Source organism: Streptomyces sp. PA03-3a (assembly GCF_033792735.1).
GTDB lineage: Bacteria > Actinomycetota > Actinomycetes > Streptomycetales > Streptomycetaceae > Actinacidiphila.
The window spans coordinates 111512-168106 of sequence record NZ_JARAVM010000019.1 but is presented as its reverse complement, the minus strand read 5'-3'; the positions used below and the strand labels follow the sequence as shown (position 1 = coordinate 168106).

General features: G+C 73.5%; 50 protein-coding genes and 1 pseudogene (2 of these 51 only partly in view). 28 read left to right on the top strand and 23 right to left on the bottom strand.

Annotated elements, in window-relative coordinates:
* The 4 genes in view from PV342_RS23475 to PV342_RS23460 are tightly spaced (at most 58 nt apart) and all read left to right on the top strand, a layout consistent with a single transcriptional unit that may run on beyond the window.
* A protein-coding gene (locus tag PV342_RS23475) for an NCS1 family nucleobase:cation symporter-1 (RefSeq protein ID WP_400796199.1) crosses the window boundary here: on the top strand, positions 1 to 592 show its 3' portion. It extends 947 nt beyond the left edge of the window; only the last 592 of its 1539 coding nucleotides appear in the window; its start codon lies off the left edge, out of view; the stop codon is at positions 590 to 592.
* Between the two features lie 57 nt (positions 593 to 649).
* Positions 650 to 1468 carry an inositol monophosphatase family protein gene (locus PV342_RS23470; RefSeq protein ID WP_500318605.1) on the top strand — a complete coding sequence of 273 codons (819 nt, stop codon included), beginning with the start codon at positions 650 to 652 and terminating at the stop codon, positions 1466 to 1468.
* A complete protein-coding gene (locus PV342_RS23465; protein WP_400796206.1) occupies positions 1465 to 2895 on the top strand; it encodes a phytoene desaturase family protein in 1431 nt (476 codons plus the stop codon). The genes PV342_RS23470 and PV342_RS23465 overlap by 4 nt, the downstream gene beginning before the upstream one ends.
* Before the next feature lie 58 nt (positions 2896 to 2953).
* Entirely contained in the window at positions 2954 to 3937 is a 984-nt protein-coding gene (locus PV342_RS23460) for an aldo/keto reductase (protein ID WP_400796209.1), read from the top strand.
* Positions 3938 to 3998: 61 nt separating this feature from the next.
* On the opposite strand, the gene PV342_RS23455 is transcribed toward PV342_RS23460, so the two are convergent.
* A complete protein-coding gene (locus PV342_RS23455; RefSeq protein ID WP_386986453.1) occupies positions 3999 to 4739 on the bottom strand; it encodes an SIR2 family NAD-dependent protein deacylase in 741 nt (246 codons plus the stop codon).
* 173 nt (positions 4740 to 4912) lie between these two features.
* Here PV342_RS23455 and PV342_RS23450 point away from each other — a divergent pair.
* Positions 4913 to 5218, top strand: a pseudogene (locus PV342_RS23450) (cupin domain-containing protein); the annotation flags it as partial.
* Between the two features lie 104 nt (positions 5219 to 5322).
* Positions 5323 to 5835: a cupin domain-containing protein gene (locus PV342_RS23445; protein WP_500318604.1), complete on the top strand. Its 513-nt coding sequence runs from the start codon at positions 5323 to 5325 to the stop codon at positions 5833 to 5835.
* A gap of 133 nt (positions 5836 to 5968) precedes the next feature.
* On the opposite strand, the gene PV342_RS23440 is transcribed toward PV342_RS23445, so the two are convergent.
* Positions 5969 to 6748, bottom strand: a complete 780-nt coding sequence (locus PV342_RS23440; protein WP_500318610.1) for a nucleotidyltransferase domain-containing protein — start codon at positions 6746 to 6748, stop codon at positions 5969 to 5971.
* Positions 6749 to 6828: 80 nt separating this feature from the next.
* Here PV342_RS23440 and PV342_RS23435 point away from each other — a divergent pair, with 80 nt between their 5' ends.
* Positions 6829 to 8625 (top strand): gamma-glutamyltransferase family protein, encoded by a 1797-nt coding sequence (locus PV342_RS23435; protein ID WP_500318603.1) that lies wholly within the window; start codon positions 6829 to 6831, stop codon positions 8623 to 8625.
* Here the strand turns inward: PV342_RS23435 and PV342_RS23430 are convergent.
* Genes PV342_RS23430 through PV342_RS23420 form a run of 3 tightly spaced genes read right to left on the bottom strand, consistent with a single transcriptional unit; the run spans position 8607 to position 11192 of the window.
* Positions 8607 to 9128, bottom strand: coding sequence for an NUDIX domain-containing protein (locus PV342_RS23430; RefSeq protein WP_386986447.1), 522 nt, complete (start codon positions 9126 to 9128; stop codon positions 8607 to 8609). The two genes, PV342_RS23435 and PV342_RS23430, sit on opposite strands and share 19 nt — an antisense overlap.
* The gene (locus PV342_RS23425) at positions 9125 to 10117 is read right to left on the bottom strand and encodes a ketopantoate reductase family protein (protein ID WP_400796222.1); all 993 of its coding nucleotides are present in this window, start codon (positions 10115 to 10117) and stop codon (positions 9125 to 9127) included. The genes PV342_RS23430 and PV342_RS23425 overlap by 4 nt, the downstream gene beginning before the upstream one ends.
* A 10-nt stretch (positions 10118 to 10127) precedes the next feature.
* Positions 10128 to 11192, bottom strand: coding sequence for an ADP-ribosylglycohydrolase family protein (locus PV342_RS23420; protein ID WP_329184899.1), 1065 nt, complete (start codon positions 11190 to 11192; stop codon positions 10128 to 10130).
* Positions 11193 to 11263: 71 nt separating this feature from the next.
* Here PV342_RS23420 and PV342_RS23415 point away from each other — a divergent pair, with 71 nt between their 5' ends.
* On the top strand, positions 11264 to 12391 hold the full coding sequence (locus PV342_RS23415) for a glycerate kinase (protein ID WP_400796226.1): 1128 nt from the start codon (positions 11264 to 11266) through the stop codon (positions 12389 to 12391).
* An 86-nt stretch (positions 12392 to 12477) separates the two neighbouring features.
* On the opposite strand, the gene pssA is transcribed toward PV342_RS23415, so the two are convergent.
* From pssA to PV342_RS23375, 8 genes are all read right to left on the bottom strand, one after another.
* A complete protein-coding gene (gene pssA / locus PV342_RS23410) occupies positions 12478 to 13329 on the bottom strand; it encodes a CDP-diacylglycerol--serine O-phosphatidyltransferase (RefSeq protein ID WP_026251346.1) in 852 nt (283 codons plus the stop codon).
* Positions 13316 to 13972, bottom strand: coding sequence for a phosphatidylserine decarboxylase (locus tag PV342_RS23405; protein WP_018561003.1), 657 nt, complete (start codon positions 13970 to 13972; stop codon positions 13316 to 13318). Before PV342_RS23405 ends, pssA begins: the two co-directional genes overlap by 14 nt.
* A gap of 171 nt (positions 13973 to 14143) precedes the next feature.
* On the bottom strand, positions 14144 to 15355 hold the full coding sequence (locus PV342_RS23400; protein ID WP_400796233.1) for an acyl-CoA dehydrogenase family protein: 1212 nt from the start codon (positions 15353 to 15355) through the stop codon (positions 14144 to 14146).
* A 12-nt stretch (positions 15356 to 15367) separates the two neighbouring features.
* Entirely contained in the window at positions 15368 to 15871 is a 504-nt protein-coding gene (locus PV342_RS23395) for a MaoC family dehydratase (protein ID WP_400796236.1), read from the bottom strand.
* A gap of 55 nt (positions 15872 to 15926) precedes the next feature.
* Complete coding sequence (locus PV342_RS23390; protein ID WP_400796239.1) at positions 15927 to 17939, bottom strand: protein meaA; 2013 nt, start codon at positions 17937 to 17939, stop codon at positions 15927 to 15929.
* 14 nt (positions 17940 to 17953) lie between these two features.
* Positions 17954 to 19291, bottom strand: coding sequence for a crotonyl-CoA carboxylase/reductase (gene ccrA / locus PV342_RS23385; protein ID WP_329184893.1), 1338 nt, complete (start codon positions 19289 to 19291; stop codon positions 17954 to 17956).
* Between the two features lie 397 nt (positions 19292 to 19688).
* Positions 19689 to 20465, bottom strand: coding sequence for a TetR/AcrR family transcriptional regulator (locus PV342_RS23380; RefSeq protein WP_026251344.1), 777 nt, complete (start codon positions 20463 to 20465; stop codon positions 19689 to 19691).
* 106 nt (positions 20466 to 20571) lie between these two features.
* On the bottom strand, positions 20572 to 22359 hold the full coding sequence (locus PV342_RS23375) for a 3-hydroxyacyl-CoA dehydrogenase family protein (protein WP_500318602.1): 1788 nt from the start codon (positions 22357 to 22359) through the stop codon (positions 20572 to 20574).
* A 536-nt stretch (positions 22360 to 22895) separates the two neighbouring features.
* On the opposite strand from PV342_RS23375, the gene PV342_RS23370 reads away from it, so the two are divergent.
* Positions 22896 to 24188, top strand: coding sequence for a HEAT repeat domain-containing protein (locus PV342_RS23370; RefSeq protein WP_500318609.1), 1293 nt, complete (start codon positions 22896 to 22898; stop codon positions 24186 to 24188).
* Here PV342_RS23370 and PV342_RS23365 read toward each other — a convergent pair.
* The 3 genes from PV342_RS23365 to PV342_RS23355 all read right to left on the bottom strand — a co-directional run bounded on the left by PV342_RS23365 (position 24154) and on the right by PV342_RS23355 (position 27100).
* Positions 24154 to 24669 (bottom strand): GNAT family N-acetyltransferase, encoded by a 516-nt coding sequence (locus PV342_RS23365; protein ID WP_329184890.1) that lies wholly within the window; start codon positions 24667 to 24669, stop codon positions 24154 to 24156. The two genes, PV342_RS23370 and PV342_RS23365, sit on opposite strands and share 35 nt — an antisense overlap.
* Before the next feature lie 52 nt (positions 24670 to 24721).
* Positions 24722 to 25768, bottom strand: coding sequence for an Rv2578c family radical SAM protein (locus tag PV342_RS23360; RefSeq protein ID WP_500318601.1), 1047 nt, complete (start codon positions 25766 to 25768; stop codon positions 24722 to 24724).
* Between the two features lie 165 nt (positions 25769 to 25933).
* Positions 25934 to 27100 (bottom strand): alanine--tRNA ligase-related protein, encoded by a 1167-nt coding sequence (locus PV342_RS23355; RefSeq protein ID WP_500318600.1) that lies wholly within the window; start codon positions 27098 to 27100, stop codon positions 25934 to 25936.
* A 380-nt stretch (positions 27101 to 27480) separates the two neighbouring features.
* Here PV342_RS23355 and PV342_RS23350 point away from each other — a divergent pair, with 380 nt between their 5' ends.
* The 8 genes from PV342_RS23350 to PV342_RS23315 all read left to right on the top strand — a co-directional run bounded on the left by PV342_RS23350 (position 27481) and on the right by PV342_RS23315 (position 39337).
* The gene (locus PV342_RS23350) at positions 27481 to 27924 is read left to right on the top strand and encodes an SRPBCC family protein (protein ID WP_018560992.1); all 444 of its coding nucleotides are present in this window, start codon (positions 27481 to 27483) and stop codon (positions 27922 to 27924) included.
* 235 nt (positions 27925 to 28159) lie between these two features.
* The gene (locus PV342_RS23345; RefSeq protein WP_400796257.1) at positions 28160 to 30547 is read left to right on the top strand and encodes an MFS transporter; all 2388 of its coding nucleotides are present in this window, start codon (positions 28160 to 28162) and stop codon (positions 30545 to 30547) included.
* Between the two features lie 231 nt (positions 30548 to 30778).
* Positions 30779 to 33274: an ATP-binding SpoIIE family protein phosphatase gene (locus tag PV342_RS23340; protein ID WP_500318599.1), complete on the top strand. Its 2496-nt coding sequence runs from the start codon at positions 30779 to 30781 to the stop codon at positions 33272 to 33274.
* Between the two features lie 155 nt (positions 33275 to 33429).
* The gene (locus tag PV342_RS23335) at positions 33430 to 34152 is read left to right on the top strand and encodes a class I SAM-dependent methyltransferase (protein ID WP_500318598.1); all 723 of its coding nucleotides are present in this window, start codon (positions 33430 to 33432) and stop codon (positions 34150 to 34152) included.
* An 86-nt stretch (positions 34153 to 34238) separates the two neighbouring features.
* Positions 34239 to 35075: a M55 family metallopeptidase gene (locus tag PV342_RS23330; RefSeq protein ID WP_018560988.1), complete on the top strand. Its 837-nt coding sequence runs from the start codon at positions 34239 to 34241 to the stop codon at positions 35073 to 35075.
* Complete coding sequence (locus PV342_RS23325; RefSeq protein WP_500318597.1) at positions 35068 to 36408, top strand: M20/M25/M40 family metallo-hydrolase; 1341 nt, start codon at positions 35068 to 35070, stop codon at positions 36406 to 36408. Before PV342_RS23330 ends, PV342_RS23325 begins: the two co-directional genes overlap by 8 nt.
* Positions 36405 to 38402, top strand: a complete 1998-nt coding sequence (locus tag PV342_RS23320; protein WP_500318596.1) for a dipeptidyl-peptidase 5 — start codon at positions 36405 to 36407, stop codon at positions 38400 to 38402. The genes PV342_RS23325 and PV342_RS23320 overlap by 4 nt, the downstream gene beginning before the upstream one ends.
* Positions 38399 to 39337 carry a S66 peptidase family protein gene (locus tag PV342_RS23315; protein WP_500318595.1) on the top strand — a complete coding sequence of 313 codons (939 nt, stop codon included), beginning with the start codon at positions 38399 to 38401 and terminating at the stop codon, positions 39335 to 39337. Before PV342_RS23320 ends, PV342_RS23315 begins: the two co-directional genes overlap by 4 nt.
* A gap of 76 nt (positions 39338 to 39413) precedes the next feature.
* Here the strand turns inward: PV342_RS23315 and PV342_RS23310 are convergent, their stop codons facing one another.
* Positions 39414 to 40088: a DUF4232 domain-containing protein gene (locus PV342_RS23310; RefSeq protein ID WP_500318594.1), complete on the bottom strand. Its 675-nt coding sequence runs from the start codon at positions 40086 to 40088 to the stop codon at positions 39414 to 39416.
* Positions 40089 to 40293: 205 nt separating this feature from the next.
* On the opposite strand from PV342_RS23310, the gene PV342_RS23305 reads away from it, so the two are divergent.
* Positions 40294 to 41484: a L,D-transpeptidase gene (locus PV342_RS23305; protein ID WP_500318593.1), complete on the top strand. Its 1191-nt coding sequence runs from the start codon at positions 40294 to 40296 to the stop codon at positions 41482 to 41484.
* Positions 41485 to 41500: 16 nt separating this feature from the next.
* On the opposite strand, the gene PV342_RS23300 is transcribed toward PV342_RS23305, so the two are convergent.
* Positions 41501 to 42637 carry a serpin family protein gene (locus PV342_RS23300; protein ID WP_500318592.1) on the bottom strand — a complete coding sequence of 379 codons (1137 nt, stop codon included), beginning with the start codon at positions 42635 to 42637 and terminating at the stop codon, positions 41501 to 41503.
* A gap of 664 nt (positions 42638 to 43301) precedes the next feature.
* Between PV342_RS23300 and PV342_RS23295 the strand changes: the two genes are divergently transcribed.
* The 5 genes from PV342_RS23295 to PV342_RS23275 are packed head-to-tail and all read left to right on the top strand — an operon-like array spanning position 43302 to position 47115.
* Positions 43302 to 44282: an ABC transporter substrate-binding protein gene (locus tag PV342_RS23295; protein WP_500318591.1), complete on the top strand. Its 981-nt coding sequence runs from the start codon at positions 43302 to 43304 to the stop codon at positions 44280 to 44282.
* The gene (locus tag PV342_RS23290) at positions 44279 to 45052 is read left to right on the top strand and encodes an ABC transporter permease (RefSeq protein ID WP_500318590.1); all 774 of its coding nucleotides are present in this window, start codon (positions 44279 to 44281) and stop codon (positions 45050 to 45052) included. The genes PV342_RS23295 and PV342_RS23290 overlap by 4 nt, the downstream gene beginning before the upstream one ends.
* Positions 45049 to 45822: an ABC transporter permease gene (locus PV342_RS23285; protein WP_400796287.1), complete on the top strand. Its 774-nt coding sequence runs from the start codon at positions 45049 to 45051 to the stop codon at positions 45820 to 45822. Before PV342_RS23290 ends, PV342_RS23285 begins: the two co-directional genes overlap by 4 nt.
* Positions 45815 to 46615 (top strand): ABC transporter ATP-binding protein, encoded by an 801-nt coding sequence (locus PV342_RS23280; protein ID WP_386986387.1) that lies wholly within the window; start codon positions 45815 to 45817, stop codon positions 46613 to 46615. The genes PV342_RS23285 and PV342_RS23280 overlap by 8 nt, the downstream gene beginning before the upstream one ends.
* Positions 46612 to 47115, top strand: coding sequence for a methyltransferase family protein (locus PV342_RS23275; RefSeq protein WP_400796291.1), 504 nt, complete (start codon positions 46612 to 46614; stop codon positions 47113 to 47115). The genes PV342_RS23280 and PV342_RS23275 overlap by 4 nt, the downstream gene beginning before the upstream one ends.
* Here PV342_RS23275 and PV342_RS23270 read toward each other — a convergent pair.
* Together PV342_RS23270 and fes are read right to left on the bottom strand one after the other, a co-directional pair.
* The gene (locus tag PV342_RS23270; protein WP_386986384.1) at positions 47088 to 47606 is read right to left on the bottom strand and encodes a GNAT family N-acetyltransferase; all 519 of its coding nucleotides are present in this window, start codon (positions 47604 to 47606) and stop codon (positions 47088 to 47090) included. The genes PV342_RS23275 and PV342_RS23270 overlap by 28 nt on opposite strands.
* Before the next feature lie 496 nt (positions 47607 to 48102).
* Complete coding sequence (gene fes, locus PV342_RS23265) at positions 48103 to 49455, bottom strand: enterochelin esterase (RefSeq protein ID WP_400796295.1); 1353 nt, start codon at positions 49453 to 49455, stop codon at positions 48103 to 48105.
* A 172-nt stretch (positions 49456 to 49627) separates the two neighbouring features.
* Here fes and PV342_RS23260 point away from each other — a divergent pair, with 172 nt between their 5' ends.
* The 3 genes from PV342_RS23260 to PV342_RS23250 all read left to right on the top strand — a co-directional run bounded on the left by PV342_RS23260 (position 49628) and on the right by PV342_RS23250 (position 53198).
* Entirely contained in the window at positions 49628 to 51553 is a 1926-nt protein-coding gene (locus PV342_RS23260) for a DUF5107 domain-containing protein (protein WP_500318589.1), read from the top strand.
* A 73-nt stretch (positions 51554 to 51626) separates the two neighbouring features.
* The gene (locus tag PV342_RS23255) at positions 51627 to 52697 is read left to right on the top strand and encodes an RNA ligase (ATP) (protein ID WP_400796301.1); all 1071 of its coding nucleotides are present in this window, start codon (positions 51627 to 51629) and stop codon (positions 52695 to 52697) included.
* Between the two features lie 87 nt (positions 52698 to 52784).
* A complete protein-coding gene (locus tag PV342_RS23250) occupies positions 52785 to 53198 on the top strand; it encodes an SseB family protein (RefSeq protein ID WP_329184855.1) in 414 nt (137 codons plus the stop codon).
* A 73-nt stretch (positions 53199 to 53271) separates the two neighbouring features.
* On the opposite strand, the gene PV342_RS23245 is transcribed toward PV342_RS23250, so the two are convergent.
* A complete protein-coding gene (locus PV342_RS23245; RefSeq protein ID WP_500318588.1) occupies positions 53272 to 54756 on the bottom strand; it encodes a bifunctional phosphatase PAP2/diacylglycerol kinase family protein in 1485 nt (494 codons plus the stop codon).
* A gap of 120 nt (positions 54757 to 54876) precedes the next feature.
* Positions 54877 to 55257, bottom strand: a complete 381-nt coding sequence (locus tag PV342_RS23240) for a DUF2795 domain-containing protein (RefSeq protein WP_089222757.1) — start codon at positions 55255 to 55257, stop codon at positions 54877 to 54879.
* A 151-nt stretch (positions 55258 to 55408) separates the two neighbouring features.
* Between PV342_RS23240 and PV342_RS23235 the strand changes: the two genes are divergently transcribed.
* Positions 55409 to 55669, top strand: a complete 261-nt coding sequence (locus tag PV342_RS23235) for a DUF6158 family protein (RefSeq protein ID WP_018560969.1) — start codon at positions 55409 to 55411, stop codon at positions 55667 to 55669.
* An 89-nt stretch (positions 55670 to 55758) separates the two neighbouring features.
* Here the strand turns inward: PV342_RS23235 and PV342_RS23230 are convergent, their stop codons facing one another.
* Positions 55759 to 55920, bottom strand: coding sequence for a hypothetical protein (locus PV342_RS23230; protein ID WP_018560968.1), 162 nt, complete (start codon positions 55918 to 55920; stop codon positions 55759 to 55761).
* Between the two features lie 167 nt (positions 55921 to 56087).
* Between PV342_RS23230 and PV342_RS23225 the strand changes: the two genes are divergently transcribed.
* Positions 56088 to 56595 carry the 5' end (the start) of an aminotransferase class I/II-fold pyridoxal phosphate-dependent enzyme gene (locus tag PV342_RS23225; protein ID WP_500318587.1) on the top strand. 725 nt of this gene lie beyond the right edge of the window, so the window shows 508 of its 1233 coding nt (coding positions 1-508); its start codon is at positions 56088 to 56090; its stop codon lies off the right edge, out of view.

Genomic DNA, 56595 nt, shown 5'->3' with positions numbered 1-56595 from the left:
CAAGACCGACAACGTCCTCGGGCTGCTCTACGCCCTGGTCACGGTGCTGGTGGCCACCCTCAGCGTCAACATCGCGGCCAACGTGGTCTCTCCGGCGTACGACCTGTCCAACCTCGCGCCCCGGCACGTCGACTTCCGCACCGGCGCCCTGATCACCGGCGTCGTCGGGGTGCTGATCTTCCCCTGGAAACTGACCTCCACCCCCGAGCTGTACATCTTCACCTGGCTGGGTGTGGTGGGCGGCGTCCTCGGCACCGTGGCCGGCGTCCTCATCGCCGACTACTGGGTCGTGCGGCGCACGCACTTGGCGCTGCCGGAGCTGTACGAGGCGGGTGCCGGGCGCTACTGGTACCGCCGTGGCTGGAACTGGCGGGCGGTGCTCGCCCTCTTCGTGGGCGGTCTGCTGGCGGTCGGCGGCTCGTACTCCACCGTCGACGCCGAGGGCCGCAAGCAGGGGCCGTTCCCCGTCGACGGGCTGATCCCGCTGCTGAAGCCCCTCGCGGACTACGGCTGGGCGGTGGGCCTGGTCACCTCGTTCGTGCTGTACACCGCCCTGATGCGGAGGGCGGGACCCGCCGCGCGGACGGCGTGAACCCGCCAAAGCCACGGCGGGTGCGCGGCGCCGCGGCCGATCTGGTCTGATGGAGGAGTGATCGATGACGCACTCTTCAAGGCGGTCGAGGACACCGTGCGCGCGGCCGCCGAGGCGGAGGTCGTGCCGCGCTGGCGTCAGCTGAGCGCCGCCGACATCAGCCACAAGACCGGACCGGGGGACCTGGTCACCGTCGCCGACCGCGAGGCGGAACTGCGGCTCGCCGAGGAGCTTCCGGCGCTGCTGCCGGGCTCCGTCGTGGTGGGGGAGGAGGCCGTGCACGCGGCCCCGGGCATCCTGCGCCGCATCGGCGGCGACGACCCGGTGTGGATCGTCGACCCCGTGGACGGCACCGCCAACTTCGTCGCCGGCAGGCCCGAGTTCGCCACGCTCGTCGCCCTCGCCCGCGGCGGCGAAGTCCATGCCTCCTGGACGTACGTGCCGCGCCTGGGCCTGATGGCCACGGCCCGGCTGGGCGGCGGAGCGCTCCTCAACGGCGAGCCGATCCGCACCGCGCACGACGCCGACGGGTCCGCGCTCAAGGTGGCCACCTCGCAGTTCGCCTTCCTCGACGAACAGGAGCGGCGCCGCTTCGAGGGCCTCGGCACCGACGGCCTCGAGACCCGCCAGTGCACCTGCGCCGGGCTGGACTACCTGGAGGTCGCCCGGGGCGCCATCGACGCCGTCGCCTTCACCTGGGAGTCGCCCTGGGACCACGCGGCCGGCCTGCTGCTGGTCGCCGAGGCGGGCGGGGCCAGCGTCACCGCCGAGGGCGTGCCCTTCCGGATCGGCGGCGGCAACGCCTTCCCGTTCTCCGTGGCGCGCGACGAGGCGACCGCGCGACGGGTCGTCGACCTCATGGCGGGTGACCGATGAGCAGGGCACACGTCACGGACGTCATCGTCGTCGGCGGCGGACCCAACGGCCTGACCGCCGCGGTCGAACTCGCCCGCGCCGGTTACTCCGTGGAGCTCTTCGAGGCCGCCGACCACGTCGGCGGCGGCGCGCGCACCGAGGAACTGACCCTGCCGGGCTTCCGCCACGACCCCTGCTCCGCCGTGCACCCGCTCGGCGCGGGCTCGCCCGCGTTCAACGCGATGCCGCTCGCCGAGCACGGACTGCACTGGCTCCACCCGGAGCTGCCGCTCGCGCACCCCTTCGACGACGGCACCGCGGCGGTCCTGGACCGCACCGTCGGCGCGACCGCCGCCTCGCTCGGACCGCGCGACGCGGGCACCTACCGCCGGCTCCTGGCCCCCTACGTCGGCCGCTGGGACACCCTCGCCCACGACTTCCTGCGCCCCCAGTGGAGGGGACTGCCGCGCGACCCGCTGCGCTTCGCGAGCTTCGGGCTCACCGGGCTGCCGCCGGTGGCCGTGCTCGCCCGGCTGTTCCGCGACGAGAAGGCGCGCGGCCTGCTGGCCGGTCTCGCCGCCCATGCCATCGCACCGCTGACCAGCCCGCTCACCGGCGCGACGGCGCTGATGTTCGCCGTCTCCGGCCACGAGGTGGGCTGGCCGGTCCCGCGCGGCGGCTCCCAGTCGCTCGCCGACGCCCTCGCCTCCTACCTGCGGCAGCTCGGCGGCACCATCCACACCGGCGTCCTGGTCCGCAAGCTCGACGAGCTGCCGCCGGCCCGCGCGTACGTCTTCGACACCTCGCCGACCGCGCTGGCGCGCATCGCCGGGCTCGGCGACGCGTACCGGAACTACCGCTACGGACCCGCGGTCTGGAAGATCGACTACGCCCTCGACGGCCCCGTGCCCTGGACCGCCACCGAGCCCCGGCGGGCCGGCACCGTGCACATCGGGCCGACCTTCGCGGAGATCGGCGACGCCCTGAACCGGGCGGTGCGCGGCCGCCCGCCGCAGACGCCGTTCCTCATCACCGCCCAGCCCACGGTCGTCGACCCGGGGCGCGCCCCCGAGGGCAAGCATGTCTTCTGGGTGTACGGACACGTGCCCAACGGCTGGCGCGGCGACGCCACCGAGGCCGTCGAGCGGCAGATCGAGCGCTTCGCCCCCGGTTTCCGGGATCTCGTCCTCGCCCGGGCGGTCAGCGGGCCGGCCGAACTCGCCGCCCGCAACGAGAACTACGTCGGCGGCGACATCGGCAGCGGTGCCTTCGCCGGCCTGCAGACGGCCTTCCGCCCCAAGGTGAGGTGGAACCCGTACGCCACCTCGCGCCCCGGGGTCTTCCTGTGCTCCTCCGCCAGCCCGCCCGGCCCCGGCGTCCACGGCATGTCGGGCCACCACGCGGCCCGCGCCGTCCGCCGCCACCTGGCAGGGGCCGGCCGCCGCTAGCCGCCGCCCCGCTGCCCCGTCGGCTGGGGCCGACGGGGCAGCGACTAGCATCGAAGGCATGGAGCAGCGCGTATTGGGCAGGACGGGCCGCAAGGTGTCCGTCGTGGGTCTCGGCACCTGGCAGCTGGGCGCCGACTGGGGCGAGGTCCGCGAGGAGGACGCACTCGCCGTCCTCGACGCGGCCGTGGCGGAGGGCGTGACCCTCTTCGACACGGCGGACGTCTACGGCGACGGACGCAGCGAGCAGCTGATCGGCCGCTATCTGCGGGAGCGCCCGGACGCCGGGATCTTCGTCGCCACGAAGATGGGCCGCCGGGTCGCCCAGGTCCCCGAGAACTACGTCCTGGACAACTTCCGTGCCTGGAACGATCGTTCCAGGGCCAACCTGGGCGTCGACACCCTCGACCTCGTGCAGCTGCACTGCCCGCCGACCGCCGTCTACTCCTCGGACGCCGTCTTCGACGCCCTCGACACCCTCGTCGAGGAGCAGCGCATCGCGGCCTACGCCGTCAGCGTCGAGACCTGCGAGGAGGCGCTGACCGCGATCGCCCGCCCGGGCGTCGCCAGCGTGCAGATCATCCTCAACGCCTTGCGGCTCAAGCCCCTGGAGCAGGTCCTGCCGGCCGCCGCCGAGGCCGGCGTGGGCATCATCGCCCGCGTCCCCCTCGCCTCCGGTCTGCTGTCCGGCCGCTACACCAAGGACACGGTCTTCCCGGCCGACGACCACCGCACCTACAACCGGCACGGCGAGGCCTTCGACCAGGGCGAGACCTTCTCCGGCGTCGACTACGCGACCGGCCTGGAGGCCGCCGCCGAGTTCGCCGCCCTCACCCCGGAGGGCGCGACCCCGGCCCAGATCGCGCTGCGCTGGATCATCCAGCAGCCCGGCGTCACCACGGTGATCCCCGGCGCCCGCTCCGTCGAGCAGGCCCGTGCCAACGCCGAGGCCGCCGCCCTGCCGCCGCTGCCGCAGAGCACGCTGGACGCCGTCCGCGACCTGTACGACCGGAGCATCCGCGCCCAGGTCCACCACCGCTGGTAGTCGCGGCGCAGGACCTGCCGTGAGCCGTGCCCCCGGGCGATGCCGTCCGGGGGCACCCGCGTCAGCCGGTCGCGGCCTGCCGGGCGATCCCGTCCAGGAGCGCGGGCAGTGAGCTCCCGATCGGCTCGCGCACCAGCTCGTCCGCGATCTCGTCGTACGGCGTCGGCTCGGCGTTGACGATCACCAGACGCGCGCCGTGCTCCGCCGCCATCCCGGCGAGCGACGCGGCGGGCTGCACCTGCAGGCTGGTGCCGACCGCGACGAGGACCGTGCACCCCTTGGCGATGGCCATCGCGTTGCCCAGGACCACCGGATCCAGCCGCTGTCCGAACATCACGGTCGCCGACTTCAGGATCCCGCCGCACTTCCCGCACGCGGGATCCGGCTCGCCCGCCCGGACCCGCGCCAGGGCCTCGTCCATGGACGAACGGTCGTGGCACCGCGTGCACACCACGGCACGGGCCGTGCCGTGCAGTTCCAGCACCTTGCGCTCCGGCAGCCCCGCCATCTGGTGCAGACCGTCGATGTTCTGCGTGATCACGCGCACCGGCACCCCCGACCGCTCCAGCCGGACGATCGCCTCGTGCGCGGCATTGGGCCGCGCCTCCAGCGCCGCGCTGTCCATGCGCATCCGCCACGACCGGCGGCGCACATCGGGGTCGGCCATGTAGTGCTCGTACGTCACGAGCTTCTCGGCCTCCGGATCGCGCCGCCACAGCCCGTTCGGACCGCGGTAGTCCGGGATGCCGGAATCGGTCGAGATACCTGCGCCACTGAGAATGGCTACGAGAGGCCTGGACATGAGCCGAGAGTAGGACGCCCGCAGCCCCCGGAGCGAACGGATATCGCGCCGCGCGTCACGCGCCGCCCGTCCCCGCCGGCCCTCGCCGCACGTACGGTCACCTGCGATCTTGTCTCGATTAACAGTCGTCGAAAACAGTCTCGTAGCACTGGACCTAGCAGGGAAAGGCGACCATGAAGCAGTCAGCAGAGGTCTCGCGAGCTCCCCGATCCTTGAGTGTTCACCGAGGGGACTCCCTGGAGTTCGCCGAGTCGCACCCGAGCGAGCCCGGCAAGGGCGTCCGTGTGGCGCACTTCCTCGGCCCGGACGATGGCGCCGGTCATCTGTCGATCGCGATCGTCGAACTCGAGCCCGGTGGCCACGTCGTCGGACACCGGCACCCGTTCGAGGAGTCGTACTTCGTCCTGGAGGGCAACCCGCTGCTCGCGGTCGCCGACCGCCGCTACGCCCTGCGTCCGCACGACTTCGGCCTCGTGCCCCACGCCGTCGGCCACGCGTGGAGCAACCCGACCGATCAGCGGGTGCGCATGCTGCGCGTGCACGCTCCCCAGCCGCGCCCATCGACGGCAGGGGGACGTGGGGGGTGTTCGATGCGCCCGAGACGCAAGTGCCCGCACAGGGCGTGCCCGTCGACGAACTCGACCCGGCCAAGCCGTACGCCGGTCACTTCGACCAGGCGGACATGGCGCCGCCCGGGTCCATCTCCATGCCGGGTTACCACGGCGCGAACGTGCAGAACGTCCAGATCCGCATGATGGTGGACGACCTCCTCGGGGCGCGTCACCATGCGATGTTCATCGTCCAGTTCACGCCCGGCGTCGTCGACAACGCTCCTCTCAAGACCGCGAAGGAGCACTTCCACCCGTTCGAGGAGATCTACTACCTGATCTCCGGCCAGGCGCGGTCCTTCTGCGACGGCGAGCAGGACCTGGCCGGGGCCGGCGACCTCGTCTTCGCGCCCGTCGGCGCGTCCCACGGCTTCGCGGCGCTGGGCACGGAGCCCCTGTGCTGGATCGAGGTGCAGTCGCCGATGCCGCCGGCGAGCGGCGGATTCACCTTCCACAACGACTGGTCGCGGCAGACCAGCATCGGGTGACCGTCCTCGCCGCGCGCGAGACGGGTCCGCGGGGAGGGCGTCGCCGGTTCCGCGTCCTCCCCCGGGGCCGCGGCGGGCCGCGGGCGGCTGTCCGGCCGCCGCGCGGGGCTCCTCCCGGGATTCCGGCCCGGGGTCAGCCCAGCGCCGCCCGGACTTGGGCGACCAGCGCCGACGCGTCCTCCACCGCCGCCACCGGGTCGCCGAGGCCCGCCAGCACCCCCTCGGCGCGGGCCCGGAAGCCGGGCGGGGTGTCCGGGAGGGCGCTCGCGGCGGCGAGGGCCCCCTTCTCGTTCAGGCACCACACGCGGTGGTGGGCGTGGAGCGACTGCGTGAGCACCCCCACCGCCCGCGACAGGCACAGCGCCGCGTGCAGGACGTCCCCGGCACCCGCGGACTTGCGGGCGTTCACCACGAGGAAGTCCGCCTCCCAGGACGCCCCGACGAGCGCCTCGCGCAGCGGCTCCGGGTAGACCAGCGTGCCCTCGCGCAGCGCGGCCAGCTCGCCCGCCGGATCGGTCAGGACACGGCCCAGGGCCACCTCGCCGGCGTACACCGGGGACCAGAAGCCCAGCGGATGGCCTGCCTGGACGCCCACCTCGTAGCGGCCGGCGCGGCAGTCGTCCCACACCCGCCGCACCCGGTCCAGGTCCCGCAGGATCCAGTCGACCTGCAGGCCGTCGACGCGCAGCCACGCCCCGCCGTTCACCCAGGGCCCCCAGCCGCCGGGGCCGGCGATCTCCACCGGCCCGCCCGTCGCCTCGGCGGCGAGCGCGGCGAGCGCATCCAGGTCCGGTTCCCCGCGGTAGTACACGCCGAGGTCCCAGTCGGAGCCGGGGCGGTGCGTACCGCGCGCCCGGCTGCCGCCGAGCATCACCGCGACGACACCGGGGACCCGGGCGAGAGCCCGCGCCATGGAGGAGACAGGGGGTACGTGTTCAGGCTCGGGGGGCACCGTGCGAGTGTAGGAGTACCCCCCGCGCGAGGAGCACCGAATTGTTCACGACCCGGCCCACCCTCCAGGGCACCTTCGGCATGGCCTCCTCCACGCACTGGCTCGCCTCGCAGTCGGCGATGGCCGTGCTGGAGAGCGGCGGCAACGCCTACGACGCGGCGGTGGCCGCCGGGTTCGTCCTGCACGTGGTCGAGCCGCACCTCAACGGACCCGCGGGCGAGGTGCCGATCATCGTCGCGCCCGCCGGCGGTCCCGTGCGCGTGCTCAGCGGCCAGGGCCCCGCCCCGGCCGGGGCGAGCGTGGACCACTACCGCGCGCTGGGCCTAAAGTTCGTCCCCGGCACCGGTCCGCTCGCGGCCGCCGTGCCCGGTGCCTTCGACGCGTGGATGGTGCTGCTGCGCGACCACGGCACCAAGCCGCTCGCGGACGTGCTCTCCTACGCCATCGGCTACGCCGAGCAGGGCCATCCCGCGGTGGAGGCGGTCGGCGCCACCGTCGGTTCCGTGCAGGCGCTGTTCGAGACGGAATGGACCACCTCGGCCGAGCTGTACCTGGCCGACGGCCGTCCGCCCCGTCCGGGCGCCCTGCTGCGCAACCCCGGTCTGGCCGCCACCTGGCGGCGGTTGCTGCGGGAGGCGGAGACCGCAGGCAGCGGCCGGGAGGCGCAGATCGAGGCGGCCCGCAGGGTGTGGCGCGAGGGCTTCATCGGCGAGGCGCTGGCCACCTTCGCCGCCCGTCCCGCGATGGACACCACCGGCGAGCGCCACGCCTCCACCCTGACCGGGGACGACCTCGTCGCGTACGAGGCCCGCCACGAGGACCCGGTGACCTTCGACTGGAACGGCTGGACGGTCTGCAAGGCGGGAGCCTGGAGCCAGGGCCCCGCCTTCCTGCAGCAACTGGCCCTGCTGCCGGACCCCGCCGACCTGGAGTACGGCACCGCCGACTACGTGCACACCTTGGTCGAGGGCACCAAGCTCGCGATGGCCGACCGCGAGGCCTGGTACGGCGACGCCGAGGACGGCGTCCCCCTCGCCGAACTGCTCTCCCCCGCCTACAACGACGCGCGGCGCGCCCTGGTCGACCCGGCCAAGGCCTCCCACGAGCTGCGCCCCGGCAGCCCCGGCGGCCGCACGCCGCGGCTGCCCCGCTTCCCGCTCCACGACCCGACGGCGGCACCCGACTTCGACGCCATGGGGGTAGGAGAGCCGACCGTCGCCCACAACGGCGCGACCCGCGGCGACACCTGCCACCTCGACGTCGTCGACCGCTGGGGCAACATGGTCGCCGCCACCCCCAGCGGCGGGTGGCTGCAGTCCAACCCGGTGGTGCCCGGGCTCGGCTTCCCGCTCGGCACCCGCCTGCAGATGACCTGGCTGGAGCCCGGCCTGCCGAACTCCCTGACCCCGGGCCGCCGTCCGCGCACCACGCTCACCCCCTCGCTCGCGCTGCGCGACGGCGTGCCCGTGATGGCCTTCGGCACGCCGGGCGGAGACCAGCAGGACCAGTGGTCGCTGCACTTCTTCCTGGGTGTCGCCCTGCGCGCCCCCGTCCGGGGCGGCCTCGATCTCCAGGGCGCCATCGACGCGCCCAACTGGCACAACGACAGCTTCCCGAGCTCCTTCCACCCGCGGGAGATGCGGCCGGGCAGCCTCACCGTGGAGAGCCGCTTCGAGGAGTCCGTCATCGCCGGGCTGCGAGGCCGCGGCCACGACGTCACCGTCTCCGCCCCCTGGTCCGAGGGCAGGCTGTGCGCCGTGGCCCGCGACCCGGAGACCGGTGTGCTGTCCTCCGCCGCCAACCCCCGCGGGATGCAGGGCTACGCGGTGGGCCGCTGACCGATCGCGGGAGGACGGCCGTTGACCAGCTCGACGGGGCAGGCGCCGTCCTCCAGCGCGGCCAGAGCGGCACGGACCCGCCGGTAGAGGCCGGGGGAGAGGTACTCCTCGGCCTCCTCGGGCGTCGCCATCCGCCAGGCGGACAGCTCCTCCTCCTGCAGTACGATCGCGCCGAGCGCGGCCTCGTCGAGCACCCCGCCGTCGTACATGTACGAGGTCAGCGGCGGCCGCCCCGACGGCCCCTGCACCCAGTCGACGGTGAGCAGGACGCCCGGCTCGACGTCCAGTCCGACCTCCTCCAGGGTCTCCCGGCGCGCCGCCTCGCGGGGCGTCTCCCCGTCGGCCGACTCGATGGTGCCGCCGGGCAGCACCCACTTGCCGTCCTCGCGGTAGGTGGTCTCGGCGATCAGGATGCGGCCCCCGGCGTCGCGGAAGAGCGTGCTGGCCCCGGCGAGGACCTTGGGCAGGCTGTCGATGTACGCGGAGAAATCGGTGGTGGTCACGCGCCCCAACCTACGGGGTTGCGGCCCTCGACGGCGGCGGCCACCTGCGCCGGCTCCAGGCCTCCGGGGGCGCGGCGGTCGCGTGCCGCGCGGTTCGCGAGCCGCCGCAGCGTCTCGTTGACCGGCACGGGTATTCCGTGGAGCCGTCCGAGGAGCACGATCTCGCCGTTGAGCCAGTCCGCCTCGACGCTCCCGGTGCCCCGGGTCAGGCTCTGCCAGGACGAGCCGCCGCCCCGGGCGAAGCCGTCGACCGGCCGCAGGCTCACCAGGTCCCCGCGCACCGCCGCCTGCTCCTCGACGCCCGCGTACGGGATGCCGGCGGCGTCGAGCACCGCAGTGCCCTCCGCCTTCGCCCGGTCGAGGAGTCCGGCGGCCGTCTCGTCCCAGCCGCCGCACAGGGCCTCGACGGCGTTGCCGAGGTTCGACAGCAGTTTGGCGTACTTCCAGCGCATCACGTCGGGCACGACCGGGGCCGCGAAGGAGGACTTCTCCAGGTCCGCGGAGACGGCCCGCGCCAGGTCGTCCGTCCCGTGCGGGTAGCGGCCCAGGTGGAGGATCCCGGTCAGCGGCCCGCAGGGGGCGACCACCTCACCGGGCTCGAGGTGGGTCGACGGCAGCCACACGCACATCCCGTACACGTCGCGGAAACGGCGCAGTGCCATGCGTTCGTTGGCCACGCCGTTCTGGGCGCAGACGACTGGCAGACGGTCCGCGACCGGGGCCCAGGCGTCGAGCGCGGCCTGCGTGTCCTGCGTCTTGACCGCCAGCACCAGCACGTCGTCCGCCCGGAGGGACAGCTCCCCCGGACCGGCGGCCACCGGGACGCGCAGCTTCTGCGTCCCGTCCGGCGTCCGCAGCGTGAGCCCGCGGTCGCGCAGCGCCTCCAGGTGCGCTCCCCGCGCGACCAGGACGACCTCGTGACCGCTCTCGTGCAGCCGTCCGCCGATCGTCGCGCCGACCGCGCCCGCTCCCACAACGATGTATCGCACACGTGAGACCCTACGGCACCAGGAGAACCGTGCGGCGGGCCAGTTCGCTGACGGCCACCCCGTCGAAGCCGAACACGGCGCTGCGCACCCGGTCCTCCAGCGGGTCGGTCCACTGCGAGGGGATCGCGGCCGCGCCGCAGAGCACCCCGGCGACCGAACCCGCCGTCGCGCCGCCCGAGTCCGTGTCCAGGCCGCCGCGTACGGTCAGCGTGATGGTCGCGGTGAAGTCGCCCGCGCCGTAGAGCAGTCCGGCGGTGACGAGTGCGGCGTTGGGGACGGTGTGGATCCAGTGCAGCCCGCGGGTCTCCTCGTCCAGCTCCGCCATCGTGGCGGCCCAGTCGAGCCCCGCCTCGTGCAGCGCCATGGTCCGCCGCACGGTACGTGCCAGCCTGCAGCCCGGCGGGACGTGCCGCAGCGCCGACTCCAGCGCGGCCCGGGCGTCCGGCGCCGTGAACGCCGCCGCGATCAGCGCCGCCGCCCACATCGCGCCGTACACCCCGTTGCCCGTGTGCGACAGCACCGCGTCCCGGCGGGCGAGGGAGGCGGCCCGCCGCGGATCGCCGGGGGAGGTCCAGCCGTGGATGTCGGCGCGGATCAGCGCCCCGATCCACTCCTGGTACGGGTTGTCCGCCGTGGCCGTCAGCGGCGGCTTCAGCCCGTTGGCGAGGTTGCGGTACGCCGCCCGCTCGGCGGTGAAGGTCTGCAGGTAGGGGAGGCGCAGCAGCCACAGTTCGCCGACCTGCTCGGTGGTGAAGTCCGGGCCGTACGTCTCCAGCAGGTCGAGTCCGAGGATCGCGTAGTCGACGTCGTCGTCCCGCGCGCTGCCGTGGATGTTGCCGCGGGTGCACTGCGGCCACTCCGGGCGCAGTGCGAACTCGGCCGGGTCCGGCGGCGGGTCGAGCGCCGGGATGTAGTCGGTCAGCGGGAGCGCCCCGGCCGTGCGCAGGTAGCGGTCGATGCGCTCGCGGGTCCAGTGGTCGCCGCGCTCGACGGGCTTGCCGAGCATGTTGCCGGCGATCCGGCCGAGCCAGCCGCCGAGGACGCGGTCTTCGAGGGAGAGGGCTGTGAGGGCCATGCCTACGGTGTACCGCCCGGGCGCCCCGGGATAGGGTCCAAGCGGCGCGACCTGCCGTAAGGGAGATCAAAGTGACGGACGCACGGGCTGTGCGAGTGCTCATAGCAGCGGACAAGTTCAAGGGTTCGCTCACCGCCGTCGAGGTGGCGGAGCGGCTCGGGGCGGGACTGCGGCGGGCCGCTCCCGGTCTCGTCGTCGAGTCCGTGCCGGTGGCCGACGGTGGGGACGGCACGGTGGACGCCGCCGTCGCCGCGGGGTTCGAACGGCGGCTGGTGGAGGTCACCGGGCCGCTCGGGGAGCCGGTCACCGCCGCGTACGCGCTGCGCGACGGCACCGCCGTGGTGGAAATGGCCGAGGCCTCGGGGCTGCGGCACCTGCCGCCGGGAGTCTTCGCGCCGCTGACGGCGACCACCCGCGGCACCGGTGAGCTACTGCGGGCGGTGCTCGACGCGGGGGCGCGGTCCGTCGTGCTCGGCGTCGGCGGCAGCGCGACCAACGACGGCGGCGCGGGCATGCTCGTCGCGCTCGGCGCCCGTCTGCTGGACGACCGGGGCGAACCGGTCGGCCCGGGCGGTGCGGCGCTCGCCGGGCTGGCCTCGGCGGACCTCTCCGGTCTCGACCCGAGGCTCGCCGGCACCGAGGTCGTCCTCGCCAGCGACGTCGACAACCCGCTGCTCGGCCCCAAGGGCGCCGCCGCCGTCTACGGCCCCCAGAAGGGCGCCTCGCGGGAGGACGTCGCGACGCTGGACGCCGCGCTCGCCCGCTATGCGGAGGTGCTGGGGGCCGGTGCGGCCGCGGAGTCGCCGGGCGCGGGTGCGGCCGGCGGCGTCGGGTTCGGGGCGCTGGTGGGTCTGGGCGCCTCCTTCCGGCCCGGCGTCCAGGTGCTCCTGGACATGCTCGGCTTCGCGGAAGCTCTGGAGCGGGCCGACCTGGTCATCACCGGCGAGGGCTCGCTGGACGAGCAGACCCTGCACGGCAAGGCCCCGGCCGGTGTCGCGGCCGCCGCCCGTGCCCGGGACGTGGACGTCGTCGCCGTCTGCGGCCGTCTCACGCTGTCCGGACCGGCCCTGGGCGCGGCCGGCATCCGGCGGGCGTACGCGCTGACCGACCTCGAGCCGGACCCGGCGCGCTGCATGGCCGAGGCCGGGCCGCTGCTGGAGCGCCTCGCCGGGGACATCGCGCGCGACCTCCCGGCCTGACCCGGGAACGCCAGGGGCCCCGAGCCTTCCCGGCTCGGGGCCCCTGTCACGTACTTCCCAGGCTGTGAGGCTGTGAGGCTGTACTGCTACGGAAGCTGTGCCGTACGCGCCTCACGCCGGTTGTTGCGGATCGTGTTGACCCGGCGGGTCGTCGCGAAGAGCGGGATCACCGCCGCGGCGCAGATCTGCAGGGCCGCGCCCGTCTGCAGCAGCACGTCGCCGCCGGGGACGGCGAACGCCCAGCAGACCAGGCAGCCCATGCTCAGCACGATCCAGGCGAGCGTGATCGTCGCGAGCCGGCCACGCGGCTTCGGGTACTCGACCCGGCTGACCATCAGCCACGCCACACCGACGATGGCCAGCACCGTCGGGATGAAGGGCAGATCCAGCAGCACGACGGAGATGACCGTCATCGCCCCGAAGGGGCTCGGCATGCCCTGGAAGATCCCCTCCCGCACCGTCGTGCAGGAGAAGCGGGCCAGGCGCAGGACGACCGCGAGCAGCACCACGACCGCCGCCACCGCCGACACCTTGCCGTAGGCGTCGTCCGAGATCAGGCCCCACACGACCACGAAGTAGGCGGGGGCCAGGCCGAAGCTGATCAGGTCGGACAGGTTGTCCAGTTCCGCGCCCATCGCCGAGCTGCGCAGCTTGCGCGCCACGAGCCCGTCGAAGAGGTCGAAGACCGAGGCCATGAGCATCAGCAGCACGGCGGTGGCGGCGCTGTGCCGCGTCATGCCGCCGTCGGTGTTGCCCATCAGGTGCGGCACGAGCACCCCGGTGGTGGTGAAGTACACCGCCATGAATCCGCAGATCGCGTTGCCGAGGGTCAGGCCGTCCGCTATCGACAGGCGCGTCGACAGCGGCATGTCATCGTCGTCGTCCTCGTCCACCGAGGCGACCCATGGTGCCTGGGTGTCGGGATCAATCACGGTCAAGGCGCGTCACCCCAGCCACGGTGGTCTGGCCGACCTCGACGGCGGGCTCGACGCCCTCCGGCAGGTAGATGTCCACACGGGAGCCGAAACGGATCAGGCCGATGCGCTCGCCCTGCTCCACCTTGGTGCCCTGCGGCACGTAAGGGACGATGCGGCGCGCCACGGCTCCGGCGATCTGCACCATCTCGATGTCGCCGAGCTCGGTGTCGAAGTGCCAGACGACGCGCTCGTTGTTCTCGCTCTCCTTGTTGAACGCCGGAACGAATCCGCCGGGGATGTGCTCCACGGACGTGACCGTGCCGGCGAGCGGCGCGCGGTTCACATGGACGTTCAGCGGGCTCATGAAGATCGCGACGCGGGTGCGCCCGTCCTTCCACGGCATGATGCTCTGCACCACGCCGTCGGCCGGCGAGATGACGCGGCCCTGGGCGATCTCGCGCTCGGGGTCGCGGAAGAACCACAGCATGCCGGCCGCGAGGGCGGTGGTGGGGACGGCCACGGCCGCCCAGCGCCCGGAGCGGCGGGCGCGAACGAGGCTGACCGCCGCGGTGGCGACGGTCGGGAGGAGCCACGGCGACGCTCCGCGCGCGAGGCGTACGCCGGCCCGGCTGTCGCGTTGTGCAGAGGAATGGCTGTGGGGCATGGAAGACCTTCGTAGCGGAGGGTGCCGCAATGATGGTGCAGGGGACGGCGGCTTTCCGTGAATGGTATCGGGAGTCCCCGGCAACTGGGCAAGCCAGCAGTCGAGTCAGTGGCCGGTATTTGATGACTGGGTGTGACCTTTGGCTCGCACAAAGTGTCACAACCCAGACATTCACCCCTGGATCCGGTACTCCTCGAGCAGCCGGCGGCCGATGATCATTTTCTGGATCTCGGCGGTGCCCTCGCCGATGAGCAGCATCGGTGCCTCGCGGTACAGGCGCTCGATCTCGTACTCCTTGGAGAAGCCGTAGCCGCCGTGGATGCGGAAGGCGTCCTCCACGACCTCCTTGCAGTACTCCGAGGCCAGGTACTTCGCCATGCCGGCCTCGAGGTCGTTGCGCTGGCCGGAATCCTTCTTGCGGGCCGCGTTCACCATCAGCGCGTGGGCCGCCTCGACCTTGGTGGCCATCTCCGAGAGCTTGAACTGGATCGCCTGGTGCTGCGCGATCGGCTTGCCGAAGGTCTGCCGCTGCTGGGCGTACGCAATCCCCAGTTCGAAGGCCCGCTGTGCGACGCCGCAGCCCCGGGCCGCCACGTTGACCCGGCCGACCTCGACACCGTCCATCATTTGGTAAAACCCGCGGCCGCTCCGACCGCCCAGGACGCGATTTGACGGAATCTTCACGTCCTCGAGGATGAGTTCGGTCGTGTCGACGCCCTTGTACCCCATCTTCTCGATCTTGCCCGGCACGGTGAGGCCCTTCACCCTCGGGTTCGGTCCGAAGCCCGGTTCCTTCTCGATGAGGAAGGTCGTCATGGACTTGTGCGGGGCCGCGCCCTCCGGCTGGCCCTCGTCGGTCCGGCACAGCACCGCGACGAGGTTGGACGTGCCGCCGTTGGTCAGCCACATCTTCTGGCCGTTGATGACGTAGTCGTCGCCGTCCCGGACCGCCTTGGTGCGGATCGCCGAGACGTCGGAGCCGAGGCCCGGCTCGGACATCGAGAAGGCGCCGCGCACCTCACCGGTGGCCATGCGGGGCAGGAAGTACTCCTTCTGCTCCTCGGTGCCGTGCTGCTTGAGCATGTAGGCGACGATGAAGTGCGTGTTGATGATGCCCGACACGCTCATCCAGCCGCGGGCGATCTCCTCGACGGTCAGGGCGTAGGTGAGCAGGGACTCGCCGAGGCCGCCGTACTCCTCGGGGATCATCAGCCCGAAGATGCCGAGTTCCTTGAGGCCCTCGACGATGTCGGTGGGGTACTCGTCCTTGTGCTCCAGCTCGTGGGCGACCGGGATGATCTCCTTGTCGACGAAGCTGCGGACGGTGGAGAGGATCTCCTGCTGGATGTCGGTCAGCCCGTCGGTCTGCGCGAGGCGGCTCATGTCTGCTGTCTCCTAGGCGTTCAGCTCGGGGCGGCCGGGCTGCTCGCCGCCGCGCTCCTTGATGTAGGTGGCGGTGGGGACCAGCACCTTGCGGCGGAAGACGCACACCAGGGTGCCGTCCTGCTTGTACCCCTTGGTCTCCACGTGGACGATCCCGCGGTCGTCCTTCGACTTCGACGGCCACTTGTCCAGCACGGTCGTCTCGCCGTAGATGGTGTCGCCGTGGAAGGTCGGTGCCACGTGCTTGAGCGACTCGACCTCCAGGTTGGCGATCGCCTTGCCGGAGACGTCCGGCACCGACATGCCGAGCAGCAGGGAGTAGACGTAGTTCCCCACGACCACGTTCTTCCCGAAGTCGGTGGTCTTCTCGGCGTAGTTGGCGTCCATGTGGAGCGGGTGGTGATTCATGGTCAGGAGGCAGAAGAGGTGGTCGTCGTACTCAGTGACCGTCTTCCCGGGCCAGTGCTTGTAGACGGCGCCGACCTCGAACTCTTCATACGTACGGCCGAACTGCATCTCTCCTGCTCCTCCGGGGTGTCGAACGTGTTCGTACGGGTGTTCGTCGCGGGGGTCACGCGGCGACCTCCAGCGGGTCCAGCTTGTTGGCCCTGCGGATCTCGTCCACGATCCTGCCGATGATCTCGGTGATCCCGAAGTCCTTCGGCGTGAACACGGCCGCGACACCGGACTCGACCAGCTTGGCCGCGTCCGCCGGCGGGATGATGCCGCCCGCGATGACCGGCACGTCGTCCACGCCGGCCCTGCGGAGCCGGTCCAGCACGTCCGGCACCAGCTCGGCGTGCGAGCCGGAGAGGATCGACAGGCCCACGCAGTGGACGTCCTCGGCGACCGCGGCCGAGACGATCTGCTCGGGTGTCAGCCGGATGCCCTGGTAGACCACCTCGAAGCCGGCGTCGCGCGCCCGCACGGCTATCTGCTCGGCGCCGTTGGAGTGACCGTCCAGGCCCGGCTTGCCCACCAGCAGCCGCAGCTTGCCGGTGCCCAGCTCCCCGGCGGTCTGCGTCACCTTGCGGCGTACCTCGGCCAGCGGCGTGCCCGGCTCGGCGGTGACCGCGACCGGGGCGCCGCTCACGCCCGTCGGGGCGCGGAACTCGCCGAAGACGTCGCGCAGCGCCCAGGACCACTCGCCCGTCGTGACGCCCGCGCGGGCGCACTCCAAGGTGGCCTCCATGAGGTTGCCGGTGCCGGCCGCCGCGGCCTTGAGGGTCTCCAGCGACCGCTGCGCCCGCACCTCGTCCCGGTTGTCGCGCCACTCGTGGAGGGCGGTGACGACCCGCGCCTCGTTCTCCGGGTCGACGGTCATGATGGCGCCGTCCAGATCCGAGGTGAGGGGGCTGGGCTCGGTGCCCTCGTAGCAGTTCACGCCGATGATCTTCTCCTCGCCGGACTCGATCCGCGCCCGGCGCTCGGCGTGCGAGGAGACCAGCTGCGACTTCAGGTAGCCGGACTCCACGGCGGCCATGGCGCCGCCCATCTCCTGGATGTGCCCGATCTCGGCGAGGGACCGCTCGACCAGCTCAGCGACCTTCGCCTCGATCACGTGGCTGCCGTCGAAGATGTCGCCGTACTCCAGCAGGTCGCTCTCGTGGGCCAGAACCTGCTGGATGCGCAGGGACCACTGCTGGTCCCAGGGGCGCGGCAGGCCCAGCGCCTCGTTCCAGGCCGGCAGCTGCACGGCGCGGGCCCGGGCGTCCTTGGAGAGCGTCACGGCCAGCATCTCCAGCACGATGCGCTGGACGTTGTTCTCCGGCTGGGCCTCCGTCAGGCCCAGCGAGTTGACCTGCACCCCGTAGCGGAAGCGGCGCTGCCGGGGGTCCTCGATCCCGTAGCGCTCACGGGTGACCTTGTCCCAGATGCGGGTGAAGGCCCGCATCTTGCACATCTCCTCGACGAAGCGGACACCCGCGTTGACGAAGAAGGAGATGCGCGCGACGACGTCGCCCATCCGCTCCTGCGGAACCTGTCCGGAGTCGCGGACGGCGTCCAGGACGGCGATCGCGGTGGACATCGCGTACGCGATCTCCTGCACCGGCGTGGCCCCGGCCTCCTGCAGGTGGTAGCTGCAGATGTTGATCGGGTTCCACTTGGGGAGGCGGTTGACCGTGTACGCGATCATGTCCGTCGTCAGCCGGAGCGACGGGCCGGGCGGGAAGACGTACGTCCCGCGCGACAGGTACTCCTTGACGATGTCGTTCTGCGTCGTCCCCTGGAGCCTGGTGACGTCGGCGCCCTGCTCCTCGGCGACCACCTGGTAGAGCGCGAGCAGCCACATGGCGCTGGCGTTGATGGTCATCGAGGTGTTCATCTCCTCCAGGGGGATGTCCTGGAAGAGCCGGCGCATGTCGCCGAGGTGGGCGACCGGGACCCCGACCCGGCCCACCTCGCCGCGGGCCAGGATGTGGTCGGGGTCGTACCCGGTCTGCGTCGGGAGGTCGAACGCGACCGACAGGCCGGTCTGGCCCTTGGCGAGGTTGCGGCGGTACAGGGCGTTGGACGCCTCGGCGGTGGAGTGCCCCGCGTACGTCCGCATCAGCCACGGACGATCCTTCTGACGCTCGTTCATGCTCCCTCCCGGTCTCAGACGTTCCGGAAGCGGTTGATGGCGTCGATGTGCCGGGCCCGCAACTCCGCGTCGCGGACGCCGAGGCCCTCCTCGGGGGCGAGCGCCAGCACGCCGACCTTGCCCTGGTGCACGTTGCGGTGCACATCGTGGGCGGCCTGGCCGGTCTCCTCCAGGCGGTACGTCTTCGACAGCGTGGGGTGGATCTTGCCCTTGGCGATGAGGCGGTTGGCCTCCCACGCCTCGCGGTAGTTCGCGAAGTGGGAGCCGACGATGCGCTTGAGCGACATCCACAGGTAGCGGTTGTCGTACTCGTGGTTGTAGCCCGAGGTCGACGCGCAGGTGACGATCGTGCCGCCCTTGCGGGTGACGTAGACCGAGGCTCCGAAGGTCTCGCGGCCCGGGTGCTCGAAGACGATGTCGACGTCCTCGCCGTCGGTCAGCTCGCGGATGCGCTTGCCCAGGCGCTTCCACTCCTTCGGGTCCTGGGTGTGCTCGTCCTTCCAGAAGCGGTAGTTCTCGGCGGTGCGGTCGATGATGGCCTCGGCGCCCATGCGGCGGCAGATCTCGGCCTTCTGCGGCGAGGAGACCACGCAGATCGGGTTGGCGCCGCCGGCCAGCGCGAACTGGGTGGCGTAGCTGCCCAGGCCGCCGCTGGCGCCCCAGATCAGCACGTTGTCGCCCTGCTTCATGCCGGCGCCGTTGCGGGAGACCAACTGGCGGTAGGCCGTGGAGTTCACCAGCCCCGGGGCCGCGGCCTCCTCCCAGCTGAGGTGCCTGGGCTTGGGCATCAGCTGGTTGGACTTGACCAGCGCTATCTCGGCGAGGCCGCCGAAGTTGGTCTCGAAGCCCCAGATGCGCTGCTCGGGGTCGAGCATCGTGTCGTCGTGGCCGTCCGCGGACTCCAGTTCGACGGACAGGCAGTGCGCGACGACCTCGTCGCCCGGCTTCCACAGGTTCACGCCGGGTCCGGTGCGCAGCACGACGCCCGCCAGGTCGGAGCCGATCACGTGGTACGGCAGGTCGTGCCGCTTGGTCAGCGGGGAGAGCCTGCCGTACCGCTCGAGGAAACCGAACGTCGAGACCGGCTCGAAGATCGAGGTCCACACCGAGTTGTAGTTGACCGAGCTGGCCATGACGGCCACCAGGGCCTCGCCCGGGCCGAGCTCGGGCACGGGCACCTCGTCCAGGTGCAGCGACTTGCGCGGGTCCTTCGCGCGGCTGTCCACGCCCTCGAACATGCCGGCCTCGTCCTTGTGGACGGTGATGGCGCGGTACGACTCGGGCAGCGGCAGTGCGGCGAAGTCCGCGGCCGTGCTTTCGGACGCCATGATTGCGTCGAGGATGTCCTTCACGGTGATGCCTCCGGCGAAGCGCGACGTAGGGACGCTTGAGGGAACGTCGGGGGTTTGCTGGGGGTGGTGCCGTCGGTTCGGCGGTGGTGCCGGCTGTCCGTGGCGGTCGCACGGATGGAGCGGAGCGCGTGGTGGCGCGGTGATTGCCTGTGACGCAGGCGCCCGGGCCTTGGGGACAGACGGCGTACGACGGATCCCAGTACGCCGCCCGCCCGGACAGCTCTTACGTTATGGCACCGCGTGCCACCCTGCAAGACACTGCGTGCCAACAATTTTTCTCAGATGGCACCACGACTTCACGTTTGAGCAACACAGGCAGGCGCCCCCGGCACGAAGGCCTGGGGGCGCCGGTGGGGTGGCGGGGGTACGGGAGGGCGCCGGGGGCGCGAAGGGGCGGCTACGCGCCCTTCAGGGCTTTTTCGATCGTCCGCATGACCTCGGCCGGCGAGGCGTCGGTGCGGGCCACGGCGACGACGACTTCGCCCTGCTGGGAGGCGAGCACCGGCGTGGGCGAGGGGCGCCGGCCGATGCCCGTGCCGAAGGTCTGCTTGATCACCTCGAAGGCGTGGTCCAGCTGTGACTCGACGTCCCCCTTGCCGCCCGCGCGCAGCCAGCGCCGCAGCACATGGTTGTGGGCGGCGACGACGGCGGACGCGGCGACCTCCGCCAGCAGCGGGTCGTCGTCCCCGTCGTGGTGGGCGCCCTCGTCGAAGTGGCCCAGCAGGTAGCGGGTGAACAGCCGCTCGTAGCGGGCCACCGAGGCGATCTCGCGCTCCCGCAGGATCGGGATCTCGCGGGTCAGGCGGTAACGCTCCACCGAGACCTCGGGAGCCTCGGCGTACATGCGCAGCACCTCGGTGATGCCGCGGCACACCGTGTCGAGCGGGTGCTCGTGCGGCTCGGCGGAGTCCAGCACCTGCCCCACACGCACCAGGGTGTCGTCGTGGTCGGGGAAGATCGCCTCTTCCTTGGAGCGGAAGTGCCGGAAGAACGTCCTGCGCGCGACCCCGGCGGCCGCCGCGATCTCGTCGACCGTGGTCGCCTCGTACCCCTGGGTCGCGAAGAGGTGCATCGCCGCGGCGGCCAGTTCCTGGCGGACGCGATGGCGCTGGGCGGTGCTGGAGGACGCACGGGCGGGCTTCACGGGCTGGGGCATACCGCGAACGTACTGCATTCCCGCCGAGGCGTGGACCGAGCCCGGTGTGCGGAGGCGGTGGGGCGGTCCCAGCAGACCGCCCCAGCCGCCGGGATCGTCCCGGCCGTCCCAGGCGCCCGCGTGGTCAGCGGCGGGCATACTCGCGGAAGCCGCGGCCCGTCTTGCGGCCGAGGCAGCCCGCGGACACCAGGTGCTCGAGCAGCGGCGCCGGCGCCAGGCCCGGGTCGCGGAACTCCTTGTGCAGCACCTGCTCGATCGCGAGCGAGACGTCCAGCCCGACCACGTCGAGCAGTTCGAAGGGCCCCATGGGGTAGCCGCCGCCGAGCTTCATCGCCGAGTCGATGTCCTCGACCGTCGCGTAGTGCTCCTGCACCATCTTCACGGCGTTGTTGAGGTAGGGGAACAGGAGCGCGTTGACGATGAAGCCGGCACGGTCGCCGCAGTCCACGGCGTGCTTCCTGATCCGGCCGCAGACCTCGTGGACCGTCGCGCGCACGTCCTCGGCGGTCAGCACGGTGCACACCACTTCCACCAGCTTCATTGCGGGCGCCGGATTGAAGAAGTGCATGCCGATGACGTCCCGCGGGCGCGTGGTGGCCGTCGCGACGGCCACCACGGGCAGCGAGGACGTCGTCGTGGCCAGCACCGCGCCCGGCTTGCAGACCTTGTCCAGGGTCGCGAAGAGCTGCTGCTTGACGGGCAGGTCCTCGGCGACCGCCTCGACGGCCAGGTCCACGTCGGCGAAGGCGTCCAGCGAGCCGGCCGCGGTCACCCGCGCCACGGCGGCGTCGCGCTGCTCCTGGCCGAGCCGGCCCTTCGCGACCGACCGGTCCAGGGACGCGGCCAGTGCCGCGACCGCCTTGTCGGCCTTCTCCTGGCCGCGGGCGGCCAGCACGACCTCGTACCCGGCCTTGGCGAAGACCTCCGCGATGCCGGTGGCCATCGTGCCCGAGCCGGCGACGCCCACGCTGCGCACGGGGCGCCCGCCGCCGGCACCGGCGGCCTCGGCCGGGGTCTCGGCGTCCGGGACGACCGTCGCGCTGCCGGGGGCCTCGTAGGTGTAGAAACCGCGCCCGGCCTTGCGGCCCTTGAGGCCGGCGGCGGTGAGCTGCTTCAGGACGGGCGCGGGGGCGTGCAGCCGGTCGCGCGAGGCCTGGTACATCGCCTCCAGGACGGTCTGCGCTGTGTCGATGCCGATCAGGTCCAGCAGGGCGAGCGGGCCCATGGGCAGGCCGCAGCCCAGCCGCATCGCCGCGTCGATGTCCTCACGGGTGGCGTACCGGGCCTCGTACATGGCCGCGGCCTGGTTGAGGTAGCCGAAGAGCAGTCCGTCGGCGATGAAACCCGGGCGGTCGCCGACCGCCACGGGCTGCTTGCCGAACGAGCGGACCAGCTCGGTCACGGCGTCGGTGGTCTCGGGGGAGGTCAGCACGGTGGAGACCACCTCGACCAGCTTCATGGCCGGGGCAGGGGCGAAGAAGTGCAGGCCGAGGACGCGGTCCGGGCGCGAGGTGTGCGAGGCCAGCTCGGTCACCGACAGCGCGTTGGTGCCGGTCGCCAGGACGGCGCCGGGTTTCACGATGGCGTCGAGGGCCGTGAGGACCTCGCGCTTGATCTCGAAGTGCTCGGTGACGACCTCGATCACCAGGTCGGCGTCGGCCGCCGCCTGCAGGTCGGGGAAGGTGCGGAATCGGGCCAGGATGTCGCCGCGCTCGGACTCGGTGATCCGCTCGCGCTGCACGGCGCGGGCGGTGGAGGACTCCAGGGCGGCGACGGCGCGGTGCGCGGCCGCGTCGTCGATCTCTATGCCGACGACTTCGTGGCCGGCCCGGGCGACGACCTCGGCGATGCCGGTGCCCATGGTGCCGAGACCGATGATGGCGACGGTGGGGAAGGGACGTGGACGGTCCATCGCGGAACTCCGAATGCTGAGGGTCCGCGCCGTGCGTCTCTGCTGCGCAGGCGCGGGGGCGGGAGAGTCGAGGAGCCGCGGGGGTGCGTACGCGTGTGTGTGCGTACCCGCGTGAGATCCGGCGAGCCCTGTCCCGGGGCTGCGCCACGATGGTGCCGAACCGACGACGGCGGCACACGGCGGCTGCGTCACCAGGCCGCTGTGTGCGTTGGTTAGAGGGTAACCGGCGAGTAACCTCGGCGCCAGCCCTCCGCCCATGTGATTTGCACCGCCTACAGATGAGCGCGCCATTAGAGTGAGCGCAGCGGGACAGGGGGGAGAGCGTGGAACAGGTGCAGGGGGGCGCCGGTCATGCGGCGCGGCGCGCGGCCGAGCTGTACGGGGCCGTGAGGGCGGGGGAGGCGGACGTCGCGCGGCTGCGCGGGCGCGGGGAGCCGCGCCGGGTCCTGGGGCTGCTGGAATTCGCCACCCAGGGCCGGCGCGAGGAACGCGGCGCCTATCTGCGGAGGCTCGCCGCCTCCCCGGCCGCCGCCGCCATGGTGTGGCCCTGGCTGGGGCCCACGGAACGGGCGGTGCTCGATGTCGCCGCCGACCGCGCGCCGGGTGTGCCCGCGCTGCTCGGCGACGTGGGCCATGACGACCGGGCGCGCCGCGTCTACGCCCGGGAGGCGCTCGTCGCGCGGCGTCACCTGGAGGCGGTCGGACCGCTCTTCGAGAGCCTGGCCGGGCCGGAGCCCGACCAGGACCACTGGGATCGCGAGTTCGGGTGGGACGACGGGGTGCGGAACCACATCAGCCGCCTCGTCACGGGCAGCGGACTCCAACCCTGGTGGCGGTTCCCCGGCCACCGGGGGACGCCGCCCGTGCCCGAGAGCGTGCCCGTTCTGCTCCGCCACTGCGGCCACCAGGTGCCCAGGGTCAGGGCGCTCGCCCTCACCTTGCTGGGGCCGGCCGCGGATCGGGAACATCTCGGCGTGCTCACGGCCGCCGCAGGCGACTTTGACGCGGACACGCGCCAGGCGGCCCTTGTGACGCTCGGCAGGCTGGACCATCCGGCGGCAAGGGACGCACTGGCCGATGTGCTGACCGAGCCGTCGCGCTCTCTGGGGGATCGGGAGATCGCCGCCGTCATGCTCGGCCGGGCCGGTGACCGGAGGGCGTTCGAGACGCTGGTCCTGCTCCTCAACCATCGCGACGCCCACCGCAACGCCTCGGCGGCCGAAGCCCTCGCCCGGCTCGGCGACCCGCGGACCGCGCGTGCCGCCGCCACGCTCGCCACGAACCGGCTGCGGATCGCCTACGCACTGGCCGCCGTGCGCCTGCTGGGACGCATGCGGGCGCCGGAGTCGCTGCCGGCGCTGACGTCGACCCTGACCTGGCTGCTGGACGAGGACCGCACGGCCTACCAGGCCGCCGCCGGCTGCGTCCAGGAACTGGGGCGGCTCGGCGACGCGCGCGCCGTACCCGTTCTGACCCGGGCGGCCGGGGATCCCCGCCTGCGCGCGGCGGCCGTGGACTCCCTCGGCCGGATCGGGGGTCCCGAGGTGCTCTGGACGCTGCTTGAGGCCGCGTCGGACGAGGACCCGGACGTGCGCGGCGCCGCGGCGCGCGGGCTGGCCCGCTACGAGGACGAACCCCGGGCGACCGCCGCCCTCGCGGAGTCCTGCGCGCCCCCGTACCCCCGGCGGATCGTGCGGGCCCTGGTGCGGTCGGGCGACCCGGTGGCCGCACCGGTACTGGCCGCGGTGCGGGACGGGGCGCCGAGCGCCGCGACGCGGCGTCTCGCGGGGCGCTTCAGGCCGGATCCGCCACGTACCGCAACTCCTTGAGCGGCACGCCGTCGTACGTCTCGATCTGGTCGGTGCCGTCGGGCGCGAATCCGCACCGGTCGTAGAAGCGCAGTGCCCGCTCGTTGTCCGCGAGCACCCACAGGCGCAGGCTCCGGAAGCCGCGTTCGCGGGCGCGGGCGCGTACGGCGTCCATGAGCGCGCGCCCCGCTCCCCGGCCGATCCGGTCGGGGTGTACGTAGATCGCGTACAGCTCGCCGACCTCGCCGCCGTCCGGCTCGCCACGGTAGGGGCCGAGCGCCGCCCACCCCGTCACCTCGCCGCCGTCCGTGGCCACCAGGTTGTCCACCCGGTCCCCGCCCGCGTCGAACCACTCCTTGCGGCGCTCCGCGTCCGCCCCGGCGTCCATCGCGTCGAGGTACGACTGCGGCACGATCCCCGCGTAGGCCGTCCGCCATCCCCGGACGCGGACCGCCGACACGGCGTCGATGTCGTCGCGGGTCATCACTCTCACAACCGTCATGGCCGCGACGTTAAGTGGGGTGGAGCCAGGCCGGCACCCGTTTTTCGCGAGCTCAGATCAGGGTCAGCTGGGTCGGTTGGGCCGGATCGGGTGCGGCGGGCGGACCGGGGGTTTCCTCCTCGGGTGCGGCGATCCGGCGCGCGGCCCCGGAGCGGCTGGGCCCGATCCCGAACTCGGCCGCGAATTCGTGCACTTGGCGGGTGATGCGCCGCTGGTACCAGGTGGGCGCGTAGGCGCCGTCCGCGTAGAGCGCCTTGTAGCGGGAGATCAGCCGGGGGTGGTGCACGGAGAGCCAGGCCATGAACCACTCCCTCGCCCCGGGGCGCAGGTGCAGCACCAGCGGCGTGACGGACGTGGCGCCCGTCCCGGCGATCGCGCGGACCGTCTCGCGCAACTGCTCCGGGGAGTCGCTGAGGTACGGCAGTACGGGTGCCATCAGGACGCCCGAGGGTATGCCGTGCTCATTGAGCGTGCGGCAGACCTCCAGCCGTTTCGCGGGCGACGGCGTACCGGGTTCCACGGTGCGCCACAGGTCCCGGTCGACGAAGCCGACCGAGACCGCGGTCGACACGTCGGTGACCTCGGAGGCCTGCACCAGGAGGTCCAGGTCGCGCAGGATCAGCGACCCTTTGGTGAGGATCGAGAAGGGGTTGGCGCGGTCGCGCAGCGCGGCCAGGATGCCCGGCATGAGCCGGTAGCGGCCCTCCGCGCGCTGGTAGCAGTCGACGTTGGTGCCCATGGCGATGTGCTCGCCGTGCCAGCGGGGCGAGGCGAGCTCACGGCGGAGCAAGTCGGGTGCGTTGACCTTCACGACGATCTGGGAGTCGAAGTCCAGGCCGCTGTCGAGGTCCAGGTAGGCGTGCGTCTTGCGTGCGAAGCAGTACACACAGCCGTGGCTGCAGCCGCGGTAGGGGTTGATCGTCCACTCGAACGGCATCCGGGACGCGCCCGGCACGCGGTTGACGATCGTGCGGGCGCGCACCTCGTGGAAGGTGATCCCGCGGAACTCGGGGGTGTCGAACGTACGGGTCACGGCGTCCACGCCGAAGAGCGCGGGTGTGGTCGCCGCCGTGTCGCGGCTCAGGTTGTCCCACCTCATGCCGCCTCCTTCGTTGCTCTCCTCCCGAGAATAGAACATCTGAGCGATTAGCGTCGAGGGGGATCCGGGGGATTCCTGGGGCCACTGTGCGTGACCGCGTGGTACGGGGACCCCGGGCGCCGGCCGGCGGCGGGCGCCCGGGGGACCCTGCGGGACCGTCCGCCGTCACCGCGGCCGCAGGCTCAGTACGAGGTCGCGCGGCAGGCCATGGGTGTCGTGGAGGTAGTGGAAGTCCTCCTCGTCCAGCGGACCCCGGAACCGGGGGCGGGCCAGCACCTGACGGCCGCGCTCCAGGAGCCGCCGGAACCGGCGTTCCTCCTCCAGCAGCACCCGGCGCGGCTCGTCCGGGTCCACGCTCTGGTGGAAGTGGTCCAGGGTGTGCCGGACCAACTCCTGCGGCAGGTCCCCGAGGCCGCGGGAGGGATCGTCCCGCCACAGGGTGGTGAGGACCCGCCGCACCAGCCGCCGCAGCACGTAGCCGCGACCGGTGTTGGCCGGGCGCACCCCGTCCCCGATCACCACCACGGCCGAGCGCAGATGGTCGCTGACCAGGCGCAGCGACGGTTCGTCCAGCGGCCACAGGGGCGGTACGAGGCGCCGCCAGGGGGCGAGGACGTCGCACTCGAAGACCGACGTCCGGCCCTGCAGGAGCGAGGCCAGCCGCTCCAGGCCGAGGCCGGTGTCGACGTTGCGCTGGGGGAGCGGCACGAGCGAGCCGTCCCCGAGCCGGCGGTGGCGCATCATGACGTGGTTCCAGACCTCCACCCATCGGTCGTCGCCCGTGGGCGTGGAGCGCGGCGGGGTGTCCCCGGTCCACAGGAAGATCTCCGAGTCGGGCCCGCACGGACCGGTGGGCCCGTTGGACCACCAGTTGTCCTCCACCGTGAGCTCCACCGGAACCCCGTGCTTCTCCCACAGCTCCAGGGAGGCGGTGTCGGGACCGGTGCGGTCGTCGCCGCCGAACACCGTGGCGTGCAGCCGCCCGGGGTCGACGCCGAAGCCCTCGGTGAGCAGCCCGTAGGCCCAGTCGAGGCTCTGCGGGCCCTCGTAGTCGCCGAGCGACCAGGTGCCGAGCATCTCGAAGACCGTCAGATGGGTGGGGTCGCCGACCTCCTCCAGGTCGGTGGTCCGCAGACAGCGCTGCACGTTGACCAGCCGACTGCCGAGCGGGTGCGGGCGCCCCTCCAGGTGGCGAGTGAGCGGATGCATGCCCGAGGTCGTGAACAGCACGGGGTCGCCGGGCGGCGGCAGCAGGGTCGATCCGGTGATCCGGTGGTGGCCGCGGTCCTCGTAGTACTCGACGAACGTGCGGACGATCTCTTCGGTGTCCATGGGAGGTGGCTCCTTCGCGTGGCGGGCGGGGAGGCACCGGGCAAGCGGTCCGCACGATCTCCGGAATCGGGGCGGGAGCCACGAAACCACCGGCGGGCCGTTCCCGGTCGCCGGTGGTGAGGAAGGGGGTACGTCAGGCGGCGGCAACCGGCGAGCTGGTCGCTCGCGCGGTCGCGGTGATGCTGTGGCCTGTGACGTTCATACGGGCGACGATAACGCGCCGCGAGCCGCCGGGCACGCGATTTCCGGCCGGGCCGCACAGGACTCCCCCGGTGCCTTCGCACGGGGTTCCGTCATCGGGAGGGCAGCCCGATTTCGCGGGCACGCGACCGTGGTGATTGGCTTGTGGACGACGGCACACGGATCGACGGAGGACGGCGATGGCACAGGTCGAGGCCACCACGCAGCGCGAGATCGCGGCGAGCCCGGAGAGCGTCTTCGCGGCGCTCGCCGACTACGCGGGCACCCGGCAGCGGCTGCTTCCCGAGCAGTACAGCGAGTACGAGGTGCGTGAGGGCGGCAGCGGATCGGGCACCCTCGTGCACTGGAGGCTGCAGGCGACCGAGAAGCGGGTCCGGGACTGCCTCCTCGCGGTGACCGAGCCGACCCCGGGGCAACTGGTCGAGAGCGATCGCAACTCCACCATGGTCACCACCTGGACGGTCACCCCGGCCGGCGAGGGCCGCGCCAAGGCGGTCGTCACCAGCACCTGGACCGGCGCCGGCGGCATCGGCGGCTTCTTCGAGCGCACGTTCGCACCCAAGGGCCTGAACCGCATCCACGACGCGGTGCTCGCGCGGCTCGCCGCGGAGACGGAGAAGTAGCAGGCGGCACAAGGGAGGCGGCCGGAGCCCGGTGACGCCCGGCCGCCTCCTTTGACGTACCGGCAGGGCCGGCCGTGCCCTGCGCGTCCTGCGCGTCCTGTGTCCCGGCCGTCGCCCGGTGGGCGCACGCCGGTGGGCACGTCACTTGAAAGGGTGGATCTGCCGCGCTCCGGCGCATCCCCGGCGCCCCAGATCGTTGTCGCAGGGCAGGCGCGACGAGGGGAGCGGTAGGCAGATGGGCGGCACCACCGGGACGACCCTGTCCGAGGCGACCGACACCCTCACGGACCCGACCGGCGCCGGCACGGGCCCCGACGGCAGACCCGCGGCCGTCCCGCCGGAACAGGGCGCGCCCGTCGCCGGGCTGAGCCCGCGCAGGGTGCGGCTGGTCTTCCTCGGGCTGATGCTCACCCTGCTGCTGGCCGCCCTCGACCAGATGATCGTGGCGACCGCGCTCCCCAAGATCGTCGGCGAACTGCACGGCCTGGACAAGATGTCCTGGGCCGTGACCGCCTACCTGCTCGCCTCCACCGTCGGACTGCCGATCTACGGGAAGCTCGGCGATCTCTTCGGGCGCAAGAGCGTCTTCCAGTTCGCCATCGTCGTGTTCGTCATCGGATCCGCCCTCGCCGGCTGGTCGCGCTCCATGGACGAGCTGATCGCCTTCCGCGCCATCCAGGGCGTCGGCGGCGGCGGGCTGATGATCGGCGTCCAGGCGATCATCGCCGACATCGTCCCGCCCCGGGAACGCGGCCGCTACATGGGCCTGATCGGCGCCTCGTTCGGCCTGGCCTCCGTGGCCGGCCCGCTGCTCGGCGGCTTCTTCACCGACCACGCCTCGTGGCGCTGGTGCTTCTACATCAACGTGCCCTTCGGTCTGCTGACCCTGGCCGTCATCGCCGTCGTGCTGGACCTGCCGCGGCCGGCCGTACGCCCGCGGCTGGACGTGCTGGGCGCGCTGCTGCTGGCCGCCGGCTCCACCTGCGTGGTGCTGCTGACCAGTTGGGGCGGGACGACCTACGCCTGGCGCTCCGACGTGATCATCGGGCTGGGCGCGGCGACACTCGTCTGCGCCGTGCTGTTCGTCGTGGTGGAACGGTTCGCCGTCGAACCGGTCATCCCGCTGCGGCTCTTCCGCGACGGCGTCTTCACCGTCTCCGCCCTCATCGGTGCCGTCGTCGGCGTCGGCCTCTTCGGCGCCGCCAGCTACCTCCCCACCTTCCTGCAGATGGTGAACGGCGTCAGCGCGACCGAGTCCGGGCTGCTGATGCTGCCCATGATGCTCGGCGTCGTCCTGGCCTCCGTGGTCTCCGGCCACATGATCAGCCGTACCGGACGCTACCGGGTGTTCCCGCTGGCCGGCGGGGCGCTCTCGGTGGCAGGCATGTGGCTGCTGTCCCTGCTGGAGAGGGACACCCCGCGCGTCGAGTACAGCGTCTACATGGGCGTGCTGGGGCTGGGCATCGGCCTCGTGCTGCCGGTGCTGATCCTCGCCGTGCAGAACTCCGTGCGGCCCGCCGACCTGGGCACCGCCACCAGCGCCAACAACTTCTTCCGGCAGATCGGCGGCTCGGTCGGGGCGGCCGTCTTCGGCACCCTGTTCGCCAACCGGCTCGCGGACGGGCTCGCCGACCGGCTGCCGGGCGGCGTCGACCTGCCGGACCCCCAGTCCATCACCCCGCACATGGTGCACGCGATGCCGGCGCCGCTGCGCGACGCCTATGTGCAGGCGTACGCGGAGGCCATGCCGCGCATCTTCCTCTACCTGGTGCCGGTGCTCGGCCTCGGCTTCCTGCTCGCCTTCCTGCTCAAGGAGAAACCCCTGGTGACCCAGCAAGTCCCCACCGCCCGCAAGGCCGAGACCGTAGGCGTCCCGGTGTGCGGCACCGTCCAGCACGCCGACGGCAGCACCGTGGGCCGGGCGGCGCTCACCCTCATCGATGTGACCGGCCGACAGATCGGGCGCGGCGCCACGGGCGAGGACGGACGCTACGCGCTGAGCACCCCGGGCAGCGGCAGCTACGTTTTGATCGCCGCCGCCGGAGGGCACCAGCCGCAGGCCGTCAGCGTGACCGTCGGGGAACGCCCGGTCGAGCTCGACGTGGTGCTCGGCGGGGCCGGGCGGCTCGCGGGCACGGTGCGCACCGCCGACGGCACGTCCGTACGGGAGGCCACCGTCACCCTCACCGACTCCCGTGGGGACGTGGTGGCCACCACCCGCACGGGCCGGGACGGCGACTACGTCCTGAGCGACCTCGTCGCGGGGGAGTACACGCTCGCCGCCAACGCCCCCGCCTACCGGCCCGCGGCGCTCCCGGTGTCGGTGCACGCGGCCAGGGAGACCCGGCAGGACGTCGAACTCGCCGGCGGCGCGCTGCTGCGCGGCACCGTGCGCGGCCCGGGCGGCAGCGCGGTGGAGGACGCCCGGGTCACCCTGCTGGACGCCGCGGGAAACGTCCTGGACACGGTGACGACGGGACCGGACGGCGTCTTCCGCTTCGTCGACCTGGCGGCGGGCGAGTACACCGTCGTGGCCTCGGGGTACCCGCCGGTGGCGACCGTGTTGCGGCTCAGCGGCGGCGAGCGCACCGAGCGCGACGTCCACCTCGGCCACGAGGACTGACCGGCCCCCCTGACAGCCTCTGACGACCACTCAGAGTGAGGGTGTGCGCCCGCGCATGCCCCGGCGCGTTCACGGCCCTGCGCGGGGGCACACCGGATTCGTCCAATGCGCTACGCGGCACCCGGTGTCGGTCGTACGGTGGTTGCGGAGCCGCAGATCTTGCGCCGGGGGCCGACCACCTCCGGTCTCCGTCGGGATCCGGGCGCCGCAGGGGAAGGAGCCGGACGCGTCATGCAACGTCGCACTCCGCCGGGGGAGGGGAGCCGCGCCGCGCTGCCGGAGCAGCGGACCGCACTCTCCGGACGCATTCCGCTCGCCGTGGTCGTGGTCGACGGCGACGGACTCGTCTCGCACTGGAGCACGGGCGCCCGCAAGCTCTTCGGGCGGGCCCGGGAGGAGGCCGTGGGCCGTCCTGCCGTCGACCTGCTGCCGGTCTCCGGCGCGCTGGGCGAGGAGCCCGCGCAGGACGGCACCGAGGCACCGGCCGGAGCCGACCTCGACGTCACGCTGAGCGGCGCGACGTCCTACCCGACCGCCGGACGCGCCCGGCTCAACCAGGGGCCCGCCCCCGACCCCGGGGGCATCCCGGCGGACGTCCTGTGGTGGGCCTACCCGCTGGTCGGCCCGGGCCCCGAGCGCCTGCTCGTACTGGCCGCCGACGCGGCCCTGGTGCACGGCGAGGACGACGCCCCGGCCGGGGAGTCCGAGCGGATCGCGCCCGGCTTCGCCCTGCACACCGAGTTCCCCGGCGCAGACGGGCTCGCCAAGCGGCTCCCCGAGATCCTGCCCAGCATGAGCGTCGCCGAGAGCGGGCGCATCGTCTCCCAGGTGCTGGAACTCGGCTACCCGGTCCTGGAGATCAGCCGGCACGACCGGGTGCCCGTCACCCCCGACTGGGGCGTGCCCCGGCGGGAGGAGCGCAGGGCCCTGCGGCGGCGCGCCGCCCGGGATGCCGCCGACGAGCCGCGCGGTGGCGCGTCGGAGGAACTCGAACCCGACCTGGAGTACGCCGCCGTCCGCGAGCGCCTGGAGTTCCTCAACGAGGTCAGCGGGCGCATCGGCACCTCCCTCGACCTGACCCGCACGATCCGGGAGGTGTGCGCCGCCGTCGTCCCGCGCTTCACCGACGTCGCGGGCACCTACCTGCGCGAACAGGTGCTCGCGGGTGAGGGCTTCCCCGACGGCCCGCCCGACGTCACCACCATGTGGTACCGGGCCGCCCTGGAGCACACCGACGAGCCCGGCCGCTGGGACGACGTCGTACCGGTCGGCGAGTCCATGCCGTTTCCCGAGCACACGCCGTTCTTCCAGTGCATGACGAGCGGTCGACCGGTGCTGGTGCCCAGGATCACCGAACCCATGGGCGAGGCGATCGCCTCGCAGTTCGAGAAGCGCGACATCCGGCCGCTGATCACCGGGCGGTCGATGCTGGTCGTGCCGCTGAAGGCGCGCAACGTCGTCCTCGGCTTCATGATCCTGCTGCGGCACGGGGAGCGTCCGCCGTTCAACGACATGGACCGCGTGACGGGCGCGGAACTGGCCGCCCGCGCCGGGCTCGTCCTGGACAACGCCCGCATGTACACGTACCAGGAGAACGTCGCCGACACGCTGCAGGACAGCATGCTGCCGCAGATCACCCCGCGGATGCCGGGGTGCGACGTGGCGACCCGCTACCTGCCCGGCACCCGGCTGGGCCGTGTCGGCGGCGATTGGTTCGACACCATCAAGCTGCCCGGCTCCCGGCTCGCCCTGGTCGTGGGCGACGTCATGGGCCACGGTCTCAACGCGGCCGCCATGATGGGCCAGTTGCGCACCGCCGTGCAGACCATGGCGGCCCTGGACATGCCGCCGGCCCAACTGCTGCGCAACCTCGACGACCTGGCGCAGCGCCTCGGCGAGCACTACCTCGCCACCTGCCTGTACGCCGTGTACGACCCGATCCGGTCCGAGCTGCACATCGCCAACGCGGGCCACATCCCGCCCGTGCTGGTGCGGGCCGAGGACGGCCGCAGCGAGCTGCTGGACGTGCCGACGGGCGCGCCGATCGGCATCGGCGGGGTGCCCTTCGAGACGGTCAGGGTCGCCGTCGGCCCCGGCGACCGGCTCGTGCTGTGCACGGACGGGCTGGTCGAGGTGCGCGGGCAGGACCTCGGAGCCGGTCTCGCCGCGCTCTGCGAGAGCGCCGCTCACCCCGCCGCCTCCATGGACGACGCCTGCGACACGATCATCCGCGCGCTCAACCCGCCGGGCGGCCGCAAGGACGACGTGGCCCTGCTGATGGCCCGGCTCAACGGCATCCCCCGCGAGGACGTCGTCAGCTGGCAGCTCGCCCTCGACCCCCGCGAGGTGGGCAGGGCCCGCATCCTGACCCGGGGCGCCCTGGAGCGCTGGGGGCTGGACGAGGCGGCGGAGGCGGCCGAGCTGATGGTCGGCGAGGTGGTCACCAACGCCGTCCGGCACGCGCACTCCCGGCACGTCGAGCTGCGCCTGGTCCGCACCGACGCGCTGCTGTGCGAGGTCTCGGACGACGACCACGCCGTGCCCGTGCTGGTGGGGGCCGGGCCAGAGGACGAGTCGGGGCGGGGACTGCGGATCGTGAGCCGGCTCGCCCGCGAATGGGGCGCCAGCCGTACGGCGCAGGGCAAGACCGTCTGGTTCGAGCAGGCGCTGCCGTGGCGGCGGACGGCGGGGCGCGGCGGCGGGGCCCCGGCGGGTGCTCGAACGTAGCGGACACGGGGGCTCGAACCCAGCGAACAGGGGGACGCGACTTCCCCCGGACGCTTGCCCGCGCCGGTCTCCGCCTGTAGCACAGAGCTGACGGGGCTTCGGCCGCGAGGCCGGAGCGGTCCGCGGCGACGGACACGTGGACCTGGGGAGATCGCATGGACGTCACGGGCACGAACCTGCAGGCGTGGGAGGGCTTCTGGCGCGACGCCCCCGGAGGGCCGGGGGCGGTGCTCTGGGACGCGGCGGCGGAGCTCACCGCGGCGGCCCACCTCCCCTTCTTCGAGGCGCACTTCGACCCGTCGCTGCCGGTCGTGGACCTCGGCTGCGGCAACGGCACCCAGACCCGCTTCCTGGCCGAGCGGTACGGCCGGGCCGTCGGGGTGGACCTCGCGGCGGCCGCGATCGGCCACGCCCGGCACCAGGACCCGGGCGGTGTCGCCGAGTACCGGCAGCTCGACGCGGCCGACCCCGAGGCGGTCCGGCGGCTGGGCGAGGAGCTGGGCGAGGTGAACGTGTACATGCGTGGAGTGCTCCACCAGTGCCGGCCCGAGGAACGCGCACCGCTGGTCGAGGGCATCGCGGTACTGACCGGAGGACGCGGCCGGGTGTTCGCGGACGAACTCGCGGCGTCCGCGAAGGACGCGCTGATGGGGCTCGCGCGGCGGCCGGACGGGCCGCCCGCCAAGCTCGCGGCGATCTTCGCGCACGGGATCGCGCCGGCCGAGATGCCCGACGCGGCCGTGCCGGAACTCTTCCGTACGGCGGGGATGGAGGTGCTCGCACGCGGTGAGGTCGCGCTCGTGACGACGGAGCGGCGGGCGGACGGTTCGTGGTTCGAGGTGCCGACGAACTGGCTGGTGGCAGGGGGTGCCAGCTGACCGCCACCGGTCTGGGCCACTGAAGTTTTCCACAGGCGGCCCGGGGGCCTGGTGCGGGGCGGTGACTTTGCGTAACGTTCCGTGCCATGAAGATCCTGATCAGCGCGGACATGGAGGGCGCCACCGGGGTGACCTGGCCCGGTGACGTCCTGCCCGGCACGGAGGGCTGGCAGCGGTTCCGGCATCTGTTCACCTCGGACGTGAACGCCGCGATCGCCGGCTTCTTCGACGGCGGCGCCGACGAGGTCCTGGTCAACGAGGCCCACTGGTCGATGCGGAACCTGCTGCTGGAGCAGCTGGACGAGCGGGCCGAGATGGTCACCGGGCGGCACAAGGACCTGTCCATGGTCGAGGGCGTGCAGCACGGCGACGTGGACGGCATCGCCTTCGTCGGCTTCCACACGGGCGCGGGGACGGAGGGCGTGCTCGCCCACACCTACCTTCCGAACTCGATCACCGGCGTGTGGGTCGACGGCAGCCCGCCGGCGAGCGAGGGCCGGCTGAACGCACTGGTGGCCGCGGAGTACGGGGTGCCCGTCGTGCTGGTCACGGGCGACGACCGGACCGGGATCGACGCCCGGGACTACGCGCCGGCGGCGCGCACGGTCGCCGTCAAGGACTACGTCTCGCGGTACGCGGCCGTGTGCCGGCCGCCGGCCCGCACGGCGGCCGACATCCGCGCCGCCGCCAAGGACGCGACGTCACTCGCGGTCCGGCACGAGCCGGTGCGGGGCGGGCCGTTCACGATCGAGGTCGAGTTCGACGCGGCCCACCTGGCGGGAGCCGCCGCGATCGTGCCCGGTGTGGAGCGCACGGGCGAGCGCCGCGTCGCTTACACCTCACCGACCATGTATGAGGGGATCCGCTGCTACAAGGCCGTGACCACCCTGGTCTCGGCAGCTGTGGAGGAGCAGTATGGCTGACACCCGGGCACTGGACGAGGCGGTCCGCTTCACCTCGGAGCTGATCCGGATCGACACCACCAACCGCGGTGGCGGGGACGGGAACGAGCGTCCGGCGGCGGAGTACGCCGCGCAGCTGCTTGACGAGGCCGGGATCGAGGCGCGGGTCCTGGAGTCCGCGCCGGGGCGGGCCAACGTCGTGGCGCGGATCGAGGGCGCCCGGCGCGCCGGGAACGGACCGGGCGCGCTGCTCGTCCACGGCCACCTGGACGTCGTGCCCGCCCAGGCCGAGGACTGGAGCGTGCACCCCTTCTCGGGCGAGGTGCGGGACGGGGTGGTCTGGGGTCGCGGCGCGGTCGACATGAAGGGCACGGTGGCGATGGTGCTCGCCACCGTGCGCTCCTGGGCCCGCAGGGGGCTGCGCCCCGAGCGGGACATCGTGCTCGCGCTGACGGCCGACGAGGAGGACAGCGCCACCTACGGGGCGACCTACCTCGTCGAGCGGCACGCGGAGCTGTTCCGCGACTGCACCGAGGGCATCAGCGAGTCCGGGGGTTTCACCTTCCACGCCGGGCCCGGGCTGAGGCTGTACCCCGTGGCGGCCGGCGAGCGCGGGACCGCCTGGCTGAAGCTCACGGCCCACGGCAGGGCGGGTCACGGCTCCAAGGTCAACCGCACCAACGCCGTGACCCGGCTCGCCGCGGCCGTCTCCCGCGTCGGCGAGCACCGCTGGCCGGTGCGGATCATCCCCACGGTGCGGGCGGCACTGACCGAACTTGCGGCGCTGCACGAGGTCGAGCCCGACTTCGACGACGTCGACACCCTGCTCACCAAGCTGGGCCCGGCAGCCGCCCTGGTGGAGCCGGTGATCCGCAACAGCGCCAACCCGACGGTGCTCGAGGCCGGCTACAAGGTCAACGTCATTCCCGGTGCCGCGGTCGCCTACGTCGACGGCCGGGTCCTGCCCGGCGGCGACGAGGAGTTCGCGGCCACTATGGACGAACTCACCGGCCCCGACGTGGAGTGGGAGTTCCATCACCGCGAGATCCCGCTGGAGGCACCCCTCGACGCGCCGGTCTACGCCGCGATGCGAGAGGCCCTGATCCATTTCGACCCGGACGCCCACGTCGTGCCCTACGTGATGGGCGGCGGCACCGACGCCAAGCAGTTCTCGCGGCTCGGCATCCAGGGGTACGGCTTCTCCCCGCTGAAGCTGCCCGAGGGCTACGACTACGCGGGGATGTACCACGGCGTCGACGAACGGGTCCCGGTGGAGGGGCTGCACTTCGGCGTCCACGTACTCGACCGGTTCATGCTGGGCCGGCAGGACACGACCGACGGAGTCGCCCGATGACGCGCGCCCCGATCATCGCCCCCTACGGCGCCTGGAAGTCGCCCGTCGACGCCCGCACCGCCGCCTCCCACGACGGACGCCCCGAGTTCCCCGCGTTCGTCGGTGAGGAGGTGTGGTGGACCGAACCCCGGCCGGCGGAGGGCGGCCGCCGTGCCCTCGTGCGCCGCCGCGCGGACGGCACGGTCGGCAGCCCGCTGCCCGCGCCGTGGAACGTCCGCACCCGTGTCATCGAGTACGGCGGCCGGGCCTGGGCGGGCACGGCACGCCCGGGGACGGGACCGCTGATCGTCTTCTCCCACTTCCCGGACCAGCGGCTGTACGCGTACGAACCCGACGCCGAGGGCGCCGTGCCCCGGCCGCTGACCCCGCTCTCGCCGGTCGGCGACGGGCTGCGCTGGGCCGATCCGCAGATCCACCCGGACCGCGGTGAGGTGTGGTGCGTGCTGGAGGAGTTCACCGGGGAGGGCCCGAGCGACGTACGGCGGGTGGCCGCCGCCGTCCCGCTCGACGGCTCGGCCGCCGAGGACCGTACCGCGGTGCGTGAACTCTCCGACGACTCCTACGACTTCGTGACCTCGCCACGCCTCTCCCCGGACGGCAGGCAGGCCGTGTGGATCGCCTGGGACCACCCCCGGATGCCCTGGGACGGCACGGAGCTCAAGCTCGCCGCCGTCGGACCCGACGGCACTTTCGGCGCAGCCCGGACGATCCTGGGCGGCCCCGCCGAGTCCGTCGCCCAGGCGGAGTGGACACCGGACGGCACCCTCGTCGCCGCCACCGACCGCGACGGCTGGTGGAACCTGCACCGTGTCGACCCGGCCACGGGCGAGGCGGTCAACCTGCGTCCGGTGCAGGAGGAGTTCGCCGGTCCGGGCTGGCAGATGGGCGCGCGCTGGTTCGCCCCGCTCGCCTCCGGGACCCTGGCGGTGCTCCACGGCAAGGGCGCCCAGCGGCTGGGGATACTCGACCCGGCGACCGGCGAGTCGGCCGACGTACCGGGGCCGTGGAGCGAGTGGACGGCCGCGCTGTCCACGCAGGGCACCCGGGTGGTCGCCGTGGCCGCCTCGGCCCGCAGTTCGTTCGAGGTCCTCGAACTCGACACCTGCACCGGCCGCACCCGAGTCATCGGCGCCGCCCACCATGACATCGTGCCCCCGGAGTTCCTGCCCGATCCCGTGGAGCGGATCTTCACAGGGCCCGGCGGACGGGAGATCCACGCCCAGCTCTACCCGCCGGCGAACCCCTACTTCGCCGCGCCCGAGGGAGAACTTCCCCCCTATGTCGTGTGGGTGCACGGCGGCCCCACCAGCCGGGCACCGCTCGTGCTCGACCTGGAGATCGCCTACTTCACCTCGCGCGGTATCGGGGTCGTGGAGGTCAACCACGGCGGCTCCACCGGCTACGGGCGCGCCTACCGCGAACGGCTGCGCGAGCAGTGGGGCGTCGTCGACGTCGAGGACTGCGCCGCCGTCGCGCGGGCGCTGGCCGAGGAGGGAACCGCCGACGGGAGGCGCCTCGCGATCCGCGGCGGCAGCGCCGGCGGCTGGACGAGCGCGGCCTCCCTCACCGGCACCGACGTCTACGCCTGCGGCGTGATCAAGTTCCCGCTGCTCGACCTCACCGGCTGGGCCGAGGGCGGTGAGACCCATGACTTCGAGTCCCGCTACCTCGACTCGCTCATCGGGCCCTACACCGAGGTCCCGGAGCGCTACCGGGACCGCTCTCCGGTGACCCGGGCCGACCGGCTCACCGTCCCCTTCCTGCTGCTGCAGGGCCTGGAGGACGTGATCTGCCGGCCCGTGCAGTGCGAGCGGTTCCTGGAGCGGATCAAGGGACGCGGCGTCCCCCACGCCTACCTCACCTTCGAGGGCGAGGGCCACGGCTTCCGCCGCGAGGACACGATGATCACCTGTCTCGAGGCCGAACTCTCCCTCTACGGGCAGGTCTTCGGCTTCACCCCGCCCGCCGTACCAGCTCTGGAGCTCACCAAGTGACACCGCTCGTCCCGCTCACCCGCCCCCGCCGCCTCGTCCCCGGGGACCGGGTCGCCGTCGTCGCCCCCAGCGGACCCGTGCCCCGGGAACGGCTGGACGCGGGGCTCGACATCCTCCGCGGCTGGGACCTCGACCCGGTGGTGGCGCCGCACGTCCTGGACCGGCACCCCACCTTCGGCTACCTGGCCGGACAGGACGCGGCGCGCGCCCGCGACTTCCAGGAGGCGTGGTGCGACCCGTCGGTGGCCGCCGTGCTGTGCGCCCGCGGCGGCTACGGCGTCCAGCGCATGACCGACCTCATGGACTGGGAGGCGCTGCGCGCGGCCGGGCCCAAGACGCTTCTCGGCTTCAGCGACATCACCGCGCTGCACGAGGCGTTCGCGGTCCGGCTGGGCCTTGCGACCCTGCACGGGACCATGATCGCGGCGCACGGCTTCCTCAAGGACGAGCCCACCCGTGCCCAGTTGCGGGACACCCTCTTCCGGCCCGAGGGGACGCGGGTCCTCGGCGCCACGACCGCCCGGCCCCTCGTCCCCGGCACGGCACGCGGCGTCACCGTGGGCGGCTGCCTGGCCCTGCTCGCCTCCGGCCTCGGCACGCCGGACGGGCGGCCCGGGGTGCCCGGCGGCATCCTCCTGCTCGAGGACATCGGCGAGGAGCCCTACCGGATCGACCGGATGCTGACCCAGTTGCTGCGGGCCGGCTGGCTGGACGGTGTGGCGGGTATCGCCCTCGGCTCCTGGCGGGAGTGCGGGCCCTACGAGGAGGTGCGGGCGGTGCTCCTGGACCGGCTGGGCGGACTGGGCGTCCCGGTCGTCGAGGAACTGGGCTTCGGCCACTGCGAGACGAGCCTGACCGTGCCGCTCGGCGTCCCCGCCGTGCTGGACGCGGACGCCAGCACCCTCACGGTGGAGGCGGCCGCGACGGAGGACTGACCGGGCGGCACGATCGTGCGATGCACGTCCGCCATGGGCGGGCCCGGTGTGCCGTCCGTCGCCCCGTGCCGGGCCCTCAGGACGGTTCGGCCGCCGAGAGCGCGGTGACGGCGACGACGCCGTCGCACTCGGCGAACACCCCGTCGTCCAAGGCGACCTGGTGCCTGCCCGCACCGCCGGGCAGGCCCAGCACCATCGTCGGGTACTGGACCGGGGCCTCACCCGAGGCGCAGGAGCCGTCGCCCTCGCCCTGCACCTGGTGGAACGTCAGCTTCACCCAGGCGCGGCCGCCCGGTGCCAGCGCGACCGGCGCGGCCGTACCGGTGTGCCGCACCGTCAGCGGCACGTTCATCTCCGGCGAGCCGTTGGCCGCCCCGGCCACCGTCGGGAAGCCCTCGACGACGCAGGGCGCGCCGGAGGTGTTGGTGAACCCGGCCACCGCCGCCCCGGTGCCGGTTCCCTGGGGGCGCACGGCGGCCTGGTGCGCCGCCGTCGCCTCCAGGTCCTCCGCGCCGCAGCGGCCCGCGGGCTCCGACGAACCACCGGGCGCCCGTAATGCGCTGGAGGCCGGGACCGTGTCCCCCGCCGTCCGCGACGGCGCGACCGTCGGCGGAGCGGTCGGTGCGGACGAGCCCCCGCCCGCGCCACTGCCCGCCGCGCCGACGTCCCCCTGGCACCCCGTCAGCAGCACCGCCGCCGTCGCCGTCAGTGCCACCGCGATCGCGGCCCGCCTCGTGTTCCTGCGCTCCATGACGTCCCCCCAGGTCTTTCGGCTGCTGTGCTGCCGCGGAACACAAGGCCGCCGCCCTTCCGGGTTCCGTGCGTACACCCCTGGTACGGAACGGTGACGCCACGGAGTCGTCCGCTCCGCGCAGTTGCGGCCGCCGGGATGTGGTGGCCGCCGCGGGACCGGGCAGGAGCAGAGGTACGACTCGACAGGGGAGGAGAGCCGTCACATGACCGACGACCGGATCCGGAACCGCAGGACGACCCTGCGCGCCGGCGCCGCGACGTGCGCTTTGGCCGTCGTCGCGACGCTGCCGGCCTGCAGCGGCTCCGGCGGCGGAGGGCCCCACGCCGCGGAGCCGCGGCCCGCGATCGCCGTCGCCCCGGCCTCCGGCGGGCGGGCCGTGCCCGTCGACCGCAAAGTGACCGTGCGGACCACCGCCGCGCGGATCGAATCCGTACGCGTCACCGCCCCCGGCCCGGGGCCGTTGCGCGGCACGCTCGCGTCCTCCAAGGACAGCTGGACCTCGGCGGGCCGGCTGGCCCCCGGCGTGACCTACGACGTCCTCGTCCGCGCCGCCGCCTCCGATGGCAAGCGGCTGACGGAGCACACCACCTTCACCACCGCCGAACCGAAGCGCACCTTCGTGGGGGAGTACCACCCCGACAAGGGCACCACGGTCGGCGTCGGGATGCCGGTGTCGATCGTCTTCAACAAGCCGATACGCGACCGGGCGGCCGTCGAGCGCAAGCTGGGCGTCACCGCGAGTCCGGCCGTCGAGGGTGCCTGGAGCTGGATGAAGGACTGGAGCGGCCGCGACCGCGTCGACTTCCGTCCGCGCTCCTACTGGAAGCCTGGCACCGACGTCACGCTCCGCATGGACCTCGACGGGGTCGACGCGGGCGGCGGCCTCTACGGCACGCAGAACCGGGTCGTCCGCTTCCGGATAGGGGAGTCGGTCGTCACGACGGTCGACACCGCCCGCAAGACCCTCACCCTGCGCAGGGGCGGCGAGGTCCTGCGCACCATCCCCGTCTCCACGGGCAAGCCCGGTTTCGAGACGTGGAACGGGACGATGGTCGTCCTGGAGAAGACGCCCAGCATCACCATGAACTCCCGCACCGTGCGCATCTTCGGACCCGAGGCGTACAACCTGAAGGACGTGAAGTGGGACGTCCGGCTCACCACGTCGGGCACCTTCGCCCACGCCGCGCCCTGGAACGAGGGCAAGTTCGGCCGCGTCAACGGCAGCCACGGCTGCATAGGCCTGAGCACGTCCGACGCCAAGTGGTTCTACGACCACGTGTCGCCGGGCGACCCGGTGACCGTCGTCAACTCCACCGACACCGTGCAGGTCAACAACGGCTACGGCGCCTGGAACGCCGGTTGGGCGGACTGGCGGGCGGGAAGCGCCCTGTGACGGCCGCCCGGTGAGGTCAGGGGTTCACCCACCCCGCCACGAGGACCGCGGGGAAGAGCCGGTGGACGGCGAGGAAGCCGAACGGCCGCCGGAACTCAACGCGCACCCGCCTGGCTTGCCGGGCCTGCCCGGGAGCGCTGCCGACGATCAGGGAGACCGCGGTGACGGCGGCGGCCCGGAAGCCCTTCGCGCTGAAGGTCGCCGTGGCCGCCTGCTTCGCCGCGCCGACGGCCAGGGGCTGCGCGCTGATGCCGGGGAAGTGGCCGGCGCCGGCGTCCCGGGCGCGGGCCAGCCCGAACAACTCGGCGCGGTCGAGGAGATCGTGCTCGGCGCCCACGGTGAACGGCACCGTGGTCAGGTCGAGCGCGGGCGCCGGGTCGAAGCTCGTGACGTCCTCGACCACGACCCCCGGCCCGGGCCGCCCGTACGGCAGCAGGTTGCCGGGCAGCACCTGGTACGTCCCGTCGAGGGCCGCCACCCCGGCGGCGAGCACCTCGCCGGGGGCGACGTGGCCGGGGCCGCGCAGCAGATGGACCTCGATCCCGTTGGTGCCGTTCACCTTCGCCATGGTCAGCGGGCCGAAGGGGGTGGACGCGACCCCGGCCATGTCCAGATGGCGCGAACTGCGGAAGAGCGTCCCGGTGTGGTGGTCCTGGAAGGGCTCGGCCCAGTCGGTGCGCAGGGCCAGCGCGTTGGCGAGCAGCAGGAGGGTGTTCCGGTCGACGGCGACCGGCATCCTGGGGACCATGCCGTGGGTGCGGTCCGCCGCCCAGGCGTCCAACGTCCTGCGGTCGGTCTCGGTGTCGCCCGTGAAGTGCCCGTGGGCGCCCGCCGGGAGCAGCGAGAGCCAGCCGGGTGCGAGCGGCAGGGAGGCGCGGGTCCACAGGCCGACGGCGGTGTCGACGCCGTCCATGGCGTCCAGCCGGGCGAGCAGCCGTCCCGAGGCGCCGGCAGCCGTCGCGGCGTCCATGGCGACGGCCTGCTCCAGTTCGCCGCGGGCGGGGCCGGAGGCGCCCGCGGCGAGCAGGGCCAGCAGCGGCCAGACTCCCGCGGCGGAGAAGATCGTCTCCCCCGCGCCACCACCGGCCAGGGTCTCGCGGGCCCACCGCGCCGTCAGTGCGTTGACCGCGCTCACCAGTGTGCGGTCGTCCATGTCCCCCACCGTCCCCCCGCCCCGCCGGCGGAGCCGCGTCATCCGCGCCCTCCGCGCCGGAGGATCATCCCAGCGTCCGGGCCGAGCGGCCAAGGGGTCAAGCGGCCAAGGGGTCAAGCGGCCAAGGGGTCAAGCGGCCAAGGGCCGAGGCGCCGCCGCGGCACCGGCCGCAGCGGCGCAGCAGGGCCCGCGCTCGCCGCGCGGGCCCTGCTGTACTGCGGTTCGACGACCTACGAGGTGGGACTCCCTTCGCCGGCATGGTCCGGATCAGGTGCTAGGGGTCGCTCTCCGGTCTCAAAACCTCTTCCCGGACCTTCGAGCCTCTCAGCCCGGCCGTTGGACCCGGTTCCGGTGGAAGCCGCTGCTTCCGCTCCGCAACCAGTGCTACCGAACTCCCTCGCTCGCCCCGTAGGCCACGTTCCAATCTACTCAGCGCGGGACGGTGCGACTAGGGGTAAATCATGTCAAACCATGATTTTCTTCACTTGATCCGCCTCTTGTGCCTCCCGCGCCCCTGCTCTCCCGTTCGCGACACCCCTGTCATCGACGAGCCGTTGTGCGATCCGTTGACGGCGTCGCGCGACGCCCCTACCGTCACTTGGCGCGCCACCCAATGAACGACAGTTCACTGTGCGAACGGAACTGATCAGATCAGGGAGTGCCCATGCGTCGCACCTTTCCCCTGCTCCTGACGGCGGCAGCGCTCCTGGCCGCCGGGGTCACCGCCTGCGGCGACTCCGGCCGGCCCGCCGGCAAGGGCGCCTCGTCCGGTTCCGGCGGAGGAACGCGAAGCGTCACGATCGGCGCCATCGCCATCGTCGACACCGCTCCCGTGTACCTCGCCCAGAGCCGGGGCTTCTTCATGAAGCGCGGCATCGACGCGAAGATCACCTCGGTGCAGGGCGGCGCCGCCAGCATCACCGGCGTCATGGGCGGCCAGTTCGCCTTCGGCTTCGCCAACACCACCTCCCTGCTCACAGCCCGGCAGCAGGGGCTGCCGCTCAAGGTCGTCGCCAACGGCGTCGCCTCCACCGGCGAGCGGGACACCGACTACAGCGCCGTACTCGTCCCGGCAGGCAGCCCGGTCACGTCCGCGAAGGACCTCGCGGGCAGGACCGTCGCGGTCAACCAGCTGAAGAACATCGGCGACACGACCGTGCGCGCCGCCGTGCGCAAGGACGGCGGCGACGCCTCCAAGGTGGAGTTCGTCGAGATGCCGTTCCCCGACATGCCGGCCGCCCTGGCCAAGGGGCGGGTCGACGCGGTCTGGGAGGTCGAGCCCTTCGTCACCCAGGCCACCGGCCAGGGTGCCCGCGCCGTCGCCTGGCCCTACGCCGACGCCGCACCGGACCTCACCGTGGCCATGTACTTCACCACGCAGCCCACGCTCCAGAAGGACCCGGAGCTGGTGAAGGACTTCACCGCCGCCATGAACGAGGCCCTCGCCTACGCCGACGCCCACCCCGACGCCGTGCGCGAGATCCTCAAGTCGTACACCTCGATCCCCGCCGAGGCGATCGCGAAGATCAAGCTGCCCACGTGGCCGACGGAGATCAACCGGGAGTCCGTGCAGACCGTCGCCGACGACGCCCGCCAGGACGGCACACTCACCAAGGACGCCGACGTGGCGGCCCTCCTGCCATGAAAGGACGCGACGCCGCGTACGGAGCGGCCGGCCTCGCGGTGCTGTTCTGCGTCGCCGAGGCCGTCCCGCGGTTCGGCTGGGTCTCCCGGGACTTCCTGCCCCCGGCGAGCGAGATCCTGCTCACCCTCGGCCGTGAACTGAGGACCCGCCAACTCTGGTCGGCGCTCGGCGACACCATGAGCGCCTGGGCCCTGGGCCTGGCCATCGCGTTCGTCCTCGCGGTCGCGCTCGGCACCCTCATCGACGCCGTCCCGGGCGTCCGCGCCGCCACCGCCTCCACCGTCGAGTTCCTCCGGCCCATCCCCTCCGTGGCGCTCATCCCGCTCGCCACCCTCCTCTTCGGCGCGGACCTCGGCTCCAGCCTCCTGCTGGTCGTCTACGCCGCCTTCTGGCAGGTGCTCATCCAGGTGCTGTACGGCGTGGCCGACGTCGACCCCGTCGCCCGCGAGACCGCCCGCTCCTACCGCCTCGGCCACTGGACGACGCTGCGCCGGCTCGTCTGGCCCACCGCGCTCCCGTACGTCATGACCGGACTCCGGCTCGCCGCCTCCGTCGCGTTCATCCTCGCCGTCACCGCCGAACTGGTCATCGGCAGCCCCGGACTCGGGCTGCGCATCCAGCTCGCCCAGTCCGGCGGCGCCGTGGCCACCGTCTACGCCCTGATCACCCTCGCCGGGATCATCGGGGTCGTCGTCAACCTCGCCGTACGCCGCCTGGAGCGGTGGCTGCTGGCCTGGCACCCCTCCGTCCGCGGGGAGGCCGCCGCATGAGCCGTGCCGTGCGTCTTGTGCGCGGCGCCCTGCGGGTGCTGGGGCTGCCCGTCCTCCTCGTCCTCGGCTGGTGGGCGTGGAGTGTGTGGCGGCCCAGCTTCTACGTGCCCTCGCCGCAGCGGATCGCCGCCGTCTTCGGCGACGTGTGGCTCACCGCCCGCCTCGGCGACGACGTGCTGCCCAGCCTCCTGCGGCTCCTCGCCGGGTACGTGCTCGCCGCACTGCTCGGCGTCGCCCTCGGCACCGCCATCGGCCTCTCGGCCCGGCTGCGCGCCGCCACCGAACCCGCCCTGGAGTTCTTCCGCGCGATCCCGCCGCCCGTGCTCGTGCCGCTGATCATGCTCGTCGCCGGGCTCGACACGGCCATGAAGGTCCTCGTCATCGTCTCGGGCGCGATCTGGCCCGTGCTGCTCAACACCATCGAGGGCGTGCGCGCCGTGGACGAGGTGCTCTCCGACACCGCGCGGGTCTACGGCCTGCGCGGCCCCGCCCGGCTGCGGCGCCTCGTCCTGCCCGCCGCGAGCCCGCAGATCATGGCCGGTCTCCGGCAGGCGCTGTCCATCGCCATCATCCTCATGGTCATCGCGGAGATGTTCGCCAGCACCTCGGGCATCGGCCACACCGTCGTGCTGTTCCAGCGGCAGTTCCAGATCCCGGAGATGTGGAGCGGCATCGTGCTGCTCGGCCTGGTCGGCTTCCTGCTCTCGCTCGCCTTCCGCGCCCTGGAGCGCCGGGTCCTGCACTGGCACCAACGGGAGACACATGCTTGAGATCACCGGACTGCGCAAGGCGTACGAGGGCCGCGGCCGCGTCGTCGAGGCGCTGCGCGGCATCGACCTCACCGTCGAGCGCGGCGAACTCGTCTGCGTCGTCGGCCCGTCGGGCTGCGGCAAGACCACCCTGCTCAAGTGCGTCGCCGGCCTCCTCGCACCCACCGCGGGACAGGTCAGGCTCGCCGGGCGCCTCGTCGACGGGCCGCCGCCCGGCATGGCGGTGGTGTTCCAGGAGTACGGCCGCAGCCTCTTCCCGTGGCTGACGGTCAGCCAGAACGTCGAACTCCCGCTCCGTGAGAAGCGGGTGCCGGGCCCGCGCCGCACCGCCCTCGTCCAGCAGGCGCTCGCCGCCGTCGGTCTGGCCGACGCGGGCTCCGCCCACCCCTGGCAGTTGTCCGGCGGCATGCAGCAGCGGGTCGCCATCGCCCGCGCCGTCGCCTACGAGCCCCAGGTCCTGCTCATGGACGAGCCGTTCGCCGCGGTGGACGCGCAGACCCGTGCCGACCTCGAGGACCTCCTCCTCGGACTCTGGCACCGTCTCGGCATCACCACGATGCTCGTCACCCACGACATCGACGAGGCCGTCTACCTCGCGCGCCGGGTCGTCGTCCTGTCCGCCGCGCCCACCGTCGTCCAGGAGGACCTGCACGTCGACCTGCCGCACGACCGCGACCAGATCATCACCCGTTCCGACCCCCGCTTCGCGGAACTGCGGGCCCACGTATACGGGCAGATTCGCGCCGCGAAGACGTATCCGGGACGCCCGCCGGCGGGCACCATGAAGGCATGAGACGGTCCACGGCCGCGCTCGGCAGCGCGGTCTTCCTCCTCGCGGCACCCGGCGTCGTGGCGGGACTCGTGCCCTGGTGGCTCACCCGCTACGCCTCCGGCGACGGCCCCTGGCCGGTACGGGCGGCCGGCGGCCTGCTCGCCCTGGCCGGGGCGGCGGTGCTCCTGCACGGCTTCGCCCGCTTCGTACGCGAGGGGCGCGGCACGCCCGCACCCGTCGCCCCCACCGAACGCCTCGTCACCGGTGGCGCGTACGCCCGGGTCCGCAACCCCATGTACCTGGCCGTCGTGGCGCTCGTCGCCGGGCAGGGACTGCTGCTCCTGCGGCCCGTCCTGCTCCTCTACGCGGCCGCCGTGTGGCTGACCGTCGCCGCGTTCGTCCGCTGGTACGAGGAGCCGACGCTGCGCGCCGCGCACGGCGAGGAGTACGAGGCGTACCGCCGGGCCGTGCCCGCGTGGCTGCCGCGGTGGGCTCAGACCCGGTCGAAGGGCTCCGCGTAGCGGAACGCCCCGCTCAGCGACGGGGTGTAGCCGGACAGCGGGCGCACCTGGAAGTACGGCCCCCAGGCCGGGTCGGGCGGCGTGATCCGGTAGTCCGTGCTCGCCCTGAAGCCGTACCGGCCGTAGTAGTCCGGGCTGCCCAGCAGCGCCACCAGCGGTTCCCCGAGGGCGTCCGCGGCGCCCAGAGCGGTGTGCACCAGGGCCAGTCCGACGCCCTTGCGCTGGTGCTCCGGCGCGACGCTCAGCGGGCCGAGGCCCACCACGGGCGTGCCTCCGGCGTGCGCCCGCGTGCAGACGACGTGGCCGATGACGCTCTCCCCGTCGGAGTCCACGGCGACCAGGGACAGCTCCGGCAGCCAGGCGTCGCTCCTCCGCAGCTCGGCCAGCAGCGTGACCTCGACGGGAACGGGACGGTCCGCCGAGGCGAACGCCTCCCCGGTGAGCGCCTGCACTGCGGGGACGTCGTCGGGGGTCTCACGTCGAATCAGCATCCGGGCAGTCTGGACGCCCCGCCCCCGCGCGGCAAGCGCATTTCGAGCACGGCCACCGCGTCGGCCGTGCTTCCGGGGGTGCCCATGGCGGTTCGCGGCGGCCCGTGGCGCGGGCGGCCGCGCATACCGCGTGGTCACGGGGGTGGTGCCGCGGCGGTCGTCGTCGACCGGGCCGCGCGACGCGCCCTGCGCACCGTGCCGCGGTGGCGAGGGGGTTCTGTGGTCGGCGGCTCCGGTGACGCCGCGAGCGGACGGGGCGTCGTCGTGCCGGTTCGGCGGTGTGCGGACATCCGCCGCGCCGCGCCGGGCGGGCGGTCCGGCTCATGCCGCGGTCCTTGCGGACCCCCGCGCCCGCGCCGCCGTCACGTGCGCCGGGCGGCGCGCACCCGCGGCCGACGGCTGCGGCCAGAGGGGCCACCCCGCGGTACGCGTCCCGCGGCGGCCGTGCCGCGCCGGGTCGTCACCGCCGCCGGCACGCGTGCGCCGTGCCGCCGCGTCAGACCGGTTCCGTGTCGGCCGGGGCCGACACGCGAGGGCCACGGAGAGTGCCCGGGAAGGGGCCGCGCAGCAGGGAGACGAGCCCGTGGGCGAGTTCCTCGCGCCAGCACAGGTAGTCGTGGCCGCCGTTGTACTCGTGGTGCGCCACTTCGTAGCCCTGGGCCAGCAGGGCGTCCCGCAGCCGGCGGACCGCGGCCGTCAGCCCCCACTCCTGCAGGCCCGCCGACAGGTGGAAGCGGACCGGTCTTCGGGAGAGGGACGCCACGCGCCCGGTCAGCCACTCCTCGGGCAGCGCCTCGGCGCGGTGCCCGGCCGGCCACCAGAAGGCGCCGGACTGAGCGAGCACGTTCCCGAAGCGCTCGGGCCGCCGCAGCGCGGCGTACGCCGCGGCCAGTCCGCCGAGGCCCTGGCCGGCGACGACCGTGCGCGCCGGGTCGCCGCTGACCGGCCACCGGCGGGCCGCCCAGGGCAGCAGTTCGCGGGTCAGGAAGGCCACGAAGCGGTCATCGCAGGTGAGTTCGCGGCGCCGGGTGTCGCTGTCCAGGGCGTCCGGCATCAGCGCGACCAGCGGCGGCAGCGCACCGGCCGCCACGAGCCCGTCGAGCAGCGACGAGACGTCGAGGTGCTGCTGCCACACGTCCCCGTCGAGCAGCACCACCACCGGCAGCCCGGCCAGGTCCTCGTAGCCGGACGGCGCATAGGCCCACACCCGGCGCCAGTTGCGCAGGTGGGCGCTGCGCATGGTGTGGACGGAGACCTCGCCCGCGGGCGCCCCCGGCCGGTCCCGCCACGCGCCGAGTGGCGCCGGGGCCGCGGGGAGGGCGACGACCGAGAGCGGTTCGGTACCCCAACGGGTGGGGAAGACGGCCCGGTTGAAGGGGTCGCGGCGCGGGTGGCGGCGCAGTCCGCGCAGGTACGCCTGCCCCTTGGGCCCGGTGGGAGCCGCGGCGGCGCCCTCGCCCTCGTCCACGCACAGCGCGTACGTGGCGCGCCAGTCGGCGCGCATCCTTATCGTCCAGTGCCACACGTCCGTGCCCGGCACGCGCGACATCAGGTTGCCGGCCAGGTCGTCAGGGTCGAGCACCTGGTTGGGCAGGGCCAGCACGGCGCGCGTCGCGGCCGTGCCGCGCCAGAGGAAGGTGACCGCGGCGTGCCCGGGGTCGCCGTCCAGGGGTTCCACCAGGGGTGTCCCCTCGGCCTCCACGGCCCGCCAGAACTCCGCCTCGCGCCCGGGGCGGGCGGCCAGCGCCGCGAGCCGCGGACTTCGCGCGCGCTCGACGGGCGCCGGGCGCGGGACGCGGGGCGCGCGCGAGGGCGTTCCGTTCGGCGGGCTCCAGAGCGTGGACAGCATGATCGGCAAACCCTCCCGGACCCGTCCGACGGCAAAAGAAGGCCAAAATGACGTTCACCACATATTGAAGTCCGCACACGGCCCGGTCCATGAGGTCCAAACCCCTGACGGCGCGGGCCGATACGGGGTTCCATGTCCTCACCCGACCAGCGGTGACAGAGAGAGGGACCTCTTGGCCACCACCGTGCGACGCACCACCCTCACCCTCCCGGCCAGCCCGCTCGGCCCGGAGAACCCCCTGCCCGCGCTCAGGGCGCCCGGGGACCCGCACCTCCTCGACCCGGCCGAGAGCGTCGCGCTGCCGCCCGGCATGGCCCGGCGCATCGGCTACGGGCGGCTGCGCACCCTGCTCCCCGTACCGCGTCTCGACGGCTACACCCGAGAACGCGTGCCCACCGCACTGGACGCGGTCGTCCTGGAGAACGACCGGTTGCGCGCCACGGTCCTGCCGGGGCTCGGCGGCCGCCTGTACGCGCTGCACCACAAGCCCTCGGGCCGCGAACTGCTGCACACCGACCCCGTCCTGCAGTACGCCGACTTCGGCCTCGCCGGTGCCTGGTTCTCCGGCGGCGTCGAATGGAACCCGGGCGCCACCGGACACACCGCGCTCAGCTGCGCCCCGCTCCACGCCGCCCGCGTCCCGGCTCCCGGCGGCGGGGAGATGCTCCGCCTCTGGGAGTGGGAGCGGCTGCGCGACCTGCCCTTCCAGATCGACCTGTGGCTTCCCGAGGGCTCCGACTTCCTCTACGCGGGGGTACGCGTCCGCAATCCTCACCACCGGACCGTTCCCCTCTACTGGTGGTCCAACACCGCCGTACCCCAGGCACCTGGCACCCGCGTCGTCGCACCCGCCACCCACGCCTGGCACTTCGGCGCGTCGCGCACCCTCCGGCGGGTGCCCGTCCCCGAGGCGCCCACCGCCTCCGAGCACCCGGCCGACTGGTTCTACGACCTGCCCGACGGCACCCGCCCCTGGATCGCGGCCCTCGACGCCGACGGCCGCGGCCTCGTGCAGACCTCCACCGACGCCCTCCGCGGCCGCAAGCTCTTCGTCTGGGGACAGGGTTCCGGCGGACGCCGCTGGCAGCGCTGGCTCGCCGGGGACGAGGGCGACGGCCCCGGCTACCTGGAGATCCAGGCCGGACTCGCCCCCACCCAGCTCGAACACCTCCCCCTGGCCGCGGGCGCCGCCGTGAGCTGGCTGGAGGCGTACGGCCCGCTGGAGGCCGCCCCCGGCGCGGATTCGAGCGCCGTGGCGGAACGCCTGGAGGCGGTCCTGCCGCGCGAGCACCTGCGCGCCGCCCACGAGGCGTGGCTGCCGGCCGCCGACGCCGAACCCAAGGACGTCCTTTCGACCGGCTCCGGCTGGGGCGCGCTGGAGGTCACCCGCGGCCGGTTCGACCTGCCCGGTACGCCCTTCGCGCCCGACACCCTGGGCGAGCGGCAGAAGCCGTGGCTGGAACTGCTGCTCGCCGGGGTCTTCCCGAGACTCGGCGAGGACACCGTCCCCGGCCCGGTGCTCGTCTCCCCGGAGTGGCGGGAACTCCTGGAGACCGCGGGCACGTACGAGGGCAACGCGTGGGCCCTGGACTACCATCTGGGCCTCGCCCAGTGGCACGCGGGCGACCGCGCGCAGGCCGTCCGCAGCTGGGAGCGGGCCGCCGCGGGATCGGGTTCGTGTCTTCCGCTGCGCTGCCTCGCCGTCGCCGACCAGAGCGACGGCAACCCCGAACGCGCCGCGCAGCGCTACCTCGACGCCTTCCGGGCCGTCCCCGGAGGCGAGGCATGGGCCACCGCCGCGGCGGCCCTGGCACGCGAGGCCGTGCCGGCGCTCCTGGCCGCCCGCCGTCCCGGCGACGCCGCCGCCGTCCTCGACGCCCTGCCCGCAACGACCCGCGCCCGAGGGCGCTTTCGGCTGCTGCACGCCCAGGTCCTGCTGGCCGCGGGGGACACCGCGGGCGCGCGGGCCGTGTTCGAGGAGGGCTTCACCGTCGACGACCTGCGGGAGGGCGAGGAGTCGCTGCACACCACATGGCGCGCCCTCACCGACGAACCCCTGCCCGGGGGGTACGACTTCCGCATGGCCCCGGCGCCCTGAAAAACCGTTCGCCCGCGGCGGGCGGCACCCCGCACAGTGGTGCGATCCACGCACCACCACGAGGGGGAACCCGATGTCGACGCTGCGCGTCACGGCCGAACGGCTCACCGTCCACGACCACCCGAACGCGGACGCCCTGGAACTCGCCCAGGTCGGCCTCTACCGGGCGGTCGTGGCCAAGGGTGCCTACCGGACGGGCGACTTCGCGCTGTACATCCCCGAGCAGTCCGTGCTGCCCGCCGCGCTGATCGCCGAACTCGGCCTGACCGGACGGCTCGCCGGCCCCGCCGCCGACCGCGTCAAGGCGGTCCGGCTGCGCGGCGAGCTGTCCCAGGGCGTCGTCTGCCTCCCGGCCGCACTCGACGGAACGGACCTGGCACGGGCCGCCGGGGACGGCACCGACTTCGCGGAACTGCTCGGCATCACCAAGTGGGTGCCGCCGGTCCCGGTGTCGATGAGCGGCGACGTGGAGTCGGCGCCGGACCTGCTGCCGTGGATCGACATCGAGAACGTCAAGCGCCACCCCGGTGTCTTCACCGCAGGCGAGCCGGTCGCGATCACCGAGAAGCTCCACGGGACGGCCTGCTGCCTGACCTACCTCGCCGACTCCGGACGCGTGCTGGTCACCTCCAAGGGGCTGGGCGCCCAGCGCCTCGCCCTGAAGGAGGCCGACGGCAACCTCTACTGGCGCGCGGTCCGCGGCCACGGCCTGCCAGACGTCGCCGCGGCCCTCGCCGGCCGGCTCGGCGCCACCCGGGTGGCGATCTTCGGAGAGGTCTACGGCGCCGGTGTCCAGGACCTCGGCTACGGCGCCGACGCGGGCCGCGGCACGCCCGGCTACGCGGCGTTCGACGTCGCCGCCGAGGTCGACGGGGCCGTGCGCTGGCTCGACCCCGCCGAGGCGCTCCCGGCCGGGAGCGTGCCACTGGTGCCCACGCTGTACGAGGGCCCGTTCGACCTCGGCGCCGTCCTGGACCTCGCGCGGGGCGCGGAGACCGTCTCCGGCCGCGGACTTCACCTGCGTGAGGGCGTCGTGGTCCGGGCGGCACCGGACCGGCACAGCCCCGAGCTGGGCGGGCGCGCCGTCCTCAAGGCGGTCAGCGAGGCCTACCTCACCCGCAAGGGCGGCACCGAGTACGAGTGACTCCGGCGAACGCGCATGACCGTTCCCTCGCTGGGTACGCGCAGCCCCCGAGCCACCCCGTACGCAAGCAACGGAAAGGGAACGGCCATGACCGATTTCACCACTCCGAACGGTGCGCAGCCCCCGGCGCAGCGAGCCCTGCACGAGATCGCCACCGGTGGTGACAACGCGGCCGCGCTCAGCACCCTGGCGGCCAGCGACATCCTGCTGCCGGTGCCGGCGCCGCCGGAGGAGCCCGCGGGGGACGGGGCGCAGGAGGAGACGATCAGCCTGCCGGTCTTCGAGCAGGAGGACGGGACGAAGCTGGTCCCGGTCTTCACCTCGGAGGTTCGCCTGGCGCACGCCCTGCCCAACGCGCGGGGTTACCGCATCCTGCCCCTCGCGGCGCTCAGCAGCGGCTGGCCGTCGGACGACCTCACGCTCGCGATAGACGCCGGGTCGCCGGACACCCTCACCATCAAGGGCGAGGGCGTCCGGGCGCTGGCGGGACTGTCGGGCTGACGGCGGTCCGCCCGCCCCTACCCGCGAAGCGGGCCGCGCCCCTGGGGAGCGCGGCCCGCTTCGTGTGTCCGGCTCAGAGCGGCCGGTAGACGGTCAGGGCCTCGTTGGCCTTGTCGATGACCAGCTCGCGCGGCGCGGGCGCCACCTCGCCGTCGAAGGCCAGGCGGATGCCGGGGTCCACACCACCGATCCGCAGCCGCCGCAGCAGCGCCGTCGTCGAGCCGGTGAGGGCGGCCGCGAGCAGGCGGGTGCGTGCGTACGGGCTGCCGGGGACGATGCGGACGTCGAGTTGCCCGTCGGACAGGGCGCGGCGCCGCAGCGGCGCCGGGCCGATGCTGCGGTAGGCGCCGTTGCCGGCGAACAGCATCCACACCGAGTGCCGCCGCCCGTTGATCTCGAGGTCGATCGGGGCGGAGGTGCGCAGCACGTGCAGCGCGGCCAGCACCCCCGCGGGCCAGCTGCCCACGCGCCGCGACCAGCGTTCGCGGTAGCGGACGAGGTCGGGGTAGACGCCGATGCTGAAGGTGTTGAGGAAGACCGTGGACTCCGCGGACCCGGCCTCCTTGCCCGCGGCGTCGCCGGTCGGGGAGACCCGTGCGACGTCTACCGCGATCGCGGTGCCCTCGCGGACGGCCCGCGCGGCGTCGTCGATGTTTTCGATCGACAGGTCGAGCGCGAAGTGGTTGTACGTGCCGCCGGGGGAGACGAGCAGCGGCACGCCGTGCCGCAGCGCGACCGACGCGGCCAGGCTGACGCTGCCGTCCCCGCCGTGGATGCCGAGCGCGCCGCCGGCCTCCGCCGCCTGCTGGGCGGCCTTCTCCAGCATCTCGGCGAGGTCGTCGTCCTCGGAGCACTCCTCGACCACGGCCTCCGGCAGCGCGCCGCGCAGCCGTTCAGCCGGCGGGCCGAGCAGCGGCGGCGGGCCGGAGACCTCGTTGACCACCGCGAACAGTCCGCGGCCGTCCGGCAGGGCCGGTGCGTCGGCCCGGGGGGTCGGGGGCACCGCCAGCTGCCGTCCGGTCTGCACGAGGCCGCGTACGGCCAGGGCCGCGCCCGCGCCGAGGGCCATCCCGGCGGCGACGTCGCTGGGGTAGTGCACGCCGGTGTAGATCCGGGAGAACGCCACCGACCAGGCGACCGGCAGCACCGCGGCCCCCCAGCGGGGCGACTCCAGGGCGACGCCCGCGGCGAACGCGGCGGCCGACGCGGCGTGGCCGGAAGGGAAGGACGTCGTGCCGGGCTGCCGCGACAGACGGCGCATCACGGGCACGGAGTCGAGGACGGGGCGGTTGCGGCGCACCGCGCCCTTGCCGATGGTGTTGACCACCGCCGACGCCACCGCCAGCGACCCGGCGCCGCGCAGGGCGGCGCGGCGGCCGGTGCGGCCGCCGACGGCCGCGATGCCGGCGGCGATCCCGAACCAGAGCAGTCCGTGGTTGGCGGCCCGGCTGAGCCGGGGCAGCACCGGCTCGGCGGCCGGCCACGACCGGTTCGCCACGTTCAGGAACAGCTTCTTGTCCCATGCGCTCAGGATCCGGCGCACAACGACTACCTCCATGATCGATCGATTCCCGGGCGTTGCGGGCGGTGCGGTCCGGGGCCGTGGCCCAGGGGCGGTCGCACGGCGCGCGGGGCCGGTCACCCGGTCCCGCGGCCGGCGTCGCGGTCGTGCCGTTCGTCAGGCCTCCGGGCGCATGCCCAGGGTCCGTACGACTTCCTGGACGTTGGCGTACCGCCGGTTGTCGCCGGGGAGTCCGTCCACCAGGTCGGTCAGGGGGTCCGGCGCGTGCCGGTCGCGCAGGGCGCGCAGCAGGTCGCCGCGCCGCGCGGGGAACGGCTGCCGGGTCAGGTGCCGGGCGAGCTCGAACCGCACCGCCGTGCCCTCGGGGGCACCGGCCCAGGCCGGTCCCGTGCCGACCTCGGGGTCGTCGTCGGCGGCGGGCTCGGGGTCGTGCCACTCCTCGACCCGGGTCGAGTGCCCGGAGCGCAGCATCTCGCGCAGCTCGTGCTTCATCTCGTCGTCACGGTGGACGCTCAGACGGTCGCTTCCTCGTTGCACGGTGGCTCCTTTCCTCAGGGTCAGGTCTCTCCATCGTCTACCCCGACCAGGGGTCCGATGCCTGTCGAATGCCCGCAGAAGCGGATGAATCCCCGCACCCGGGGTACCAAACGGGCGAGGTGACCGGAGGCGAAAGGAAGGTGCGCGCCCCATGAGCCGCTACCCCGGCGGGGTCGACCCCGCAGACCTGGACGAACGACAACTGGTGCAGGAACTGGAGTCGGTCCACCGGACCCGCCACGAGACGCTGCTCTACGGCTCCGGCGCGGCCCTCGACGCCCACAACTCGCGGATGGCGGCCCTGGAGGGCGAGTACCTGCGCCGCCATCCCCAGCGGATGGTCTCCTCCGGCCGTACCCGGGCCGGGGCGAGGGCCCGGACGCTGCGGATGCCGGTCCAGGCCCAGCACTAGCGGACCGGGCGGCGGACACCCGCGTGTGCGGGGCGCGCGGCCGCCCGACGGCCGCCCCGCGCCCCGCGTTCCGCTCGCGGTTCCCCGCGCTACCACCGGTACCAGCGCGAGCCGCCGGAACCGCTCCGTGCCACGAATCCGAGCAGCCACAGCACCAGCACGACCAGGGCGACCCACCAGAGGATCTTGACGGCGAAACCCGCGCCGAAAAGGACGAGGGCCAGCAGCAGAACGAGTAGCAGCGGGACCATGGGACCACCTCCTGGATTCCGGTTGCCCTGGATTCCCGGCGGCACGCAGAGGAAATGCGCGCGCCCCGGCGGCGGGGGTGCGGAGCGCGTGCGAGGGTGGCGGCGGGGCCGGGCCCGCGGGCCCGGCCACCGATCCCGCCGGTCACCCGATCCCACCGGAGGCACGGATGCAGCGGACGTCACCGCCGGCCCCGCCCGGGCGCCTCGCGCGCGGCGGGGAGCGGCCCGACCCCGGGTTGCCGGTGCCGCGGTACTGGGCGGAGCGTCTCTCGGCCGGGATGCCGGGCGGCGCGGCACCGGAGCCGCCCGGCGGCGGCGAGGCGGTGCGTACGGCCGCCGCGGGCTACTGGGAACGCCGCGGGCTCGCCACGACCGCCGCCGGTACCGTGGCCGCGCCGGGCGCGGAGCCCCTGCTGCTGGCGCTGCTCGCGGCGGTGGACGGCGACGTCGTGCTCGCCCGGCCCGCCGCCGCCTGGCAGGCGCCGCTGGTGCGGACCCTCGGCCGCCGCATCACGACGGTGCAGACCCCCGCGGTCGGCGGCGGCGCCCCCGACCCCTTCGCCCTGCTGGAAGCGGTGCGCCGGGCCCGCGCGGAGGGCGCCGACCCGAGGGTCCTGCTCATGGCGGCCGCCGACGACCCCAGCGGGACGGTGACGCCCCCGGAACTGCTGCACG

Coding starts and splice junctions, on each gene's coding strand:
- PV342_RS23465 (WP_400796206.1), top strand. CDS start 1,465: ATGAGCAGGGCACACGTCACGGACGTCATCGTCGTCGGCGGCGGACCC.
- PV342_RS23460 (WP_400796209.1), top strand. CDS start 2,954: ATGGAGCAGCGCGTATTGGGCAGGACGGGCCGCAAGGTGTCCGTCGTG.
- PV342_RS23455 (WP_386986453.1), bottom strand. CDS start 4,739: ATGTCCAGGCCTCTCGTAGCCATTCTCAGTGGCGCAGGTATCTCGACC.
- PV342_RS23440 (WP_500318610.1), bottom strand. CDS start 6,748: ATGGCGCGGGCTCTCGCCCGGGTCCCCGGTGTCGTCGCGGTGATGCTC.
- PV342_RS23420 (WP_329184899.1), bottom strand. CDS start 11,192: ATGGCCCTCACAGCCCTCTCCCTCGAAGACCGCGTCCTCGGCGGCTGG.
- PV342_RS23405 (WP_018561003.1), bottom strand. CDS start 13,972: ATGCCCCACAGCCATTCCTCTGCACAACGCGACAGCCGGGCCGGCGTA.
- PV342_RS23400 (WP_400796233.1), bottom strand. CDS start 15,355: ATGAGCCGCCTCGCGCAGACCGACGGGCTGACCGACATCCAGCAGGAG.
- PV342_RS23395 (WP_400796236.1), bottom strand. CDS start 15,871: ATGCAGTTCGGCCGTACGTATGAAGAGTTCGAGGTCGGCGCCGTCTAC.
- PV342_RS23390 (WP_400796239.1), bottom strand. CDS start 17,939: ATGAACGAGCGTCAGAAGGATCGTCCGTGGCTGATGCGGACGTACGCG.
- PV342_RS23380 (WP_026251344.1), bottom strand. CDS start 20,465: ATGCAGTACGTTCGCGGTATGCCCCAGCCCGTGAAGCCCGCCCGTGCG.
- PV342_RS23375 (WP_500318602.1), bottom strand. CDS start 22,359: ATGGACCGTCCACGTCCCTTCCCCACCGTCGCCATCATCGGTCTCGGC.
- PV342_RS23370 (WP_500318609.1), top strand. CDS start 22,896: ATGGTGTGGCCCTGGCTGGGGCCCACGGAACGGGCGGTGCTCGATGTC.
- PV342_RS23365 (WP_329184890.1), bottom strand. CDS start 24,669: ATGACGGTTGTGAGAGTGATGACCCGCGACGACATCGACGCCGTGTCG.
- PV342_RS23360 (WP_500318601.1), bottom strand. CDS start 25,768: ATGAGGTGGGACAACCTGAGCCGCGACACGGCGGCGACCACACCCGCG.
- PV342_RS23355 (WP_500318600.1), bottom strand. CDS start 27,100: ATGGACACCGAAGAGATCGTCCGCACGTTCGTCGAGTACTACGAGGAC.
- PV342_RS23350 (WP_018560992.1), top strand. CDS start 27,481: ATGGCACAGGTCGAGGCCACCACGCAGCGCGAGATCGCGGCGAGCCCG.
- PV342_RS23345 (WP_400796257.1), top strand. CDS start 28,160: ATGGGCGGCACCACCGGGACGACCCTGTCCGAGGCGACCGACACCCTC.
- PV342_RS23340 (WP_500318599.1), top strand. CDS start 30,779: ATGCAACGTCGCACTCCGCCGGGGGAGGGGAGCCGCGCCGCGCTGCCG.
- PV342_RS23335 (WP_500318598.1), top strand. CDS start 33,430: ATGGACGTCACGGGCACGAACCTGCAGGCGTGGGAGGGCTTCTGGCGC.
- PV342_RS23330 (WP_018560988.1), top strand. CDS start 34,239: ATGAAGATCCTGATCAGCGCGGACATGGAGGGCGCCACCGGGGTGACC.
- PV342_RS23325 (WP_500318597.1), top strand. CDS start 35,068: ATGGCTGACACCCGGGCACTGGACGAGGCGGTCCGCTTCACCTCGGAG.
- PV342_RS23320 (WP_500318596.1), top strand. CDS start 36,405: ATGACGCGCGCCCCGATCATCGCCCCCTACGGCGCCTGGAAGTCGCCC.
- PV342_RS23310 (WP_500318594.1), bottom strand. CDS start 40,088: ATGGAGCGCAGGAACACGAGGCGGGCCGCGATCGCGGTGGCACTGACG.
- PV342_RS23305 (WP_500318593.1), top strand. CDS start 40,294: ATGACCGACGACCGGATCCGGAACCGCAGGACGACCCTGCGCGCCGGC.
- PV342_RS23300 (WP_500318592.1), bottom strand. CDS start 42,637: ATGGACGACCGCACACTGGTGAGCGCGGTCAACGCACTGACGGCGCGG.
- PV342_RS23295 (WP_500318591.1), top strand. CDS start 43,302: ATGCGTCGCACCTTTCCCCTGCTCCTGACGGCGGCAGCGCTCCTGGCC.
- PV342_RS23290 (WP_500318590.1), top strand. CDS start 44,279: ATGAAAGGACGCGACGCCGCGTACGGAGCGGCCGGCCTCGCGGTGCTG.
- PV342_RS23285 (WP_400796287.1), top strand. CDS start 45,049: ATGAGCCGTGCCGTGCGTCTTGTGCGCGGCGCCCTGCGGGTGCTGGGG.
- PV342_RS23280 (WP_386986387.1), top strand. CDS start 45,815: ATGCTTGAGATCACCGGACTGCGCAAGGCGTACGAGGGCCGCGGCCGC.
- PV342_RS23275 (WP_400796291.1), top strand. CDS start 46,612: ATGAGACGGTCCACGGCCGCGCTCGGCAGCGCGGTCTTCCTCCTCGCG.
- PV342_RS23270 (WP_386986384.1), bottom strand. CDS start 47,606: ATGCTGATTCGACGTGAGACCCCCGACGACGTCCCCGCAGTGCAGGCG.
- fes (WP_400796295.1), bottom strand. CDS start 49,455: ATGCTGTCCACGCTCTGGAGCCCGCCGAACGGAACGCCCTCGCGCGCG.
- PV342_RS23255 (WP_400796301.1), top strand. CDS start 51,627: ATGTCGACGCTGCGCGTCACGGCCGAACGGCTCACCGTCCACGACCAC.
- PV342_RS23250 (WP_329184855.1), top strand. CDS start 52,785: ATGACCGATTTCACCACTCCGAACGGTGCGCAGCCCCCGGCGCAGCGA.
- PV342_RS23245 (WP_500318588.1), bottom strand. CDS start 54,756: ATGGAGGTAGTCGTTGTGCGCCGGATCCTGAGCGCATGGGACAAGAAG.
- PV342_RS23235 (WP_018560969.1), top strand. CDS start 55,409: ATGAGCCGCTACCCCGGCGGGGTCGACCCCGCAGACCTGGACGAACGA.
- PV342_RS23230 (WP_018560968.1), bottom strand. CDS start 55,920: ATGGTCCCGCTGCTACTCGTTCTGCTGCTGGCCCTCGTCCTTTTCGGC.